Below are 54,027 nucleotides of genomic sequence, written 5' to 3' on the forward strand. Positions count from 1 at the left end.
GCCCTGCACCGCACCGCCCCGGACGCCCCCGAGGCTCCGGACGTGCTGGCCGCCCACCGCGCCCTCATCGCCTGATCGGCGAGGCCGGGCACGGGGGCGGCCCCGGGTCAGCGGACCCTGCGGCCGTCGCTCGGCTCGCTGATCCGGCCGGCCCGGTCGACGGCGGCGACGTAGTAGTGCGCGCCCTCGCGCCCCTCGGGGTCGACCCAGCGGATGTTGCGGCCCGCGGGGACGACCGCCGCCAGGCCGCGGGCGTCGGCGAAGTCGCCCCGCCCGGCCTCGCGGTCGAACCGGAAGACCGCGAACTGGAACGGCGCCTCCGGGCCGGTGGCCACGATGTGCAGCTCGGCGCCCCCGGCCGCCCTGCGGGCGGTGGCGAGCACCGGGCGGCGCGGCGGCCGCCCGTCCGCGAGGCGCGGCAGCAGCGGCGCGAGCGCGGGGCGGGTGTAGTGGTCGGCCACCACCGTCGAGACGGTGCCCATCCGGTCCTCGCGTACGTCCTGCGAGTTGTACCAGATGTCCCCGCCGACCTCCGGATGGCTCCGGTTGAGCGCGAGATGGTTGGTCAGCTCGTCCGGCCGGAACCACTCGGCCGGCTGCCCGGCCGCGCCCGCCTTGTAGGCGGCCTGGCCGATCCAGAGCTGCACGTCCGTGCCCGCCGCCACGCCGGACCACCAGGGCACCAGCTTGGAGTAGTCGGCGTTCGACTGGCCGATGTACCAGTAGATCTGCGGCGCGATGTAGTCCAGCCACCCCTTCCTGACCCAGCCGCGCGTGTCGGCGTGCAGGTTGTCGTACGACTGGCTGCCCGCGGTGTCGGAGCCGAGGGGGTCGGTCGACTTGTTGCGCCAGATGCCCGAGGGGCTGATGCCCCAGGCGACCTCCGGCTTGGCCTGCCGTACCCGCTGCTGCATCTCCTGGACCAGCAGGTCCACGTTGTTGCGGCGCCAGGAGGCGAGGTCGGGGAAGCCCGCGCCGTACTTCGCGAAGGCCGCGCTGTCGTCGAAGGCCGTTGTGTTCACGGGGTAGAAGTAGTCGTCGAAGTGCAGGCCGTCGATGTCGTACCTGGTGACGGCGTCCATCATCGCGTCCTGCACGAACGCGCGGACCTCCGGGATGCCCGGGTTGTAGTACAGCTTGCCGCCGTAGGAGACGATCCAGTCCGGGTGCTTGCGCCCCGGGTGCTCGGGGTGGAGCTTGGCCGGGTCCGGCTGCATCGAGACGCGGTACGGGTTGAACCAGGCGTGGAAGGCCAGGCCGCGCCGGTGGGTCTCCTCGACGAGGAAGGCCAGCGGGTCGTAGCCCGGGTCCTGCCCCTGCACGCCGGTCAGGTACTCCGACCAGGGTTCGAAGGGCGAGGGCCAGAACGCGTCGGCGGTCGGCCGGATCTGGACGAACACCGAGTTGAGCTTGCGCGCCTGCGCCAGGTCCAGCCAGGCGAGGTACTCCGCCTTCTGCTGGTCGACCGTCAGACCCTGCTTCGACGGCCAGTTGATGTTGACGACCGAGGCGATCCACATGCCGCGCATCTGGCGCAGCGGTGGGACGAAGCCGTCGGGGCTTCCGGCCGCGAACGCGGGCGTGGCCGAGAACGCCGAGAGGGGAAGGGCCGTCGCGGCGGCGGCCAACGCCAGGCCGCGCAGGACGGAACGTCGGGTGGGGGAACTCATCGGACCTCCGTGGGGGATGAAGAAGAAGGCACCGAGCGCGAGATTGGCAGAAACTTACTTTCAGATCAATGACGGTGAAAGAAAGTGTCATTGATGTGTAACCTGCTTCGAGACGTCCACACGAGAAGGTGAGCGCGTGTCAGCAAGCAGCCCCGGCCTGAACCGCCTGGCCATGACCGTCCTGCAGCCCGGATTCGACGGAGTGGAGCCGCCCGCGTGGCTGCGCCGCGCGCTCGCCGACGGCCTCGGCGGCACCGTGCTGTTCGCCCGCAACATCGTGGACGTCGGCCAGACCGCCGACCTCGTCGCCGCGCTGCGCGAGGAGAACCCCGCCGTGGTCGTCGCCGCCGACGAGGAGGGCGGCGCCGTCACCCGCTTCGAGGCCGGGCAGGGCAGCTCGTGGCCCGGCAACCGCGCGCTCGGCGTCATCGACGACGTCGCCCGCACCGAGCTCGTCGGCCGGGCCATCGGCCGCCTCCTCGCCGCCGCCGACGTCACGCTGAACTACGCGCCCGTGGCGGACGTCAACGCCAACCCGGCCAACCCCGTGATCGGCATCCGCTCCTTCGGGCCCGACCCGGACCTCGTCGCCCGGCACACCGCCGCCTGGATCACCGGTCTGCAGGCCGAGGGCGTGGCCGCGTGTGCCAAGCACTTCCCCGGCCACGGCGACACCGTCACCGACTCCCACCTCGCGCTGCCCACCGTCCACGCGTCCCTCGACGTGCTCCGCGGGCGCGACCTCCCGCCGTTCCGCGCGGCGGTCGAGGCCGGCGTCCGGTCGGTCATGTGCGGCCACCTGCTCGTCCCCGCGCTCGACCCGGACGGCCCCGCCACCCTCAGCCGGCGGATCCTCACCGGCCTGCTCCGCGAGGAGCTGGGCTTCGACGGCATGCTCGTCACCGACGCGATCGAGATGCGCGCCGTCGCCGCGCTCCACTCCCCCGGCGAGATCGCCGTACGCGCGCTCGCGGCCGGAGCGGACGCCATCTGCGCCGGCGTCTCCTCGCCGGGCGGCGAGAGCGTGTACGCGCTGCGCGACGCCATCGTCGAGGCGGTCCGGGACGGGCGGCTGCCCGAGGAGCGCCTCGCCGAGGCGGCGGCCCGCGTCCTCGCCGTCGCCGACTGGCACGCCGCCCGCGCCGCCGAACGCCGCGCCGCCGCGCCGGCGGCGCCGTCCGCCGCGCACCTGAACGGCGTGGAGCCCGCGAGCGTCTCAGAGCCCGTGAGCGACGAGGACCTGGGCCTGGAGACCGCCCGCGCCGCCATGCGCGTGACCCCGCCCGGCGCCGCCGCCGGCCCCGCCGTCCCCCTCTCCCGGCCGCCCCTGGTCGTCCACATCGCCCCCCGGATGAGCCAGGCCGTCGAGTCCGGAGCGCCCGTGGGCCTCACCCGTGAGCTGGCCGGGCTGCTTCCGGGCACCGAGGGCCATACGATCATGGCGGAAGCCCCGACGCTTCCCGACCTGAGCGGCGACCGGCCGGTCGTTCTGGTCGTCCACGACGCCGGCCGGCACACGTGGGTCAGCGACCTGCTGGCGGAGGCCGTACAGGCCCGGCCGGACGCGATCGTGGTGGAGACCGGCATTCCCGCCCAACCGGTTGGGGCGGTATATGTCACTACACACGGCGTCTCACGGGCATCTGACCGCGTCGTCGCCCGATGGCTCACCGGCAGCGAACAACCGAGATCCCGACAGGAGAAGGCAGCAGGGTGAACGAACACGAGGGGCCCAACCCGGTCAACCTGGTGGCGACGGTACGGGCGGTCCTGCCCTCCCTCACCCCCGCGGCCCAGGCCGTCGCCCGCCTCATCCTCGACGACCCCGCCATGGTCGCCGGCAGCACGATCACCGAGTTCAGCGCCGCCTCCGGGACGAGCGAGGCGACCATCGTGCGCACCGCCAGAGCCCTCGGGTTCGCCGGTTACTCCCAGCTCCGCTTCGCCCTCGCCGCCGCCGTGGCGCGGGCCAAGCCCGAACGCCTCGTCCCCGGCGACCTCGGGCCCGACGACCCCCTCACCGACGTCATCGCCAAGGTCACCCGCGCCGAGTCCGAGGCCCTCGCCGACACCGCGGCCCAGCTCGCCCCGGAACGGCTCGCCGCCGTCGTGGAGGCCATCGCCTCGGCCCGGCGGGTCGACGCGTACGGGGTGGGGGCCTCGGGCCTGGTCGCGGTCGACATGGCGCAGAAACTGATGCGCATCGGGCTCCCCGGCCACTCCTTCACCGACGCGCACCTCGCCCTCACCAGCGCCGCGCTCGTCCGGACCGGTGACGTCGCCGTCGGAGTGAGCTGCACCGGCGAGACGCCCGACGTGCTCGGCCCCATGCGGGTGGCCGGCTCGGCCGGGGCCACCACGGTCGCCATCACCAACAACCCCCGCTCCTCGCTCGCCGAACTGGCGGACCACGTCCTGGTCTCCGCGGGCCGGGAGACCGCCTTCCGCCCGGGGGCGCTCGCCAGCCGGATCAGCCAGCTCCTGATCGTGGACTGCATCTTCGTCGGCGTGGCCCAGCGCACCTTCGACACGTCCGACTCCGCTTTACGCGCCACACGTGACGCGCTCAACGGCTACCTCGAGGACTCCCGCCGCCGTACGAAGGCGGGATGAGCCGTCGGCGTAAGACCAGGCAGGTTCTCGCCGCTGCATGGTGACCGCTGCGCTGCCTTCCTCGCCGTCACCGCACCGTCTCGTCCTCGGCCTCCTTCTCGCCGTAGGCCGGGAACCAGCTCATGGTCCTGCGCCGCCGGGGACCGCCGCTGCGCTGCGGCGGATGGCTCCTCCGGCGCGCCGTGACAGCCGGTCTCTGGTGCAACCGCTTCGCGGCTCCGGGCGCGGTGGTACAGGGCACGGTCCTACGCGCGCCGGAGGCCCCGCCCGCCTCCGCTCCGCTCCCCGCCGAACCCGGTCAGCCGGCCGCCGGTCATCCCGGTCCGGCTCGACGACTATGCGCTGGGGGGCACTGCACCGCGGCCCGCCCCTCTCCACCTCGCCGTGACGTCCGAGATCGATGCCGCACCGCCAAGCGCCACTCGCGCGATGCCGGATCGAGGTTCACGTGACCTGCGCCGACATGGAGAGTGCGGTCCGCCATGAGCGAAGCGGGTCTGCTGTAAGCGGATCCACTGGGGTGCCCGGTGTTCGCGCTGCTTGGATCCAGGGATGGAGATCTTGGTACTGGGTGGAACGGCATGGGTGGGCCGTGAGCTGTCGCGGCAGGCGATCGAGCGCGGCCATCGGGTGACGTGCCTGGCTCGCGGCGAGAGCGGACACGTCGCGGACGGAGCGAGGCTGGTGGCCGCCGACCGGCGCGATCCTTCGGCCTATCAACCCTTGCTCGACCGCGAATGGGATGCGGTCATCGACGTGTCCTGGCAGCCCGGCTTCGTACGCGGGGCGCTCGACGCGCTGGGTGGCAGGGCCAGGCACTGGGCCTACGTCTCCTCCGTCAGCGCCTATGCCTCCCATGCCACATCGGAGGCGGACGAGTCCGCTGCCCTGCTCGCTCCGACGGATCAAAGCGAGGTCGGCCGCGAGCTGTACGGCGAGGCGAAGGTCGCCTGCGAGCAAGCGTCCACGGCGGTCGTGGGCGATCGGCTGCTCATCGCGCGCGCCGGTCTCATCGGCGGCCCCGGCGATCACAGCGGGCGCTCCGGCTACTGGGTCGCCCGTGCCGCACGTGATCCGCAGGGGCCGATGCTGGTTCCCGACGAGCCGGGCATGCCGACGCAGGTCATCGATGCGCGGGACCTCGCCGCCTGGCTGCTGGACGCCGCGCAGAGCGGAATCGTCGGCACATTCGACGCTGTCGGCCCGATCGTTCCGTTCAAGGAGTGGATCGAGCTGTCCCGCGCTGTCGGCGGGCACACCGGTCCGGTGGTCACCGCCGACTCGTCATGGCTGCGCGCCAACGGCGTGGCGGAGTACATGGGGGCGGAGTCGCTGCCGATGTGGCTGGTCGAGCCGGGCTGGGAGGGTTTCTCTGCCCGCAACGGTTCCGCGGCGCGCGCCGCGGGGCTCCGTCACCGGCCCCGGGCGGACCTGCTCGTCGACACGCTGGCCTGGGAACGCGATCAGGGTCTGGACCGGGAGCGACGTGCCGGCCTCAGCGTCCAGCGCGAACGCGAGTTGCTCCACGCTCTCGGCTGAACACCGACATCTGCAACTAGCGACCTCCCTGGTCCGAGGACCACGAGGACGGCCACCGCCCGCTTCCGGCTGGTGCCCGTGCTCGCCAGGGCCCTCACCGTGGCGCCCCCGGCCGCCGACGGGGCCGAACCGGCGGGCCACGTGCGGATCGGCTACGCCCGCGCCTCCAGCGTCCGCCAGTCCCTGGACACCCACACGACCAGGCAACCGCCGCTAAGGGCCGCTCGGAAGGGTGGCCGTCACGGTGAGGTGGGTCTTGTCGGCGGTGGCTGAGCCTGTGGTGGTCATGCCGTGCCGGCCTGCAGCCAGGTGTCGATGACGGGTGTCAGCTCGTCGAGTCGGGTGAAGAGGTGCCCCTGCATGCCGATGGCATGTGCTGCATGCACGTTCTCTTCACGGTCGTCGACGAAGAGGAAGTCGGCCGGTGTGGCCTGCATGGCGACGACGCAGTGATGGAACGCCGCCGGGTCCGGTTTCGCCACGTTGATCTTTCCGGACAGGGCGATGTGGTCCAGGGTCCGCAGCCAGGGTTGCCCGGCGAGGAAGACGTCCGCGTGGTCGGAGGGGATGTTGGACAACAGGGCGACCTCGGTGACGTCGCGCAGGGACCGCACGTAGGCGGCCATGCGGTCGTCGACGCGTGACCAGCTGTCGATGTCGGCGAGCCGCAGTTCCTCGATCGTGTCGGCGTCGGCGGAGAGTGACAAGCGCCGCAGCACGGCCGTCCAGTACTCGGGCGCGGACTGCTGCGCGGCGTCGTAGGGCGGGCGGCAGGCCCAGTACGCCTCCGCGAAGGCGTCCGCAGGCGTGTCGCACCGGGCGGCCATCTTCGCCAAGGCGTCCGGGCGTTGGTGGAGGGCGATGACTCCGAAGAGGTCGAACAGCACGATTCGTCGGTCGGTGGACATGGTGGGGTTCCTCCGGGTCCCAGCGGTTTCGGTTCAGGGGCGGGGGTCCAGGGCGCGGGCGAGCGAGTCGAGGGAGGCCAGGGCGTCGGGGCCGGCGGGAGCGAGGATGACGCTGGTCGCGCCCGCTGCGTGGCGGGCCTTGATCGCTTCGCGTGCCTGGTCGGGGGTGCCGGCGATGCTGAGCTGGCGGACCCAGGCGGCGGGCATGGTCTGGGCGAATTGGCGGGCGTCGGCGCAGGCGGCGCGGTGTTCGCGCAGCTGTGTGGCGAATGGCAGGGGGTCGATGTGCGCGGCCCAGTCCGGCTCGCCGACGGCGGCCAGGCCATCACGGACGCGGGCGAGAGCGGCGTCCGCGTCGTCATCTACGGCTGCGGCGTCGTAGGTGACGACTTCGAGGTCACGCGCGCCGGAAGTGGTGCCCAGATGCCGCAGCGAGGAGCCGATGTAGGCGGGGGCCGCGGGCTCGGCCAGGAGGAGCCCGTCGGCGACCTCGCCTGCGGCTGCCTGCGATTTGGGACCGCGCACACCGAGGATGACCGGCGGGACGATGTCGGGGGTCTCAGTCAGGACGACGCCTTCGCAGCGCACGTAGCGGCCGCCTGCCGGGCCGGGCTCGCCGCGCATGAGCAGGCGCAGCGCGGTCGTGTACTCCTTGATCAGCGTCAGGGGGCTGGTGGGCCAGGCTCCGGCCTGGCGCATCCAGTCGGGCATGCCGTGGCCGATGCCGGTGATCAGCCGGCCGGGGTAGAGCTGGGCGAGGGTGGCCAGTTCCATCGCGGCGAAGCACACGTTGCGGGCGCCGGCGGGCATGATGCCGATGCCGACCGTGATGCTGGTGGTGCTGGCGAGGACGGGGCCGGCCTGGGCGAGTCCGCCGCGCCAGCCGAGGTCCTCCACCACCCATACCTGGTCGAACCCCAGCTCTTCGGCTCGCCGGGCGTAGGGCAGTATGTCGCGGACGGGCAGGTCGCGGGGCAGCATGACACCGACACGGTCACGGGTGGTGGTGTCTATCTCGGGCATCGCAGGCTCTTTCTGTAGGCGGCGGGTTCTTCCTCACCGGTCCGGGGCGGGCCGAGCGTCGACCGGCGCAAAGAACACGAGTGCGGCGACGGTGGTGGGCAAGCCGTACTTGACGCTCTCGAAGGCCGCGAACGCGGCCAGGAAGAGTGTGAGCACGCCCAGCCGATCTTTCGCAGCCGACGACCGCCTTCCAACACGGGCTGCATCTCGTCACGCCTGCGCTCTGTTGTCACAGGCACACCCTAGGCCCGTGCGCCGACCCCAGCCGCGGTTCAAAATCGCAGGCTCCCCCAGGTCGACGACGACCTTGGAGGAGATCCGGCCTGGTCAGCCCCCCACCGGCAACGACACGCCCCCATACGGCAAGAAGCCGGGACAGCGGAGGCAGGGCAAGGGGGCGGCGGGGAGCGGAGCGGAGGCGGGTGGGGCCTCCGGCGCGCGTAGGACCGTGCCCTGTACCACCGCGCCCGGAGCCGCGAAGCGGTTGCACCAGAGATCAGCTGTCACGGCGCGCCGGAGGACCCGCCCGTCGCAGCGCAGCGGCGATCCCCGGCGGCGCAGGACCATGAGCTGGTTCCCGGCCTACGGCGAGAAGCAGGCCGAGGACGAGACGGTGCGGTGACGGCTAGGAAAGGCAGGGCGGTGGCGAGCGGAGCGGAGTGCGGGCGGTTGCTCCGGCGCGCGTAAGACCGTGCCCTGTACCACCGCGCCCGAGACCGCGAAGCGGGGAATCACCGGAGCGCAACTATCACGGCGCGCCGGAGCAGCCGCCCGCCGCAGCGCAGCGGTCACCATGCAGCGGCGAGAACCGTGCCTGGTCTCTCAGGCCACATCGAGTACACAAGCACACGGTGCGGCCAGCCCGCCGCAGCGCAGCGGTCACCACGCAGCGGCGAGAACCGCGCCTGCTCTCTCCGGCCACATCGACTGCACCCCTACCGGACCCTCCGCAGGGCCTCGGCGGCGACGGCGTGGCGCAGGTCGCGGATTCCCGGCCGGCCGCGTACGGGATGGACGTTGTTGGTCAGCAGTACGACGGTCAGGGACCGTTCCGGGTCGACGACGAGGGACGTGCCGGTGAACCCGGAGTGGCCGTAGGCGCGGCCGAGGGGTCCGACGATGGCCGGGTCGCCGATACGCACGCCGAGCCCGTGGTCGAACGCCGCGCCCTGTACGCCGTGGTCCCGGGTCATCTCCGCGACCGTCTCGGGGCGCAGGATCGGCCCGCCTCCCGTACGGAGGGTCTCCCCGAAGCGGACGAGGTCGTCGGCGGTGGAGAACAGCCCGGCGTGCCCCGCGACCCCGCCGAGGCCGTACGCGGTCTCGTCGTGGACCTCGCCGCGGACGCAGCCGGGGCCGGGGCGGTCGGGCTGGTACTCGGTCGCGACGACGCGCGGGAGCAGCTCGGCCGGAGGGCGGTAGCAGGTGCTCGTCAGGCCGAGCGGCCCGATGACGCGGGTGCGTACGAGCTCGTCGAGGGGTGCTCCCCCGGCGAGCTCGGCGACCCGGCCCGCCGTGACCATCCCGACGTCGGAGTAGACGTAGCGCTCTCCGAGGGCGTGGGCCGGCGGCGTGGTGAGGATCAGCTCCATCCGCGCGGCGTGCGCGCCGGAGCCGTCGCCGGGGATCTCCTCGTGTGCCCGGCGGCTGGGCGGCAGGCCCGCCGTGTGGGTGAGCAGGTGCCGCAGCGTGGTCGCGGGGTGCCCGCCGTACGTCGCGGGGAGCCAGGTCGTGACGGGCTCGTCGAGACCGAGGCGGCCGTCCTCCGCGAGGGACAGGATGGCCGCCGTTGTGAACAGCTTGGTGATCGAGGCGAGGTCGAAGACCGCGTCGCGGCGGGCGGGCGGACGTTCGTCCAGGAGCGCCTCCGTGGCTCCTGAATAACGTACGGCCTCGCCCACCGCGGCGGCGGCGACGACGGATCCCTGTACGGCGATCAGCGCGACCGCCGCCGAGCAGGCGGCCGGGACCGCCGACTCCAGGATCTCGGTGAGTCCGGCGGAGGTCTCCGGTGTGGAGACGTCGCGGATCGGACCCGCCTGAAGGTCCGGCCCGTCAGGCACCGACCACTCCCCCGGACGCGGCCTGCCGGGCCGCCTCCAGGCGGTCGCCGTTGGCCTCCAGGAGGGCCCTGGCGCCGTCGGCGTCGAGATCGTGCTCGATCATGAGGACGGCGGCCTTGACCTGCCATCCGGCGGCCTCCAGGGCCGCCTGGGCGGTGTCCAGGCCCGCGCCGGTGATGTCGCCGACCATGCGGGCGGCCCGGTCGGCGAGCTTGGAGTTGGCCGCGGACACCTCGATCATCGAGTTCCCGTAGGTGCGGCCGAGCCGCACCATGGCGATCGTCGAGATCATGTTGAGGACGAGCTTCGTCGCGGTCCCGGCCTTGAGGCGGGTCGAGCCGGTCACGATCTCGGGCCCGACGATCACCTCGATCCGGTGCTGGGACGCCGCGGAGAGCGCGGAGTCGCGGTTGCAGGACACCCCGACGGTGAGCGCGCCCCTGCGGGCGGCCTCGCCGAGGGCGCCCAGCACGTACGGCGCGCGTCCGCTGGCGGAGACCCCGACGACGGAGTCGTGCGGGCCCACCTCCTTGGCGGCGATGGCCGCGGCTCCGGCGGCGGCGTCGTCCTCGGCGCCCTCGACCGAGCGGGTCAGCGCGGGCACGCCGCCCGCGATGATGCCCTGGACGAGCTCGGGGTCGGTGCCGAAGGTGGGCGGGCATTCGGACGCGTCGAGCACGGCGAGGCGGCCGGAGGTCCCGGCCCCCACGTAGAAGAGGCGTCCCCCCTTCTTCATGCGGGCGACGATCGCGTCGATGGCGGCCGAGATCTCCGGGATCGCGGCGGCGACAGCCGTCGGGACCTTCGCGTCGGCCGCGTTCATCAGCCTGGCGACCTGCTCGGTGGGGAGCCGGTCGATCTCGCTGTAGCGCGGATCGCTCTGCTCGGTGGACAGGTCGGCGAGTGGATCAATCATCTCGTTCCATGTCGCTAATTTTCACCTGATGGTTCCATTATGCAAAAATTCTTCGGAGAATGGGATCATGTCACACGTACGAACCGGTGCCGAGCGGCTCGCGAACGATCCCGGACTCCTGCCCGGGGGCCGGATCGGTCTCATCACCAACCCCACCGGGGTTCTTCCCGATCTGACCCCGACCGCCACGGCGCTGGTGGCGGCGGGTGTCCCGCTGACCGCGCTGTTCGGTCCCGAGCACGGGATCCACGGCACGGCGCAGGCGGGCTTCGGCGAGGACGCGGGCGTGGACCCGGCGACCGGGCTCCCGGTCCTCGACACGTACGGCAGGAGCGGCGACGCCCTGGACGCCCTGGTGGCGGCATCGGGCGTGGACACGCTCGTCTTCGACATCGCCGACGTGGGGACACGCTTCTACACCTTCGTGTGGACGATGCACGACCTCATGGCGTCGGCGAGCAGGCTGGGGGTGCGCTTCGCGGTGCTCGACCGGCCCAACCCGCTCGGCGGCACCCGCGCCGAGGGTCCGGCGCTGGATCCCGCCTGCGCCAGTTTCGTGGGCCGGGCGCCCGTGCCGATCAGGCACGGGCTGACCATGGGCGAGCTGGCGCTCCTCCTGAACGAGTCGATCGGCGCCGATCTCACCGTGGTCGTGATGGAGGGCTGGCGGCGTTCCATGCGCTTCGCCGCCACCGGCCTGCCGTGGATCATGCCGTCGGTGAACATGCCGACCCCGACGACCGCGCTGGTCTACCCGGGGACCGGCCTGGTCGAGGGCACGACCGCGTCCGAGGGCCGGGGAACCACCCGGCCGTTCGAGCTGGTCGGCGCGCCCTGGCTCGACGGGGGCTTCGCCGCCGAGCTGAACGGGCTCGGCCTGCCCGGCGTGCGCTTCCGCGACACCTGGTTCACCCCGGCGTTCCACAAGCACGCCGGGACGCCCGTACGCGGGGTCCAGGTGCACGTGACCGACGCGGAGGCGTTCCAGCCGGTGCTGACCGGGGTGTCGATCCTGTACCTGCTCCGCGCCCGGCGCCCGGACGAGTTCGCCTGGACGACCGCGGACCCGGCCGGGACCGGGGTCGAGGGCGGGCGGAACTACATCGACCTGCTGTGGGGCTCCCCGTCGCTGCGCGAGCGGATGGACGCGGGGAAGGATCCCCGCGACCTGTGCCCCTCCCCCGGCCACCCGGAGTCCTGGCTGTACGGCGGCAAGCTGCTCTACCCGTGACATCCGGCCGTCACCGCAGGTCCCGGCGGTAGAGCCAGAAGACACGCTCGGCCCGGGCCCCCACCACGCCGGAGTAGAACCGCAGGGGGCCCACCCAGGAGATCTGGGCGTCGGCCAGGCCCGCGGCGCGCATCTCCGCCAGGCAGCGGCGCAGCAGCACGCCGCCGACGCCGAGCCCGCGCGCGGCGGGTGCGGTGCCCATGGGGCCGAACCAGGCGGGCCTGGCCCCCCACGCGGCGAAGCCGATGATCTCGCCGTCGAGGGACGCGTAGTGGAGGCCGGTGGCCTCCTCGGCCTCCCAGGCCCAGCTCTCGTTCCACTCGCCGCGGACGAACGCCGTCACGGCGTCCCGCTCGCCGGACCCCGCCGCGTGTACGGCGACGCCCTTGCCGGCCAGCCGCTCGACGTCGTCGGCGAGCGACCGCTCGTCCAGGGCGACGCCGGACAGGTCGGCGGTCATGTTCCAGGCGACCCGCTCCTGCTCGTAGCCGAGTGACTCGACCAGGCAGGCGGCGGCGGTGTAGCGGACGTCGATGCCGGGCCAGGCGTAGCACGGCGGGTTGCCGGAGACCCGTACGGTGCCGACGCCCTCGCCGCGCAGCCACTCCTCCGCCGCCCTGACCAGCGCCCGCCCGCGTCCGGCGCCCCGGGCTTCGGGGTGGACGGCGAGCAGGTCGATGTGCCCGACCGACGGGTCGCGGGTGGAGACGGAGGCGAGGACGGCGCCGTCGAGGTCGCCGGTCGCGAGCGCGGTCCAGCGGCGGTCCGCCGGGGGCGAGGCGAGCCGGGCGACCAGCCGCGGCGCCTCGGCCGCGTCGAGGGTGAGCGCGGCGGCGGCCAGCTCGCCGAGAGCCGCGACGTCCCCCGACGCGTCGCGGATCCCCCAGGCGGCGGTCACAGCCGCACCGCCGGGGTGGCGACGACGCTGCGCCGCTGCGGGTGGAAGCAGGCGTGCTCCTGGGCGGTGCCGCCGTCGTGCCCGAGGACGGGCCGCTCCGACTCGCACCGGTCGGTGCGGAACGGGCATCGGGCTGCGAACAGGCAGCCGGTGTCCGGCCGGCCCGCGTCGATGGCCTCGGTGGGGACGACCCGCTCGGCGCCGGGGGCTTCCAGCCCGTGCAGCACCGGGATGGCCGACAGCAGCGACTGCGTGTACGGGTGGACCGGGTCGGAGATGATCGTCTCCACCGGGCCGCGCTCGACGACCTGGCCCCGGTAGATCACGTACAGCTCGCCGTCCAGGCCGATGTAGCGCGCGGTGGCCACGTCGTGGGTGATGAACAGCACGCTGACGCCGAGCCGGTCGCGCAGGTCCTTGAGCAGGGCCAGGATGCCGAGCCGCAGCGACACGTCGATCATCGAGGTGGCCTCGTCGGCGACGAGCATGTCCGGGTCGACGGTGAGGGCGCGGGCGATGACCACGCGCTGACGCATGCCTCCGGAGAGCTGGTGCGGGTAGCGCGGCAGCACGTAGCCGGGGTCGAGCCCGACGAGGCCGAGCAGTTCCTCGGCCCGCTCGTCCATCCAGGAGCGCGGGCGGCCGGTCTGCTTGGCCCGCAGGCTCAGCGGCGCGTCCAGCGTCTGGTGGATGGTCCGCGCCGGGTTGAGCGCGGAGTACGGGTCCTGGTGGATGAGCTGGACCCGCCGGAAGTGCGGCTGGCGCTGCTTGGGACGCAGCGACGACATCGGGACGCCGTCGATGACGATCTCGCCGGAGTCGTAGCTCTCCAGGCCGGCGAGGATGCGGCCGAGGGTGGTCTTGCCGCATCCGGACTCGCCGATGAACGAGACCGCGCCGCCCTTCTCGATGGAGAAGTCGACACCGCGCAGCGCCGGGACGTCCCGGGCGCCGAGCATGCCGCCCCGCTGGCGGAACGTCTTGGTGATGCCCTTGCCGGTGATCACGCCTGCTCCTCCCCTCTCACGGGTCCTGTGGTGACGGTCTCCTTCTCCGGCTCCTCCGCCGGCTCACTCTCCGGCTCCCGCTCGCCGGCCTCCGCGTGGCAGGCCACGATCCGGGGGCCGATGGTGAGCACGGGCGGCTCGCCGGTCTCGCACACGTCCATCCGGACGGCGCAGCGCTCCCGGAACACGCACCCGTCGGGCGGGATCGTGCCGAGGGTCGGGGGGCGGCCGGGCAGCGCCCTTGCCTCGTCGATGTCGCCGACGAGGCGCGGGATGGCCTGCAGCAGGCCCCGCGTGTACGGGTGCTTGGGCGCGCCCAGCACCTCCCGGGTGGGGCCCTGCTCGACCAGGCGCCCGCCGTACATGACGGCGAGCCGGTCGGCGATCTCGGCGACGACGCCGAGGTCGTGCGTGATGACGAGCGTGGTGAGACCGCGCTCCTCGTGGACCTCGCGGATGATCCGCAGGATGGTCGCCTGGGTGATCATGTCGAGAGCCGTGGTGGGCTCGTCCAGGACGACGATGTGGGCGTTGAGCACCAGCGCGAGCATGATGCCGACGCGCTGGCGCATCCCGCCGGACAGCTCGTGCTGGTGGGAGTCGAGAACTCGCGCGCCGTCCATGCCCATCCGGTCGAGCAGGCTGCGCGCCTCCTTGACCAGGCCGGGCAGGTCGTCGACGTCGTGCGAGCGGCCCAGGTCGAGGAGCTGCTTGCCGACCGTCTTGAGCGGGTTGAGCGAGTTCTGCGCGGCCTGGAAGACGTAGCCGACGTGCCGGCCGCGCGCCTTGCGCAGGTTGTCGCCGGTCAGGGAGACCACGTCGCCGAGACCGTCGATCTCGACCGAGCCGGAGCTGATCCGGCCGGGCGGCTGCACGGCGTTCAGCAGCGACAGGGCCAGGGTGGACTTGCCCGAGCCGGACTCGCCGACCACGCCGGTGATCGTGCCGGGCACGAGCTCCAGGTCGACGCCCCGGACGGCGGGCAGCTCGCCCGCCTGGGTGCGGTAGACGACGGACAGGTCGCTGATGCGGACGCCCGGCGCCCTCTTGTCAGTCACGGACACCGGTCACTCCTCACGCAGGCGGGGGTTGAAGATCTCGTCCATGGCGTCGACGACGAGCACGATGCCCAGGGTGAGCAGCAGGATCGCCAGCAGCGGCGCCAGAAGGTAGGGCAGGGCGGCGGTCGTGGTCAGCGCGCCGCCCCCGAACACGGCGAGGTTGAGCATCACGCCCCAGTTGTTGGCCTCGAACGGCAGGACGCCGAGGAAGAAGAGGCCGACCTGCGCGTACACAGCGCCGGTGACCGCGATGAGCATGTTCATCGCGATGTACGGGGCCATGCTGGGCAGCAGTTCCCTGCCGATGATGTGCGTCGTGGACAGGCCGAGCCCCCGCGCCGCCTCGACGAAGCCGCGCTCGCGCAGCGAGAGGGTCTGGGAGCGCACCGCGCGGGCGACGCCGCCCCAGCCGAGCAGGCCGAGCACGAGGCCCATCTCGATGGCGCTGGTGAACTTCCAGATCGTGGACAGCACGAGCAGCAGCGGCAGGCCGGGGATGGTCAGCTTCATGTCGGTGATCCGCATGAGGACGGAGTCCCAGCGGCCGCGCCTGAAGCCGGCGAACAGCCCGATGCCCGCGCCCAGCACGACCGTGATCACCGCGGTGACCAGGCCGGTCAGCAGGACGTACCGCGAGCCGGTGACGACGAGGGCGAGCACGTCGGTGCCCTCGAAGTCGGTGCCGAACGGGTGCGCCCAGCTCGGCGAGGCGTACAGCGCGTTCGTGTCGCGCGGGAGCCTCTCGGGGTAGAGCATCGGCCCGAAGATCCCCATGAAGGCGAACCCGGCCATGATGACCACGCCGGCCATCCGGCTGGGCTTGCGCTTCATGACCCGCCAGACACCGCGCCAGAAGTTGCGGCGCAGGGCGGACGAGGCGCTGCGCGCCTCCGGCATGATCGTGGTCGCGGTCATGCCGCCTCACCTCCGCTTCTGACCCGGGGGTCGATGACGGTGTACAGCAGGTCGGCCGCGATGTTCGCGATGATGATCGCCACCGTGATGAGCAGGAAGGCCCCGCCCATCAGGGCGTAGTCGCGCCCGGTGATGCTGTCGATGAGCATCAGGCCGAGCCCCGGATAGTTGAAGATCCGCTCGATGAAGATGGCCCCGCCGAACAGCAGGCCCAGCGACAGCGCGAGGATCGTGAACAGGGGCAGGATCGCGTTGCGCGCGATGTACCTGAAGATGATCGAGCGCTTCATCCCGCGCAGCTCGGCGGCGAGGATGAAGTCGTCGCCGAGCACGGTGACCACGCTGGACTTCATGGCCAGGATCCAGCCGCCGTAGCTCGCCAGCGCGTACGTCACCACGGGGAGCGTGGCGTGCTGGACCAGCGAGCCGATGTAGCCGGCGTTGAGTCCGGGCTCGAACATGATGTCGGCCGTTCCTCCCGCGGGGAGGATGGGGATCAGCGTGGTGAAGATCGCGCCGAGGAGCAGCGCCAGCACGTACTGCGGCACGCCGTGCAGCAGCGATCCGGAGATCGCGAGCAGGTCGCCGAGCTTGCCCTGGCGCTTGATCGCGGCGTAGACCCCGAGGATGATGCCGACGACGAAGCTCAGCAGCGTGCCGGCGAGCACCGGGATCAGCGTCCACTTGGCCGCGGACATGAGCACGGTGCTCACGCCGGTGCCCGGCACGGTGAGCGACTGGCCGAGGTCGAGCCGGGCCAGCCCCTTCATGTAGTCGAGGTACTGCTCCCACATGCTGCCGGTCGGCATGAAGCCGTACAGGACGTTGACCGCCTGCTGGGCCGCCTCGGGCGACATGCCCTGCTCGACGAGCTTCTCGTACTTGGCCGCCATGGGGTCACCGGGAATGTTCCTGATGATCAGGAAACTGATCGTGGTGACCACCAGGATCATGACGAGCCCGCGGGCCAGATGGCCCGCGAGCCGCCGCACGACGGCGATTCCCCCGGTGCGTCCCGGGACCCCGATGAGCGTCATGAACCTACTTCTTCTTGATCATTCCGAGCTGGAGCCACACGCCGGAGGTGAGGCGGAGCGCCTCACTGTCGTTCTCCGGGAATCCGGTGAACCGCGACGTGTTGATGAACTGCGTGTTGACGTAGTCCCACAGCTGGATAACGGGCAGGTCCTGGTTGGCCGCCTTGGCGAGCTGGCTGATGATCTGCTTCTGCTCGGACTCGGGGGCGGAGTTCAGCTTGCCGGTGAGCTCGCCGGGGTTGATCTTCCCGACGCCCTTGACGTCGATCGTCTCGGGGCTGCCCATCCAGTTGCCGTCCTTGCCCGGGGCAGAGTGCTTGATCTTGCCGCTGAGGATGGACCAACCGTTGGAGGCGCCGTAGAGGCGCTGGTAGATGTTGTACGGCGCGGGGCCGAGGGCCACGAGCCAGAAGCCGACGTCGTACTTGCCCGCCGCCAGCTCCTCAAGGTAGAGCGGGTAGTCGGCCGTGGTGAGCACCTCGGCGCTCACGCCCGCCTCGTTGAGCTGGCTGGTCACGGCCTTGGCCGCGGACACCCAGTCGGAGAACGGCGCGGGCACGTTGATCGTGAACTTCCACGGCTTGCCGTCGGGGAGCGTCCACTTGCCTCCGGTCTTCTTCAGACCGGCTTCCTTGAACTCGGCCTCGGCCTTGGCCGCGTCGAGCTTGTACGGCTCGAGCTGGCTCAGCTCGGAGCCCAGCCACGCCTCCGCGGGCTTCTGGTGGATGCCCGTGGTGGTCAGCGAGGGGGTGCCGCCCTCGGGAGACGCGATCTTGGTGACCTCGTCCCGGTTGATGAGGTAGGCCAGGCCCCTGCGCACGTGGACGTTGTCGTAGGGCTTCTTGGACTGGTTGAACGCCATGGCGACCGAGACGGGCGAGAAGCCCTTGACGACCGCGTTTCCAGGCGTCTGGCCGATCCGCTTCATCACGTCGGCCGGCACCGCGGTGAACGGCGCGTTGTCGAGCTTACCCGAAATCAGGTAGTTCCAAATCTGCTCGTTACCGGTGTAGTTGAGCAGCTTGACCTGGTCGGGGCCGACATTGGCGGCGTTGTAGAAGTTCTTGTTCTTGACGAGAAGGGCCTCGCCCGGGTTCATCCGCTCCAGCGTGTACGGGCCGGCGGAGACGTCCTTGGCGGGGGCGAAGGCGAGCACCTTGTCGGCGAGGGCGGTGATTTCGGCGCGGGCCTTCTCGGCCTCGGCGCCCTCGCCGCGGGACGCCTTGAGGGTGTCCCAGAAGTTCGCGGGGACCGCGTCCTTCCAGATGTGCGCCGGGACGACGAAGCTGTCCATTACGCCACGAACGAACGTGACGCTGGGGTTGCTCATGTCCTGGCTGATCTTGACCGTGTGGTCGTCGACGATCTCGACGTCGGAGGCCGCGCCCGCGGCGCCCGGGGCGATCGAGAAGGCCGTGCTGCCCTGCGTGTACGCGAGGGCGATGGAGAGCTTCACGTCCTCGGCGGTGACGGGCTTGCCGTCGGACCACTTGTTGTTCGGCTGCAGGTGCAGGGTGATCGACGAGTTGTCGGGGGCGATCTCCCAGCTCGCGGCGATGCCGGGGTAGAACTGGTTCGGGTCGGTCAGGGTGTTCTTGATCCACCCGAGCTTCATCGCGTTGTACCCCTGGAACATGTTGCCCTTGGGGTTCCACGGGTTGATCGGCCCGTTGACGTCGAGACCGGGCTTCAGACCGTCGATGGTGGTGTAGACGCCACCGCCACCGGACGCCGAGTTGCCACCCGTACTGGTGCTGCTGCACGCCGTCGCGGTGACGGCGGCAAGGCTGAGCAACGACACGACCGCTGCTACACGCTTCATGGACCGCTCCGTGGGGGTCTTTATATCTGGGCTGGACAGACGGAACTTTTTCGCGACTTTATGGTGAAGCGGCGATGGCGTCAATTATCTCCACAAGACGTGAAGCTTCTGTAACTTTCCTTCATCGAGTCACACCCGAAACCGATCGTCAGGCCCCGAAGTCCATGGTCAGGACAGTGCCGCGCGGAACGCCGGGGCGAGATCGGGGCAGAGCCCAGGAGGCAGAGCTCAGGAAGCGGCGTTCAGGAAGCGGTGGTCCACGCCCGCGGCCGCCGGCGGCGCGGCTGTTCAGGAAGCGGTGTCCAGGAAGCGGCGCAGCTCGCGGGCGACGACGCCGGGACGGCCGCCCAGGTCGCGGTCGCCCGTGGCCCCGCGGTCCAGCCCCGGCAGCTCCACCCGCCGCGCGCGCGGCATCACCCGGGCCGCTCCGCCACCGCGTCGCGCAGGTAGCGCGGGCTCCGGGCGCGCTCGCATGTCTGCGTCGACGTCGGGGCCGTCACGCCCCGTCTGGACGGAAGGAGCCGTCCGGGGGCGTCCGGCCGGCGAAACGTCCAGCATCGATTGCGAACACCGGACGAATCGGCACCATGCGGAGTCATGGACCACAGAAATCTCAACAACCGCAGGTTCGTCATGGTCAGCTCGACCGCGAGCGAGGTCGACCCGGACGGCCCCACCGAGTTCGTCTACCAGGAGGAGGACGGCATCGTCTGGGGCAGCTACGTCGGCGACACCGTGACGCACGGGCACTTCGTCGGCAGCCGGGAGGACGACCGCCTGGAGATCACCTACATCCATCAGCTCAAGAAGGGCGGCCACGCGAGCGGACGGAGCACCAGCCGCATCGAGACCCGCCCCGACGGGCGGCTGCACCTCGTCGAGGAGTTCCAGTTCGAGGGCGACGACACCATGCACGTCAGCGTCTGCGCCGAGGTCGTCTGACCCGGCGCGACCGCCCGGAAGGGCGGCCACCGGACTCGTCCGCAGTGCCCCGGCATCTGTGCCGGGGGTGAAGCGGGCTTGTCCCCGTAGCGGAGCAGGAAGCCGCAGAAGTGAAGCACACGCGGCGCAGGCCGAATCTTCGGCATTCATGCCGAAGAGCGCGGCTACCCCTTGTCCCGCTGCAGGCCCGCGCGCCCCTCGGAGACGCCCTCGAAGCGCATCTTGCCCAGCGGCACCCCGTCTCCCGACGCGTCGGGGGCGGGCCGCCGCGGGGCGGGCCTGCGGTCCGTCGGCAGGATGTACGGCCGCTTGATGACCTCGTCGAGGATGAAGACGGTCTCGGTGGCCTTGACCGCCGGGATGCTCGCGAGGCGCTCGGTCACCAGGGCGTGCACGGCGGCGACGTCGGTCATCCGCACCTGGATCATGGCGTCGTGCTGGCCCGTGGTGATCGCGCAGTACTCCACCTCGGGCATCTGGGCGAGCTGGGCGCGGAACTGGCGCCACATCTGCTGCCGCACGGTCACGAAGATCAGCGCGGTGATGCCGAGACCGGCCCGCACGTGGTCGATCTCGGCGGTGAAGCCCTTGATCGCCCCGTCGGCGCGCAGCGCCTCGAACCGGGTGTAGGCGTTCGCCCGGGAGATGCCCACGCGCTCGGCGAGCGCGGCGACGGAGATCCGGCCGTTCTCCCTCAGGACCTCGAGGATCTTGAGATGTGTCGAGTCCAGCTCCAGGCCGATGCCGATACGTCCAGAAGGAGCACCCCCAGGCGTCGGGTAGCTTGACGTTTCGGTCACGGCAGTTCCCCCCTCATCAGATTCGTCTCAGCATCACGGCACGCGCTGGACTTTCTGTCGCACACTCCTGCACCATCAGCGACTAAACGTCTCACATGGCACATTTTCGGAGGATACAGATATGGCGCTCCGTTCGCGGCGCCGGCGGGCGACCACCGCCCTGCTGCCGGTCGTGCTCACCGGTGCTCTCGCCCTCGCCGCGTGCTCCAGCGGCGGCTCGTCCGGCACGCAGGCGCAGGGCAGCGCGGGCAAGACCCTCGTGATCGACACATCCTTCGATCTCAAGACGGCCGACCCGGGCCGCACCTACGAGCCGACCGGCCTCATCGTCGGCAAGGCGACCTACGACACGCTCCTCACCTTCGAGGGCGCGGACGTCACCAAGCCGGTGCCGTCCCTCGCCGAGTCGTACGAGATGTCGCCCGACGGGAAGAAGCTCACGCTCAAGCTGCGCAAGGACGCCGTCTTCGCCGACGGCTCCCCCGTCACCGCGCAGGACGTGTCCTTCACCCTGAACCGCGTCCGCGACATGAAGGGCACCCCGTCGTTCCTGATGGACGGCGTCGAGGTCGAGGAGGTCGACGACAGCACGATCGCGCTGACGTCGAAGGCTCCCAACCCGGCGCTGCCGTACATCCTGCCGAACCCGGCCCTGGGCATCCTCAACTCGAAGGTGGCCAAGGAGCACGGCGCGACCGCGAACCCGGACGACAAGGCCGAGCAGTACCTCAACTCCGCCTCCGCCGGCTCCGGGCCGTACACGATCGAGTCGTTCAACGTGAGCAGCCAGGTCGTGCTCAAGGCGAACGCCAAGTACTGGGGCGCCAAGAAGCCGGTCTACGACAAGGTCGTCCTCCGCAACGTCGAGTCGGCGACGCAGAAGCTCAACGTGCAGCGCGGCGACAGCCAGGTCGCGCTGAACCTGTCCGGCGACCAGGTGAACGGCATGGGCGGCGGGCTGCAGGTCAAGCGGACCACCTCCGCGTACGTGTTCTTCCTGCTCGCCAACCAGGACCCGGGCGTCAGCAAGGTCACCTCCAACCCCAAGTTCGTCGAGGCGCTGCGCAAGGGCATCGACTACAAGGGCCTGCTCGAACTGGCCGGCGAGGGCTCGACCCAGGCGGCCGGCATCATCCCGTCGATGTTCCTCGGCGCGCTCCCGGCCGACCAGGCCACCCAGCGCGACGTCGAGGGCGCGAAGGCGGCGCTCAAGGAGAGCGGCGTGACCGACCCGACGGTCAAGCTGGAGTACCCGAGCGAGCTGACCGTGAACGGCCTGTCCTTCCAGCCGCTGGCCGAGCGCATCCAGGCCAACCTCAAGGAGGTCGGCATCACGGTCGAGATCACGCCCGCGCCGGTCACCACGGCCCTGGACAACTACCGCAACGGCAAGGAGGAGCTCGGCCTCTGGTACTGGGGCCCGGACTTCCCCGACCCCAGCAACTACCTGTCGTTCCTGCCCGGCAAGCTGGTCGGCCTGCGGGCCGGCTGGAAGGCGGGCTCGGACAAGGAGCTGGAGGCCGCCGGCGAGAAGGCCGCCGCCGCGGTGAGCGACGACGACCGCAAGCAGGCGTACACCGACGTGCAGACGAAGCTCAACGCCTCCGGGCCGTTCGTCCCGCTGATCCAGCCGGGCCAGAACATCGTGACGGCCGGTTCCGTCACCGGCCTCGAGTACCACCCCGTGTGGACGATCAATGTCGCCGACCTCGGCGCCAAGTAGGGACCGGGACGGAGGCGCCGCCCCGACCGGCCGGAAGGCCGGCCGGGGCGGCGCCGTCCGCCGGCACCCGTTCGCCCGTTTCCTGGTCCGCAGGATCGTCACGGCGCTCCTGCTCGCCCTCGGCATCACGCTCGTCACGTTCATCCTGACGAACCTGGTCCCCGGCGACCCGGCCGCGGCCAACCTGGGCCAGCGCGCCATCGGCGACCCGGCGATCGTGGCGCAGTGGCGCGCGGACCACGGCCTGGACAAGCCGCTCCCCCAGCAGTACCTGATGCACCTCTCCGGGCTGCTGCAGGGCGATTTCGGGCAGAGCCAGCAGAGCCACCGCCCGGTGGCCGACGACCTGGCCGAGTTCGTGCCCGCGACGCTGGAGCTGGCCGGCGCGGCCATCCTGATCTCGCTGGTCGCCGGCGTCGGGTTCGGCGTGGTCGCCGCGCTCCGCCGGGACCGCCTGTCCGACCACATCCTGCGCGTGACCAGCCTGTTCGGCATCTCCGTGCCGACGTTCTGGCTCGCGCTCGTCGCGTTCTACGTCTTCTTCTACCGGCTGCAGATCGCCCCGGGCAGCGGCAGGATCGACCCCGGCATGACGCCGCCGCCGCACGTCACCGGCCTGTACACGGTCGACGCGGCGCTGTCGGGCCAGTGGGACGTTTTCGCGTCGGCGGCCGGCCACCTGGCCACTCCGGCGCTCGTCCTCGCGCTCTACACGATCGGCCTGCTCACCCGGTTCACCCGCTCCGCGGTGCTGGAGGTGCTCGGCCAGGACTACGTCCGCGCCGCCCGCGCCAAGGGCCTGCCCGGCCGGGTCATCCTGTTCCGGTACGTCCTGCGCCCGGCGCTGGTCCCGATCATCACGGTCGCGGGCCTCGCCTTCGGCAGCCTGCTGTCCGGCACCGTACTCGTCGAGGCGATCTTCGCCTGGCCCGGCGTCGGCCAGTACGCGTACAAGAGCGCGACCTCCCTCGACCTGCCCGCCGTCATGGGCGTCGGCCTGGTGGTGGGCGTGGTCTACCTCGTCATCAACCTGGTCGTCGACGTCCTGTACGGCGTCATCGACCCGAGAGTGAGACTTTCGTGATTCGGCGGAAGACGGCGCTCGAGTCGCGGGGGCTGACACGGCGGCTCCCCGAAGCGTGGCGGCAGCCGCTGGCGATCGTGGGCGGCGTGGTGGCGCTCGCCTGGATCGTGGTCGCACTGGCCGCGCCGGTGCTCGCCCCCCACGACCCGCTCGCGCAGGAGCTGCCCCGGCTGGCCCCGCCCGGTCCGGGCCACTGGTTCGGCACCGACCAACTCGGCCGCGACATCCTGAGCCGGGTGCTCTGGGGCGCCCGGGTGTCGATCCCGCTGACGCTGCTGCTGGTGGCGCTGTCGGTGCTGATCGGCGGCCTGCTCGGCGCCTGCGCCGGATATTTCGGCCGATGGGTGGATGAGACGATCATGCGGCTGGCGGACCTGGTGTTCGCCTTCCCCACGATCATCCTCGCCATGGTGGTGGCCGCCGCCCTCGGCGCGAGCCTCGGGAACGCCGTTCTCGCCGTGCTCGTCGTCGCCTGGCCGGCCTACGCCCGGGTGACCCGCGGCCTGGTGCTCGGCATCCGCGAGCGCGAGTTCGTGGTGAGCGGCCGGCTGCTCGGCTTCTCGGCCTGGCGGTCGCTGCGCGTGGACGTGCTGCCCAACGTCACCGGGCCCGTCATGGTGCTCGCGACCCTCGACATCGGCACCGCGCTGCTGCTGCTGTCCGGCCTGTCCTTCCTCGGCCTGGGCGCCAAGCCGCCGTCGCCCGAGTGGGGCGCGATGGTCGCCTCCGGCGTGGAGGTCTTCGACAGCTGGTGGGTGGCGACCTTCCCCGGCCTCGCCATCCTGACGGTGGTGCTCGCGTTCAACTTCCTGGGGGACACGCTGCGCGACGCCCTCGACCCCCGTACCGCCCGCGCCATCAAGGAGCGTGCCATTTGAGCGAGCGAGACGAGCGGGCCGCGCGGGACGGCGTCCTCGCCGTCGAGGGGCTCACCGTGGCCATCCACGGCAAGGAGATCCTGCGCGGCGTGGACCTCACGCTGGAGCCGGGCCGGGTCCACGGCCTGGCCGGCGAGAGCGGCTCCGGCAAGACCATGACCGGCCTGGCGGTGCTCGGCCTGCTCCCCCACGGGGCGCGGGTGTCCGGCCGGATCGAGCTGGCCGGGCAGGACCTGCTGACCCTGCCCCCCAAGCGGCTCAACGCCGTACGCGGGGCCGAGGTGGCGATGGTCTTCCAGGACCCGGCGACCAGCCTGCACCCCATGCTGTCGGTGGGCCGCCAGCTCACGGAGCACATGCGCCACCACCTGCGGCTGGGCAGGGGCGAGGCGCGCGAGCGGGCGATCGACCTGATGCGCCAGGTCCGCATCCCCGGGCCCGAGGAGGCGATCGACCGCTATCCGCACCAGTTCTCCGGCGGCATGCGCCAGCGCATCGCGATCGCGGTCGCCCTCGCCTGCTCCCCGAAGGTCCTCATCGCGGACGAGCCGACGACCGCGCTCGACGTGACCGTGCAGGCGGGCATCCTGCGGCTGCTGCGCGGGTTGTGCGACGACCTCGGCCTGGCCGTGCTGCTGGTCACCCACGACCTCGGCGTGATGTCGGCGGTGGCCGACGAGGTGAGCGTGATGAAGGACGGCCTGGTCGTGGAGACGGGGCCGCGCGGCCAGGTGCTGCGCGAGCCGCGCCACGCCTACACGCGGGCGCTGCTCGACTCCCTGCCCGAGAACGCGGGGAACGCCGTGAGCGCGGCCGCCGAGACCTCAGGGACCGAGCCTTCCGGAGTGGAGCCGGCATGACACTGCTGACCGTGGACGACCTGGTCGTCGAGCACCGGACGCCCGGACGCCCCGTCGTGCGGGCCGTCGCCGGCGCCAGCCTGACCGTCGCCGCCGGGGAGGTGGTCGGCCTCGTCGGCGAGTCGGGGTGCGGCAAGTCGACGCTGGCCCGGACGCTGTGCGGCATCGGCCGCCCGGCCTCCGGGACCGTCTCCTTCCAGGGACGCCCCGTCGCGCCGCTGGGCCTGCGCCGCAGGGACCGGTCCCTCACCGGCATCCAGATGGTCTTCCAGGACCCGTACGCGTCGCTGAACCCGCGGCGGCGGGTGGGCGACCAGATCGCGGACGGGCTGCGCGCCGCCGCCGACACCTCGACCACGCCCGCCGACCTGCTGGAGCGGGTCGGGCTGCCGCGCGACTTCGCCACGCGGTACCCGCACGAGTTCTCCGGCGGCCAGCGCCAGCGGATCGCGATCGCCCGGGCCCTGGCCGCCCGGCCGTCCCTGCTGATCGGCGACGAGCCGATCTCGGCGCTGGACGCGTCGGCGCAGGCGCAGGTCGCCCGGCTGATGCGGGACCTCGCGGTCGAGTCGGGCGCGGGCCTGCTGTTCATCAGCCACGACCTGTCGGTGGTCCGGCTCATCGCCGACCGGATCGCGGTGATGTACCTGGGCAAGATCGTGGAGACCGGCCGCACGGACGAGGTCTGGGCCGACCCGCGCCACCCGTACACGCGGGCGCTGCTCGGCGCGATCCCGGCGCCGGACGGGGCCGGGGTGCTCCCGGCCGAGCTGGCCGGGGACGTCCCCGACCCGGCGTCGCCGCCTCCCGGCTGCCGGTTCCACCCCCGCTGCCCGAAGGCGATGGACGTCTGCCGGGAGCGCGAGCCGGACTTCGGGCCGGTCGCCTGCTGGCTGCACGAGCCCGCCTGACCGGCGCCCCCGGCCGGCGGGGCCTGATGGACCAAAGTCCCGGCGGCGCGGGGGCCGTCGGCTCTGTTCCCGGGGGCGGATGCGGCGAAGTCTGGGCCTTGCGAGATCCGTCTATCCCGAGGAGGCCCCCGATGCTCTCGCCCCTGGCGTCCGATCTCGGCGTTCAGTACCTTCTGGTGGCGGCCGAGCAGGCCCCGTCCGTTCTCAACACGCAGCCGTGGCGGCTGCGGACCTCCGGGCACGACGTGGCCGAGCTGCTGTGCGATCCGAGCCGCAGGTTGCGGGTCAGCGACCCGCGGGGCCGGTCGATGCACCTGAGCTGCGGGGCGGCACTGTTCAACCTCAGGCTGGCGATCAGGATCGGCGGCCACCGCCCGGCGGTGTCCCTGCTGCCCGACCCGGAGGAGCCCGAGCTGCTCGCCTCGATCAGGATGAGCGAGTCCACTCCGGCCAACGCGACGGAACGCTCGCTCTACTCGGCGATCAGGGTGCGGCGGACCAACCGCGAGCCGTTCGAGGACCGGCTGATCCCGCCGTCGGTCATGGCCGGGCTGCGCATCGCGGCGAGCCGCGAGGGCGCGAACCTGATCCCCCTGGACGGCGAGTCGGCGGGCGAGCTCCTCGAACAGGTCGGGATGGCCGACGACGAGCTCGGGGGCGACCGGGGCTACCTCGCCGAGCAGGCGGCGTGGACGGCGGGCCGCGCGCTGTTCGACGGCGTCCCGCGCCACGTCCACGGGCCGCGCGCGGACCGCGAGCCGTCGCCGGTGCGTGACTTCGGGCTGGGCCACCGGGAGCGGAACCGCCGGGTGGCCCGCTTCGAGTCGCGCCCGCAGCTCGCCGTGCTCACCACCCGGGGGGACCGGCCGGTCGACTGGCTGCACGCGGGACAGGCGCTCCAGCGGGTGCTGCTGATGGCGACCTGCCACGGGATCTCCGCCTCGTTCCTCAACCAGCCGCTCGACCTGCGCGACATGCGCCGCCGTACGGACCCGAGGCACGCGCGCGGGCACGCTCAGATGATCATGAGGCTGGGGTACGGCCCGGTGGTGCCGCGCGCTCCGCGCCGCCCGGCGGGCGAGCTGCTGCTGCGGGACCCCCGCGAGCGGGACCGGCTGATGCCGCTGCTGCGCCTCTAGTCTCCCGGTCTCAGCTCTGGGGCACCACGGCGACGGGGCAGAGCGCGTCGTGGAGCACGGCCTGGGTGACCACGCCGAGCGTGACCCGCGCCGGCTCCCGGTGCCCGCGGTTGCCGATGACGAGCAGCGCGGCGTCCTCGCCCGCGGAGAGCAGCGCCTCGGCGGCGGGCCGTTCCGCGAAGGAGGTGGAGACCCGCACCTGCGGATACTTCTCGCACCACGGCGCGACGATCCGCTGGAACCGGGCGCCCACCTCGCGGGGCGGCCCCTCGTCCTCCCCCCACGCGTGGACGGCCAGCACGTCGGCGTGGCGCAGGGCGGCCTCCTCCAGGGCGAAGCCCAGCGCCCTGCCGCTCTGCGGCGAGTCGTCCACGCCGACGACGACGGGGCCGGAGGCGGCGCCGGGCCCGCTCACGAGGATCACGGGGCAGGGGGCGTGCCCGGCGACCTGGACGGCGGTGGAACCGACCCGCAGCCGCTCGAAACCGCCGGCGCCGCGCGTGCCGAGGACGATCAGCTCCTCGGCCGCCGCCTCGGTGAGCAGCACCGACGCCGGGGAGCCGTGCTCCAGCCGGGCCCTGACCGCCAGCCGTGGGGCCAGCGTGGCCGCCAGGGCGACCCCCTTGCCGACCAGGTGCTCGGCGGACAGCCGTACGGTCTCGACGATGGACGGGTCGCTGGGCGGGACGGCGAACGGCCACTGCCAGGCGTGGGCGACCACCAGGGGCGCGTACCGGAGCTGGGCCTCGCGCACGGCGAGCCGCAGGGCGGTCTCGCTGAAGGCCGACCCGTCGTATCCGGCCACCACGGGCCGCTGGGAGTCGTCGGCTCGCATCGCGATCTCCTCTCATCCCGCCCGGATCCTGCCCGCTTCGCGGCGCTGGATCCGTAAACGCCCGATTCGCACTGCCGGGTTCATGCCCGCTCCGTGCCGCCGGGTTCATGCCGCGTTCGCCGCGCCGGGTTCATCCGGCCCGTTCCTCGCGGCCGCGCAGGAGCGCCAGCCGGACCATCCGGGCCACGTCCTGGGCGGTGACCATGCCGGCGACCCGTCCCTCCTCGGTGACGACGGCGGCCAGGCCGCCCGAGGCCGGGCGTTCGAGGAGCGCGGCCGCGTCGTCGTCGGGGCCGAGCACCCGGCCGGGCGGAAGCGGCCGGGCGAGGTCGCCCAGACGGGTGGAGCCGCGCCGGGCGGGCGGGACGGCGGCCAGGGTCTCCAGGGTGACGGACCCGATCGGGTCGCCCCCGAACGCGACCACGGGGAACACCGTCTGCCGGGACCGGGACGCGACGCCGGAGACGAACTCCTCGACGTCGAGCCAGGCGGGGGCGACGTCGGGCAGCGGGGTCATCACGTCCCTGACCCGCACCCCTTCGAGCCCCTCGCGGGCGGAGCGCGCGGCCATCTCGCCGCCGGCCGCGCCGGCCAGGAACCAGCCGATGATCATGAGCCAGAGGCCGCCCGACCACGAGGTGAAAACGACCTCGGCCACGCCGAGGGCGATCAGCAGGAGCCCGAGCCCCTGCCCGGCCCGCGTGGCCGCGCGGTCGGCCCTGACCCGGTCACCGGTGCGCCACCACACCAGCGAGTGCAGCACCCTGCCGCCGTCGAGCGGCGCGCCGGGGAGCATGTTGAAGATCCCGAGCAGGAGGTTCATCAGGGCCAGCCACATGAGGGCGGACAACACCAGGCGCGGCCCCGGCGCGAACGCGGCCGCGAGGAAGGCGAACCCCGCCACGACCAGGCTGGTCAGCGGGCCGACGACGGAGATCTCCAGCTCGCCGCGCGGCGTGCGCGCCTCGCCCTCCATCTCGGTGACGCCGCCGAGCAGCCACAACGTGATCGACCGTACGGGGACGGCCCGCCATCGGGCGACCAGCGCGTGCGCCAGCTCGTGGGCCAGCAACGAGCCGAGGAACAGCACCGCGGTCGCCACGGCGAGCGTCCAGTACAGCCGGGGCGACTGGCCGGGAACCGCCCCGGGAAGCACCGCGCCGCCGAGACTGGCCGCGATGAGTGCGGCGATCACCAGCACCGACCAATGGACGCCCACCGGGATGCCGGCGACCCGCCCCAGCCGCAGACTCTGCTTCATAGTTCCACCATCCGCCCCAACGGCCGGTCCCGGCGAGGAGGTCCCGTCCCTTCCGGGAGGACCTCCGACTGCCCGTGACGGGGCGGATGTAACCGATCAGCGGGCGGACGCGGCCTCGATCAGCCGGGCGGTGGCGACCAGGCGCACGCAGACCGCGAGCCCCTCGATGGCGAGTTCGAGCTCCTCCAGGTCCGGGTAGGTCGGCGCGATGCGGATCGTCCGGTCCCGCGGATCGTTCCCGTACGGGTGGGTGGCGCCGGCGGGGGTGAGCGCGATGCCGGCCTCGGCCGCCCGGCGCACGACCTCCCGGGCGCACCCCTCGGGCACGTCGAGGCTGATGAAGTAGCCCCCGGCGGGGCTGGACCAGGTGGCGAACCCGGTGCCGCCCAGCTCCTTGTCGAGGATGCGGCTCACCGCGTCGAACTTGGGGCGGATCAGGTCGCGCTGGCGGCGCATGTGGGCGGCGAGGCCCTCGGCGTCCTTGAGGAACCGCACGTGCCTGAGCTGGTTGACCTTGTCGGGGCCGATGGTCTGCTTGCCGGTGTTGCCGAGCAGCCACGCGACGTTGGCGGGCGAGGAGCCGAAGAAGGCCACGCCCGCCCCGGCCCAGGTGATCTTGGAGGTGGAGCCGTAGACGAAGACGCGGTCCGGGTTGCCGTGCTCGGCGCACAGCGCCAGGATGTCGGCGATCTCCACGGGGGTGTCCGTGAGGTGGTGGACCGCGTACGCGTTGTCCCAGAAGATCCGGAAGTCGGGAGCGGCGGTCGGCATGGCCGCCAGGCGCCGCACGGTCTCGTCGCCGTAGCAGGCCCCGTCCGGGTTGCTGTACTTGGGCACGCACCACATGCCCTTGACCTGGGCGTCCTCGCGCACCAGGCGCTCGACGACGTCCATGTCGGGCCCCTCGGGGGTCATCGGCACGGGGATCAGCTCGATGCCGAAGCGCTCGCACAGGGCGAAGTGCCGGTCGTATCCGGGCACCGGGCACAGGAAGGCGACGCGCGGCTCGTCCACCCAGCGGCGCTCGGCGCCGGGCAGCCGGCTGAGCAGGGCGTGGACGACGGTGTCGTGCATCATGGCGAGGCTGGAGTTGCCGCCGGCCACGAGCTGGGCGGCCGGGACCTGCAGGGCGGCGCTGAAGATCTCCCGCAGCTCCGGGAGGCCCTGCAACCCGCCGTAGTTGCGGCAGTCGACCCCGTCGGCGGCCGTGTGGTCGCCTTCGCCGGGCAGGGCGAGCATGCCCTCGGACAGGTCGAGCTGCCGGGGCGAGGGCTTGCCCCTGGTCAGGTCGAGGGACAGGCCGCGCGCCACGAGGGCGGCGTGGTCGCGGACGGCGCGCTCGTGCTCGGCGACGATCTCGCCGAGGTCGCCGAGCTGGGGTGAGGTCACGGGTCTTGCCTTCCTTCTGGATCGACGCGATCGACGCGATCGGCGGGGTCGCCATGACTCACCGAGTCACCGGAGAACGGCGGGAGGCGGCGGGAGCCCGAGGAATCGCGGCGCTTCCGAGGATAGAAGGCGACCGCCTCCGTCCCCCGGCGCGCCCCCTACGGCATTCGCGGCGAGCGGCGAGGAGCTCGCCCGGGCACACGCGCGGGCCCTGTCCAGGGGCGTGCGTACGGCGATCTACACCGAGGAGATGTTCAAGACCGGCAACGACGACGACAACCGGGCGGCGGTGCGGGAGGCCGCCGAGCTGCGGTGCGGGAGGCCGCCGAGCTGCGGCTGGTGGGCCTCGCCGTCCACGGCGGCGGGAACGACGTGGACAAGGTCCTCAAGGGTCTGCCGCTGCACCCCTGACCGGCGCCGTCGTGAGCGCCCGGGGTCAGGTGACGTCCAGCCACATCAGCAGGACCAGGCCGAGCAGGTGGCCGAGGACGACGAACACGATCAGGAAGATGAAGATGAACTTGGCCGGACCGTGCTCGAAGTGCTTGCCCTTGCCGACCAGGGCAGGACGCTTCGCCTGGCGCTCGGCGATCCGCTCTTCGATGCTCTTCCGCCGCAAAGGGGCCACGACCCTACCTCCGGTCAGGTGAGCCGCCCGGGCGCGCATCGGGTCGCGCGTGCCCGGGTGGACGGCTCACGGGCTCAGCATTAGTTGGTGCACAAACCATTTGTATACTAACTTTTATAGCACGCCCATACGGAGGTGCATGTGAGTGACTTGGCCGACATTCCGGACCCGTTGTCCCTGGAGCGACAGGTGTGCTTCGCGCTGTCCGTCGCATCCAGGAACGTCATCGCGGTCTACCGTCCGCTGCTGGAGCCCATGGGTCTGACCCACCCGCAGTACCTCGTCATGCTGGCGCTCTGGGAGCACGCGCCCCTGGCCGTGAAGGACCTCAGCCGGATGCTCCAGCTCGACCCGGGCACCCTCTCCCCACTCCTCAAGCGCCTCGAGGCGGCGGGGCTGGTCCGGCGCGAGCGCGACCCCGACGACGAGCGCGCCCTCGCCGTCGTGCTCACCCCGGAGGGCCGCGACCTGCGGACCGACGCGGAGAAGATCCCCCCGGCGATCGTGGCCCGGCTCGGCATGGGCCTGGACGAGCTCCAGCACCTGCACGAGTCGCTCATGCGCGTGATCGCCGCCGCCAACGCCGCCAACGGGCACGCCACCGCGTGACCCCGCGCGGACGTTCCCGCCGTTCCCGCGCCCCGGCTCGGCCCCTCTCCCCCGGGCTCGCGCGAGCGGCCACCGCCGCGGGGAGGGCGTGGGCCCGCACGGCCGCGATCGGCGGTCTCACGGTGTCCGGTACGCCGCCAGCGCGGTTTCCACACCCGGCGTCACCAGGGCGCGGAACGCCGCGTCCATCTCGGCCGGCGTGGCGGTGAGCTCGCCGTCGGCCCACGTGCGCATCAGCGCCATGAACGCCCCCACGACGCCGGTCACCGTCAGGTCGAGCCAGGCCGGCGGCGCGCATCCCGGAGGAAGCGCTGCCAGCAACTCGTCACGGACGACCCCGGCCATGATCTGTTCTCCGCGCGCCGTCACGGCGGCGCACCCACGCCGCCCCAGCAGCGCTCGCGCCAGGCGGGGCCGCTCCTGGAGATGCTCGAACATCGGCAGGCTGAACGCGAACAACGTGTCCGGCCTGGACGCGGGCACGAGGCGAAGCAGGCCGGAGAGCTCGTCCAGGTTGCCGAACAGCACATCCTGTTTGTCGGTGAAGTGCGCGTAGAAGGTCGAGCGGCCGACGTCGGCGCGGTTGATCACGTCCGTGGCGGTCGTCGCCTCGTAGCCCTTCTCCAGGATCAGCTCCACCATCGCCCGCTGGACGGCCCTCCGCGTGCGCCGCACCCGCCGGTCGGAGCTCTCGCGCCGCGGGTTTCCGAACACCTTCCCCACCTCTGTTCCGTACGGCACAGCCTGGCGGATCTGCTTGTTGACCGCCCTACGCCGGCGAATCGAGCATTTGTCGCTGAAGACATTGTTCGTACCGGAAGGGAGAAGCGCCATGGGCGCCGGAAAGCTCTCGCACCTCCACTCGAAACACGGCGACGGGGGCGGCACCATCGACCACCCGCGCGGCTACGAGGTCCTGGCCGAGATCGGCTTCGCCGGGCGCCGCCGCAGCGTCTTCCGCCGGCTGGCCGCGTTGTCCGGCGCGGGGCCGGGCCATCGGATTCTGGACGTCGGCTGCGGCACCGGCTACCTGACCCGCCTGCTGGCTCCTCTCGTGGGCCCCGACGGGCGGGTGACCGGCGTCGATCCGTCACGCCCGATGCTCGACCACGCCCGTCGACGCTCACCCGGCAACTGCTCCTACCAGGTGGGCGAGGGGCAGGCACTGCCCTTCCCCGACGCCTCGTTCGACATCGCGGTCTCCAGCTTCGCCGTTCATCACATGCCCGGCTCGGGCCGCCCCGCCGCCATGGCGGAGATGTTCCGCGTCCTGCGGCCGGGTGGACGGCTGCTGATCGCCGAGTTCCGCCCGCCGGGCAACCCTCTCGCCGCCCGTCTCGTCGGCCTGCTGGCCGGGGCGGCCATGCGGCCCGCCATGCCGGATCTGCTCGCCGATCTGGTCCCTGACGCCGGTTTCCGCGTCGAGGACACCGGCACCGTGGGGCCGGTGCTGTACTACGTCAGCGCCGTTCGCCCCCTCGAACCCCGCTCGTGAAGGACCCCGCGTCCAGGTTGGCCAGCATGCGCCGCAGCATCGCGGTGAACGCGGTGACCTCCTCGAGGGTGAATGGCACCATCGTCGTCACGGGCCTGGTCGTGGTCGGCGGGGACCCGGGGTGATCGGCGCGGTGGAGCTCAGGGGCCGGTGAGGACGTCGAGCAGGCCGGGCACCACGACACCTGCCCCGTAGACGGAGAACGGGATGAGGAACTGCACGCAGAGGGCGGTGACACATCCACGGCCGCCGCCCAACGGAAGCGGCGGCGGGGCCTGCGGGGCGAGCCCGCGCCACAGGGACCGGGGTTCGCAGAGCAGGAACGCGACGGCCCCGATCTGGCCGATGGTGAACAGCCAGAACCATGCCCAGCGGTTGCCCAGCCGGGGCCGCTCCGTACCGATCATGATGACGAACGCGGCGATCCAGGCGACCGTGACCATCCAGCTCACGTGCGGCACGGGCACGACGAACGGCCAGGCGGGGAAGATCCCGTTGCCGTGGACGGCCACGGCCCTGCGCAGCACCGGACGCGGATCGGGTACGAAGGCGTCGGCGTCGGCGATGTCCGGTGCGGCGTCGGCCACGAGCCGGGCCTTCGTGTACGGAAGGTCGTCGGGCCACGGCGCCTGCGCGCGGTACCAGAACAGCGGCGCCGTGGACCAGCGCACCTCCCGCAGTTCGCCCCGTCCGTCCCCGTTCTCGCTGTAGATCACGTAGATGACCCGCCCGGCGTCCAGGCCGGCGCGCAGGTCCGCCAGATCACGCTCCCGGGGAACGGCGCTCAGGAGGGTGACGAGAGCGCCCCAGAGCAGGACGACGAGCAGGAGCACCCGCACCCACAACCCCGCGATCCGGTACGGCTCCCGCATCTCCGGCGTTCCCCGGTACGGACGCACGGTCTCCCCCGATCGTGTCGGCTCGCCACCCCGTACGGAGATCATCCCCTAAGGCGCGGCAGCGAGGCGGGAAATGTCCGGATCCGGTCGGAAACCCGGCATACGGCTCCACCGTCAGTCGTCGAGGGCGGCGGGGTCGAAGGGAGGGTCGTCCACCGCCTCGGCCATGGCCTCGATGAGCCGGAGCACCGCGCGGCAGTCGCCGACCGCGTTGTGGTCGCCACCGGGCAGCGCGTGCCTGCGCCAGTCTCCGCGCCGCTCGTCCCACTCGCCGCGAAACCAGCCGTACACCGTCATCGCGCACTTCCAGGAGAAGCCGCGCGACCAGGCCATGGCGTAGTCGAGGCTGCGGACGCGGGCGACCTCGGCGCGCAGGAGGCGTCCGTCGTAGCGGCTGTTGTAGACGACGACCGGCCGTGCGGGCCCGGCGAGCACCTCGCTGAGCCGGGGCAGGACCTCCGCGAAGGCGGGCCGCCCGGCGACGTCGGCGTCCAGGTATCCGTGGATCGCGGACGCCTCGGCCGGGATGGGGACGCCCGGATCGAGGAGGGTGTCGAGCAGCACGTTCCCGCGCATGTCGAGGACGGCGATCTGCACGGCGCGATCGGTGTTGGGGTCGGTGCCGGTGGTCTCGGTGTCGAGGATGACGGCGTTGGAGCGGAGCATCTCGTCGGCCCACCGGATCGACCTCCAGCGCTCGGCCTCGAGATCGATGGTGTCGCGGTCGCGGTAGAGTTCGAACTCGCGCCCGTCGATGACGACGAGCGCGGCCGGCGGTCTGACCGGCAGGCGGCGTCGCTTCGCGAGCTGCCCCTTGGTGCGGAGGTCACGGGTCATGGCCTGCCGCCAGGTGAGCCGGGGCAGCCCCTCGGGCGGGACCGCGGGGGAAGTGGTCATGATCGCGATATAGCAGCCGCCACCGACACTTTTCGATCTCCCGCGGCGGACGGTGGGCCGCAGGCGGGCCGGGACGAGCACCAGGGAGGCCGCCGTGAAGCCGGGTGGAGAGCCGGGCGCGGGCGTGACCGGACTGCCGGAAGCCACGGCGCCGGGCCCGGAAAGCTCGGCGGCAGGCCCGGAGAGCTTGGCGGTAGATCGGGGAAGCGCGGTCGTAGGTCCGGCGAACGCGGCGGTGGAGCTGGAAAGCACGGCGGTGGGCCCGGAGAGTCCGGCCGAGCGGCCCGGTCCTCTGGCCGGGCGCCTGACCGGGTTCCTGGACGAGTGGCCCATGAGCGTCGCCGAGGCCGAGGCGGCGCAGGAGCGGCTGCGCCCCCTGACCGACCTCGCCGACCCGGGGCCGGAGACCGTCCTGCACGTCGCCGGCCTGGACGTCGCGTACGCGACCGAGGGGGACGGGGTCACGGCGGCCGTGGTGGTCCTCGACGCGCGGACCCTCGACGTGGTGGACCAGGCCGTGGTGCGGGAACGCGCCCGGTTCCCGTACGTGCCGGGGCTGTTCGCGTTCCGGGAGCTGCCGCCGCTGCTCACGGCCCTGGAGCGGCTGCGCGTCACGCCCGAGCTGCTGGTCTGCGACGGGTACGGCCTGGCCCACCCGCGCCGGTTCGGGCTGGCCTGCCACATCGGCGTGCTGACCGGGTTGCCCGCGATCGGGGTCGCCAAGACGGCGTTCGTGGGACGGTACGACGTGCCCGCCCCGGAACGCGGCTCGTGGGCGCCGATCGTGGACGGCGGCGAGGTGGTCGGGCGGGCGCTGCGCACCCGCGCCGGGGTCAAGCCGGTCTACGTGTCGCAGGGACACCGGATCGGCCTCGACGCCGCCTGCCGTCACGTGCTCCGGCTCGCTCCGGAGTACCGGCTTCCCGAGCCGATCCGCCGCGCCGACCGGCTGTCCCGCTCGGGCTCGCCCACCTGACCCCTATCTGAGCCCCACCTGAGCCGCGCCCCCGTCCGAGCCCCGCCTGAGCCGCGGATGCCCTCTTCGACCACGGCCGGAAGACGCGTCTGAAGCGTCCCGCACCGCGCGGGAGCGCGCCCGGGATCGGTACGAAACATCTCGATAACGGATGTAACGCCCGTGTTGCCGGATTTCACATGAGGCCCGTATCGTCTCTCCATATTCTATAGAATCCAGAATATGGAGGATCCGGATGAGCACCACCTCGCGAGCAGCGATCGTCGTTGACGCCGCGGGCGAGGTGCGTACGAGGTCCTACGAGGTGCCCGACCCGGGGCCGGGCGAGTTCACGCTCAAGGTGGAGCTGTGCGGCGTGTGCGGCACCGACGCGCACATCTACCAGGGACGGCTGCCGAGCATCACGTTCCCCGTGCTGCTCGGACACGAGATCGTCGGCACCGTGGCCGCGCTCGGCGAGGGGGTGACGGCCGACCATCGCGGCCGTCCCGTCGCCGTCGGCGACCGCGTCGGCGTCTTCCCGGCCGTGAGCTGCGGCCGCTGCCACCAGTGCCAGGTGCGGCGCCGCCCGGCGAACTGCCCCGACCGCCGCCCCTCCTACGGGTTCAAGTCCCCGGTGACGGACCCGCCCCACCTGACGGGCGGGTACGCCGAGTACCTGCACGCGGCCAACGTCGGCACCGTGTTCCACCGCACGGATCTGCCGCCCGAGGTCGCGGTGCTCCAGGAGCCGCTGTCGGTCGCGCTGCACGGCATCGAGCGTGGCGGGGTCCGCCTCGGCTCGACCGTGGTCGTGCAGGGCGTCGGCGCGATCGGCCTGATGGCCGTGGTCGCCGCGCGCGCCGCCGGGGCCTCCAGGGTCGTCGCCGTCGGCGGGCCCGCCGCGCGGCTGGAGCTGGCGGAGGCGCTCGGCGCCGACGCGGTCGTGGACATCACCGAGGTGACCGGCGTCCCCGAGCGGCGGCGGGCGGTCTTCGACGCGCTCGGCGCGCCCGGGGCCGACTGCGTGGTCGGCGCGAGCGGCTCCCCGCACGCGTTCATGGAGGCCGTCGGGCTGGTGGCCGACGGAGGCGTCCTGGCCGAGCTGGGCAACTTCACCGACCGGGGCACGGTCCCCTTCAACCCCTTCAGCGACCTCCTGAAGCGGGACATCACCATCGCCGGCGTCTACGGCGCCGGCCCCGACATGCAGCGCAGGTACCACGAGGCGCTGCTCATCCTGGAGCGCGGAGGCCGGCCGTACGACCGTGTGGTCAGCCACCGCGTGCCCCTGGAGCGGGTGGGCGAGGCGCTCACCGCGCTCGGCGGCGGCTTCTCCCTCGACGGCCGGGACATCGTCAAACTCGCGATCGATCCCTGGGCCTGACCGACCCCCCTTTTTCCCCGCAATTCCCCCGTACAACCCTTGAGAGGAGAACCGGCCATGCGCCGTTATCTCCGGCTGGCGGCGGCCGCCGCCGTCTTCAGCCTCACCGTCACGGCCTGCGGCTCGTCCGGCGGCGACGACGCCCCCGCGGCCGACGGCGGCGGTCTGGGCACCGCCCAGAACCCGGTGTCGATCCGGGTGCTCGCCAACGACGCCTTCGCCAAGCAGTGGCAGGACCAGCTCGTCCCCGAGTTCAACAAGAAGTACCCGAACATCAAGGTCACCGTGGACGGCGTGCCGTACAACGACCAGCTCGCCAAGTCGATGCTGGAGCTGACCAGCCCGACCGCGACGTACGACGTCGTGCTCGGCGACGACCCGTGGATGCCGCAGCTCGCCAAGACCGGCGGCCTGGTCGACCTGAAGACCGACCTGACGAAGTTCACCGACGCGAGCTACGACTGGGACGACATCAACGCGGCCGCGCTGGCCGCGGGCGAGTGGGACGGCCACCAGTACGGCGTGCCGGTCCGGTCGAACCTGCTGCTCATGTTCTACAACCGGTCGCTGTACAAGAAGGCCGGGGTCGACGAGCCGACGGCGGAGACGACCTGGGAGCAGTACTTCAAGGACGCGGCCAAGCTCGTCCAGGACACCGACGGCGACGGCAAGACCGACTCCTGGGCCGTCGGCACCTACTTCACCAAGGACCCGCTGACGCCCACGATCTGGCAGACGGCGCTGAACTCGGCCGGCGGCAAGCTGCTCGACGAGAACCTGAAGGTCCAGTTCGACAACGAGACCGGCGTCAAGGCGCTGCAGACGCAGATCGACATGCTGAAGTACGCCCCGCCCGGCGCGGCCACCTACCAGTTCAACGAGCCGCTCGAGGCGTTCCGCCAGGGCAAGGTCGCGACGATGTTCATGTGGGGCAGCGTCTACAAGGGCACGGCCATCGACGAGGCGACGACCACCCTCAAGGAGGACGAGGTCGGGATCACCACGATGCCGGCGGGCACCGCGGGTCCCGGCGCGCACCGCGGCATCTGGACCGCCGGCGTGGCGAAGAAGTCGACCCACCAGGCCGCCGCGTGGACCTTCCTCCAGTGGACGACGTCGAAGGAGGGCGAGCAGTGGATCGGCGCGAACCTGGGCACGTTCCCGGCGCGTAACTCCACTCTTGAGGGCACGCCGCCGGCGCCGTGGCTGAAGCCCGTCTACACCGCGATCTCGGCCGGCTACGACGCGATCGCCAAGGGCGAGATGTGGCGTCCGCGCCTGCCCGAGTCCGACGCCGTGCAGCAGATCCTCGCCCTGCAGACCAGCCGGGCCGTCTCCGGCCAGGCCACGGCCCAGGAGGCGATCCACCAGGCGGCCACCGACATCTCCGCGCTGCTGAAGTCCAAGGGCTACCAGCAGTGAGTGCGGTCAGCACCTCGTCGTCCCGGGCGCGGGCCTCCGGCCCCGCCCGGGGTTCCGGGGGTCCCAACGGGCGGCGGAGGCTCCGCCTCGGCGAGCCGGGCACGGCGTGGGTGTTCCTCACCCCGGCGATCGTCCTGCTGGCCGGCATGTTGCTGTACCCGATCATCTACACGGTCTGGGTGAGCCTCTCCGACTTCGACGTCTCGACGTTCCAGCCGGGTGACTGGGTCGGGCTGAAGAACTACGAGGCGGTGATCAACGATCCGGGGTTCCTGCAGTCGCTCAAGGTGACCGGGATCTACCTGGTGATCGCCCTGCCGCTGCAGCTCGTGCTCGGCTTCGCCATCGCGTTCCTGCTCAACGTCGCGTGGCGGGGCCGCGGCGTGCTACGGGCACTGTTCCTGATCCCGATGGTGGTCGCCCCGGTGGTCGCGGGCGGCATCTGGCGGATGCTGCTCGACCCGCTGTGGGGCGTGGTGAACTACGCCCTCGGCCTGGTCGGGATCGGCCCGATCGAGTGGATCGGCGACCCCACCCTCGCCATGGTCAGCCTCATCCTCATCGACACCTGGCGCTGGACGCCGTTCGTCGTCCTGGTCGCGTCGGCGGGCATCATGGCCCTGCCGTCCGACGTGTACGAGGCGGCCAGGTCGGACGGCGCGTCGCGCTGGCAGACGCTGCGGCACGTCACGGTGCCGCTGCTGGTCCCGGTGATCGCGGCGGCCTTCGTCGTCCGCTGGCTGGGCGCGGTCAAGATGTTCGACATCGCGCTCGCGGCGACGAAGGGCGGCCCGGGCCAGGCGACGGACGTGGTGAACCTCTACATCTACGAGAAGGGGTTCCGGGGGCTGGAGTTCGGCTCGGCGTCGTCGATGGCCACCGTCGTCCTGATGATCACCATGATCATCACCTTCTTCCTGTTCCGCCTGAGCCGTTATCTGGAGAACCGATGGTGAGCAGCGGCCGCCTGGGACGGGCGGCGGCGATCGGCGGGGCGATCCTGGCCACGCTCGTCTTCCTCTTCCCCGTGATCTACATGGTCGGCATCTCGTTCAAGCTGCCGCGCGACATCTTCACGGTGCCGCCGCGCTGGTTCAGCGAGCTGACCTTCGACAACTACACCAGCTACTTCCACCAGGCCCGCATCCTGCCGCGCATGGTGAACACCATCATCGTGGCCGCCGGGTCCGCGATCATCTCGATGGTCGCCGGGGCGATGGCCGGGTACGCGCTGACCCGGATGCGGATGCGCGGCGCGGGCGTCATGGCGGGGCTCATCCTGGCCTCCCGCGCGGTGCCGCCGATCGCCCTCGTGGTGCCGATGTTCCTGGTGGCGCGGCGGCTCGGCCTGACCGACCAGTACATCACCGTGATCCTCGCCTATGTGACGTTCCTGGTGCCGTACGTGGTCTGGCTGATGCGCGCGTTCTTCCGGAGCCTGCCCAAGGAGCTGGAGGAGGCGGCGATGCTGGACGGCTGCAGCCGGTTCGGCGCCTTCTTCCGGATCATCGTGCCGTGCAGCATGCCCGGGCTCATCTCCACGATGATCTACTGCATCATCCTCGCCTGGGAGGAGCTGCTCTTCGCGCTGATCCTCACCAACGACAAGGCGGTCACCATCCCGGTGGCCATCGCCGGCATCGCGGCCGACACGGAGAACGGCGGCCTGTGGGGGCCGCTGGCGGCCGTGGGCGTGCTCACCGTCCTCCCCGTGGTGATCTTCGCGCTGGCGGTGCAGAAGTACCTGGTCAAGGGGCTCGCCGACGGGGCCACGAAGGGATGAGACAGGGATGAGGATCCGCGACGTCCGGGCACGGCTCATCGAGCTGCCCTATCCGCGCCCCTTCGTCCCCTCCTGGGCCCCGGAGGGCGCGCACCGCAGCATGTCCGCGGTGATCGTCGAGATCGAGACCGACGAGGGGGTCGTCGGCGTGTCCGGCGGGGACATGGGCCACTCGACCGGGCCGCTGCTCCTGGAGACGATCAGGGGCTGGATCCGGCCGCGGCTGGTCGGCATGGACCTGTTCGCCACCCAGCACATCGCCAACCACCTCCGCTACGTCGCGGAGTACGTGTTCCCGCGGCCGTGGGTGGTGGGCGTGGCGGTCTGGGACGCCGTCGGCAAGGCGTGCGGACAGCCGCTGCACAAGCTGTGGGGCGGGCACGCCGACCGGATGCGCGCGTACGCGAGCTTCGGCGAGGTCCGCGATCCGGCGCAGCGGGTCGAGGACGCGCTGCGGGTGGTGTCCGAGGGGTTCACCGGGCTCAAGCTACGGGTCCACGCCGACACGGTGGGCGAGGACATCGCCCAGGTGGCGGCGGTGCGCGAGGCGGTCGGCCCCGGCGTCGCCATCATGGTGGACGCCAACCAGGCGGCGGCCCGCTGGCGCTACCGGCCCGACGGCAGCCGGATGATGTGGGACTTCGACCGGGCGCTGACCACGGCGCGGGAGCTGGCCGACCTCGGCGTCGCCTGGCTGGAGGAGCCGCTCCCCCGGCACGACTACCGGGCGCTGCGCGAGCTGACGGCGCTCTCGCCGATCCCGATCGCGGGGGGCGAGCACAACCGTGGCATCGGCCAGCTCGTGCGGCTGCTGGAGGACGAGTGCTTCACCATCTACCAGCCGGACGCCAACGAGAGCGAGGACATCGCCGCCCTGCGCGACTTCGGCGCCATGGCGGCGGCGCGGCAGCGCCGGGTCGTCCCGCACGCGTGGGCGACCGGGCTCGGCGTGGCGGGCAACCTGCACCTTTCCGCCTCGCTGCCGACCTGCGACTGGCTGGAGTACCCGTACGACCCTCCGGTGATCGTCCCCGAGGTCTTCCACGTGATGCTCACCGAGCCTCTTCTCCCTGATTCCACGGGCTTCGTGGCCGTTCCCGAGGGCCCGGGACTGGGTGTAGAGCTGGACCACGCGGTGATCGAACCGCTGACCGTCCAACGGGTCTGAGGGGTGTCGCAAACGATGACGGAAACGTTCCTCGCGCCGGACCGGCCGTTCCGGACCAAGGCGGAGCTCGCCGCCGATCACATCAAGCAGATGATCATGTCTGGCCAGACCCCTCCCGGTACCAAGATCATCACGAGGGTGGTGGCCGAGGCCGTGGGCGTCAGCGACACCCCCGTGCGCGAGGCGATCAAGCAGCTCGTCTCCGAGGAGTGGCTGGTGGAGCGGCCGCACATCGGCGCAGTGGTCGCCGAGTTCACGGTGGCCAACGTGCGGGAGCTGTACAGCATCCGGGCGGCGCTCACCGCGCTCGCCCTCGACCTGCACGCGGCGCCGCTCTCCGGCCCGCGGCTGGTCGCCGTGGACGAGGTCCTCTCCGCCTCGGAGGCGGCCATCGCGGCCGGGGACGTCGCCGCGTTCGCGCGGCTGAACCGGCGCTACCACTCGCTCCTGTGCGACACGGAGGAGTCCCGGATCGTGCACCGGATGCTGCAGGGGTTGTGGGCCAAGACCGAGACCGCGCAGCGCGGCTTCCGGCTGGTCCCCTGGCGGCTGCCGCACTCGCACGCGGAGCACCTGGCCATAAGGGACGCGCTGGTCGCCGGGGACATCGCCCGCGCGAGCGAGTTGCAGCACGCCCACGAGATGGCCGCCATGGACGCACTGATCCAAGCAATGGACGCGAATCGATGAAGGCAGGAATGAAGACAGGAAGGGCCCTCGTCGGAGGGCGCTGGCACACGGCCGCGGAGACGGGCGCCGAAACGGGCGCGGAGACGTTCGCGGTGACGTTCGCGGTGACGTTCGCGGTGACCAACCCGGCCACCGGCGAGATCGTGGGGCGGGCCGTCGAGTGCGGCCCGGAGGTCGTCGCAGAGGCGGTGGACGCGGCGGCGGCCGCGCTGCCGGGCTGGCGGGCGATGCCCGCGCACGAGCGGGCCGCGATCATGCGGCGGGCCGCCGCGCTGCTGGCCGAGCGGGCCCCGGAGATCGGGGCCACGCTCACGGCCGAGCAGGGCAAGCCGCTGGGCGAGGCCGTCGGCGAGGTGGTCGCGGGAGCCGACCACCTCCTGTGGTCCGCCGAGGAGACCCGCCGCGTGTACGGCGAGACGATCCCGTCCACGAGCGCGGACACCAGGATCATGGTGCTGCCCGAGCCGGTGGGCGTGGTCGCGGGCATCACCCCGTGGAACTTCCCCGTGTCGATGGTCACCCGCAAGCTCGGCCCGGCCCTGGCGGCGGGCTGCACGGTCGTGCTCAAGCCGTCCGAGCTGACCCCGTTGTCGGCGGTCGCGGTGGCGGAGTGCCTGGCCGACGCGGGCTTCCCGCCGGGCGTGTTCAACCTGGTCACCACGACCAGGCCGCAGGACTTCACCGACGTCGTCATGGCCGATCCGCGGGTGCGGAAGATCTCGTTCACCGGCTCGACCGCGGTCGGCAGGCACCTCATCCGGCAGAGCGCCAACGACGTGAAGCGGCTCAGCGTCGAGCTGGGCGGCCACGCCCCCGTGCTGGTCTTCCCGGACGCGGACGTGGCCGCGGCGGCGGCGGGGGTCGCCCGGGCCAAGTTCATGAACGCGGGCCAGGCCTGCACCTCCCCCAACCGGATCTTCGTCCACGAGTCCGTCGCCGAGGAGTTCACCGCCGAGCTGGCCCGCCTCGCGGACACGATCGTCGTGGGCGACGGCGCCGCCGACGGGGTCACGATGGGCCCGCTGATCGACGAGCGGGCGGTCGCCAAGGTGCGGCGGCACGTCGAGGACGCGCTGGCGGCCGGGGCCCGGCGGGTGACGGCGCGTGAGCCGGGCGAGCCCGGGGGGCGCTTCCACCCGCCGACCGTCCTTGCGGGGGTCACCGACGCCATGCTCGTCTGCCGCGAGGAGACGTTCGGCCCGCTCGCGCCGGTGCTCACCTTCTCCGGCGACGGCGCGGACGCCGAGGACGCCGTCGTGGCCAGGGCGAACGCCACGCCGTACGGGCTGGCGGCGTACGTGTGGACGCGGGACCTGGCCCGCGTGGTGCGGGTCGGCGAGGCGCTGCGCTTCGGGATCCTCTCGATCAACGGGGCGCCGCTCGCCCCGCCGCAGGGGCCGTTCGGCGGGGTCAAGGGCAGCGGGTACGGCCGCGAGGGCGGCCATCACGGAGTGGAGGACTTTGTGGAGCGCAAGTACGTCAGCCTGGGACTGGGCCGATGACGGGCACGGCGGCCCCGGCCGGGACGGCGAACGCCTCCGCGCGCAGGGTGGCCGAGCGCGAGATCACCCGCCGGGTGGATCTCTGCCGTCCCGACGGGCGGCTCAACCCGGACGCCGTCGGCTGGAGCCGGACCCCGCTGCACCGGGCCAACATCCGCGGGTGGGGCCGCACGATGCGCTGGGACTACTGGTGCGTCGCCACGCCGGAGCACATCTTCTCGTTCAGCGCGTCCTGTCTGGACTATCTGGCGGGCGAGTCGGTGTGGTACCTGGACCGGACGACGCAGCGGGACGTGGTGAGCCGCAGCCTGCTCGTGCCCGGCCACGGCCTGTCGTTCTCGCCGCGCGGCGGCGAGGGCAGCGTCCGGATCGGCCGGGGCGACGTGCGGATCGCGGTGGACGAGACCGCGGAGGGCACCCGGCTGCGGGTGCGCTCCGCCGAGTTCGACGCCGATCTGCTGGTCCACCGGATCGAGGGCCGCGAGAGTCTGAGCGTGGTGGTGCCGTGGTCGTCGCGCCGGTTCCAGTACACGATCAAGGACGTGGGGCGGCCCGCCGAGGGCACGGTGACGGTCAACGGGCGGCGGATCCGGTTCTCGCCCGAGGAGGCGCGGGCCACCCAGGATCTCGGCCGGGGCCGCTGGCCGGGCGACATCACGTGGAACTGGGGGGCCGGCTACGGCCGGGCAGGCGACCACGAGATCGCCGTCCAGATCGGCGGCAAGTGGACCGACGGCACCGGCAGCGTCGAGAACGGCCTGATCGTCGACGGCCGGCTGCACAAGATCAGCGAGGAGCTGGTCTGGCACTACGACACGTCGGACTGGATGGCCCCCTGGCGGATCAAGGGCGAGCGGGTGGACCTGGTGTTCACGCCGGAGTACGTCCGCTCGGCCGACGTGCGCCGGCTCTACGTGATGCGCAGCCGGGAGGACCAGGCGTTCGGGCACTACAGCGGCACCGTCGTGACCGACGACGGGACCGTGATCGAGGTCGGCGAGCTGTTCGGATGGGCCGAAGAGGTCCAGCGGCGCTGGTGAGGGGACGGTGCGGATGATGACTACCGACAACGAGACGACGCCGGAGCCGTTCGCGGCGGGGCTGCCGTTCGGGGCGGGCGCGGCGCTCGACCCGCTGCGCAGGGACGCCGACCTGGCCGAGCTCGGCCGGGAGGTGCTGGACGTCCTGGTGGTGGGCGGCGGCGCGACCGGCACGGGGGCCGCGCTCGACGCGGCCTCGCGCGGGCTGACCACGGCGCTCGTCGAGGGCGGCGACCTCGCCTCCGGCACGTCGAGCAACTCCAGCCGGCTGCTGCACGGCGGCGTGCGCTACCTGGAGCAGATGGAGTTCGGCCTGGTGCGCGAGGCGCTGCACGAGCGCGGGCTGCTGCAGGAGCTGGCGCCGCACCTCGTGCGCCGGATGTCCTTCCTCCTGCCGCTCACCCACCGGGTGTGGGAGCGCGGGTACATCGGGGCCGGGCTCACCCTGTACGACGCGCTGGCGGGCATGGGCGACCGGCACGGCTTCCGCAGGCACCGGCACCTGAGCCGGCGCGGCCTGCTCCGGCAGGCGCCCGTGCTCCGGCCGGACGCCGCGGTCGGCGCGCTCCGCTACGAGGACGGGCACGTGGACGACGCCCGGCTCGTCCTGACCCTGGCCCGTACGGCGGCGCGCGAGGGCGCGACCGTGCTCAGCCGGGTGAAGGTGACCGGCCTCGCCACCCGCTCCGACCACACGGTGGCGACCTGCGTGGACGCGCTGAGCGGCGAGGAGTTCCGGATCCGGGCCCGGCGGGTGGTCCTCGCGACCGGCCCCTGGTCCGGGCTCGCCCAGAAGATGCTCGGCTCGGCCGACGTCCGGGTGCGCGCGTCCAAGGGCGTCCACCTGGTGTTCTCCCGGGAGCGGCTGCCGCTGGACAGCGCCCTCATCGTGCGCACGCCCAGCTCGGTGCTGTTCGTCATCCCGACCGGCGACGTGGTGCTGCTCGGCACCACCGACACGCCGTGGGAGAACGGCCCCGGCCCGGTGCTGGCGACCGGCGCCGACGTCCGCTACCTGCTCGACCAGGCCAACCAGTGGCTGCGCGAGCCGCTGCGCCAGTCGGACGTGCTCGGCGTGTACGCCGGCCTGCGGCCGCTCGTGGACCAGCCCGACCGGCAGAACACGCAGGCGATCAGCCGCGAGCACGTCGTACGCGAGGTCGCGCCCGGCTGCGTGGTCGTCGCGGGCGGCAAGCTCACCACGTACCGGGTGATGGCGCGCGACGCGGTGGACGCGGTCGCGGCCGGGCTGCGCGCCGCGCGTCCCTCCGCCACCGAGCACCTGGCCCTGGTCGGGGCGAACGGCTTCGCCCAGGCGTGGACCCGCCGCGACGCGGCCGCGTCCGCCGCCGGGGTGCCCCTCACCGCCGTGGAGCGGCTGGCCCGCCGGTACGGCTCCGACTATCCGGCGCTGCTCACCATGGGGCGGCGCGATCCGGAGCTGCTGCGTCCGGTGCCGGGCGCGCCGTCGCTGCTGGCCGCCGAGGTCCTCTACGCGGCCAGGCACGAGGCCGCGATGACCGTGGACGACGTGCTGCTGCGCCGCAGCAGGGCCGGGCTGGAGACCGCCGACGGCGGCGCCGAGGCGGCCCCGCACGTGGCCGGGCTGCTCGCCCGGGCTCTGGACCGCCCGGACGGGTGGGCGCGGGAGCAGGCGGACGAGTACCTGCGCGCCGCCGAGGTGCGCCGGTCGGCGCTGGCCGCGTCCGAGGACGCGGAGCTGCTGCCGCTGCTCGACGAGCTGGCCGGGCGCGGGAGTGGTGCCGCGTGACCGTCCTGTCGATCGACGCCGGGACGACCGGCGTCACCTGCCTGCTGGTCGCCGAGGACGGGCGGGTGCTGGCGCGCGGCCAGCGCGAGTTCCCGCAGCACTTCCCCGCCCCCGGGCTGGTGGAGCACGACCCGGACGAGATCTGGGCCGCGGTCCTCGCCGCCGCCTCCGAGGCCCTCGCCGCCGCAGCCGACCGGGGCGAGCCGGTGACGGTCTCCTGTGTGGGCCTGACCAACCAGCGCGAGACCGTCGTCCTGTGGGAGCGCGACACGCTGCGCCCGGCCACCCGCGCGATCGTGTGGCAGGACCGCCGCTCCGCCGGGGAGTGCGACCGGCTCCGCGAGCACGAGCCGCGGGTCCGCGAGCTGACCGGGCTCCCCCTGGACCCGTACTTCTCCGCGACCAAGCTCGCCTGGCTGAGCGCGAACCTGCCCGACGTGTGGGAGGGGGTGCGCGCGGGCCGGGTCGCGGTCGGGACGGTCGACTCCTATCTGCTGGCCCGGCTGACCGGCGGGCGGCTGCACGCGACCGACCCGTCCAACGCCTCGCGCACGCTGCTGCTCGACCTCGCCTCGGCGCGCTGGTCGGAGGAGCTGGCCGGGCTCTTCGGGGTGCCCCTCGCGGCGCTGCCGGAGATCGTCCCGTCGAGCGGGAGCATCGGCCGCACCGACCCGGAGCACTTCCTCGGGCTGGACGTGCCCGTCTCCGGCGTCGCCGGCGACCAGCAGGCGGCGCTGTTCGGGCAGGCCGGGTTCGCCCCCGGCGCGATGAAGTGCACGTACGGCACGGGTAGCTTCCTGCTGGTCAACACGGGCGACCGGATCGCCCCGGCCGGGGCCGGGCTGCTGTCCACGGTCGCCTGGCGGCTGGAGGGGCGACCGGTGCAGTACGCCCTGGAAGGGTCGGTGTTCGTCACCGGCGCGGCGGTGCAGTGGTTGCGCGACGGGCTGAAGCTGATCGAGCGCTCGGCCGACAGCGAGGCGCTGGCGGCGTCGGTGCCGGACGCCGACGGGGTGGTCTTCGTGCCCGCGCTCACCGGCATCGGCACCCCGCACTGGGACCCGCACGCCAGGGGCGCGCTCCTCGGCATCACCCGGGGCACCACCGACGCGCACGTCGCCCGCGCCGTCCTGGACGGCATCGCGTACCAGATCCGCGACGTCGTGGAGGCGGTCACCGGAACGGCGGGCATCCCGGTGGACCGGCTCGCCGTGGACGGCGGGGCCGCGGCCAACGACCTGCTCTGCCAGATCCAGGCCGACCTCCTCGGGCGGCCGGTCGTCCGGCCGCGGACGACCGAGACCACGGCGATGGGCGCGGCCTTCCTGGCCGGGCTCGGGGCCGGGGTCTGGAAGGACCTCGCCGAGGTGGCCGAGGCGGGCGAGGGCCGGCGGGTCTTCACGCCGCGGCCGCTGCCCGGCGACGGATACCGCCGCTGGCTCGACGCGGTGGACGCGGTGCGGAGGTTCGGCTCGTGACCGGGGCGCGGACGGGAGCGGGCCCGCTGGCGGGCGTGCGGGTGGCGGACTTCTCCCGGGTGCTCGCCGGGCCGTACGCCACGATGCTGCTGGCCGAGATGGGCGCCGAAGTGATCAAAGTGGAGCATCCCGGGCACGGCGACGACAGCCGCGCCTGGGGCCCGCCCCACGCCGGAGGCGAGGCCGCGTACTACCTGTCGGCCAACCGCGGCAAGCGCGGCGTCGCGCTCGACGTGAAGCACCCGGAGGGCCGCGAGGTCGCCCGGCGGCTGTGCGCGGGCGCGGACGTGGTGATCGAGAACTTCCGGCCCGGCGTCGCCGCCCGGCTCGGCCTCGACGAGGAGACCGTACGGCGGGCCAACCCGTCGGTCGTGTACTGCTCGATCAGGGGCTACGGCGGCGAGGACCGGCCGGGCTTCGACGCCACGATCCAGGGTGAGAGCGGCTTCATGCACATCACCGGGGAGGACACGCCGACCAAGGCGGGCGTCGCGATCATCGACGTGCTGTCCGGGCTGAACGCTGCCGTCGCGATCCTCGGCGCGCTCTACCGGCGGGCCACCTGCGGCGAGGGCGAGCGGGTCGAGGTGTCGCTGCTCAACTCGGCCCTGTCCGGGCTGGTCAACGTCGCCCAGAGCGCGCTCGTCTCCGGCGCCGAGCCCGCCAGGTACGGCAACGCCCACCCGACCGTGGTGCCGTACCAGACGTTCGCGGCCTCCGACGGGTGGTTCGTGGTCGCGGCGGGCAACGACCGGCTGTTCCGGGCGTTGTGCGACGCGGTCGGGCGGCCGGATCTGGGGGCCGACGCGCGGTTCGCGACCAACGGCGACCGGGTGCGCAACCGGGACCTGCTGATACCCGAGCTGAGCGCCCTGTTCGCGACCCGCCCGGCGGCCGAGTGGACGGCGCTGCTCGACGAGGCGGGCGTGCCGGTGGGCCGGATCCGGGGCGTCCTGGAGGCGCTGCGCGCGACCGAGGGCGCGACCTTCCAGGTCGAGCACCCCACGGCGGGGACGCTGGACATGGTCCGCACCGGTTTCAGCCTCGCGAGCGTCCCGGCCGACCGGAAGATCGCGGCGCCGCCGCTGCTCGGGCAGCACACCCGCGAGGTGCTGGCGGAGCTGGGCTTCGACGCGGCCGGCATCGCCCGCCTGGAGGAGGCGGGGGTGGTCCGCCAGGCGGCGGGCTGACCTCCTGGGGCTCAGGAACCGCGCCCCGTCGTTGATCGTTCTCGCATGCGGTTGGTACGACCGATCTTCCGACAGGAGAAGCCGTGGTATTCAAACGCTTGCTGGGCGCCTTCGGCGTGGGCGCGCCCTCGGTGGACACCGTTCTGTCCACTTCCCGGATCCGGCCCGGCGGGCTGCTGACCGGCGAGGTGCGGCTCCGGGGCGGCGACTTCGACGCCGGCATCGAGCACGTCACCCTGGGCCTGGTCGCCCGGGTGGAGGTCGAGCACGGCGGCGGCGAGCACGACGGCCTCGCCGAGTTCCTGCGCGTCCCGGTCTCGGGCCCGTTCACGCTGCGCGCCGGCGAGGGGCGCGTCGTCGGCTTCCAGATCCCCGTTCCGTGGGAGACGCCGATCAGCGAGATCGACGGCACGCACCTGACCGGCATGGCGCTCGGCGTGCGCACCGAGCTGGCCGTCGCCGGCGCCGTGGACAGGGGCGACCTCGACATGGTGGCGGTCGAGCCGCTGCCCTCCCAGCTCCGCGTCCTGCGGGCGTTCCAGGAGCTGGGATTCCACTTCAGGTCGGCCGATCTGGAGGCCGGGCGCATCCACGGCGCGTACCAGGAGCTGCCGTTCTACCAGGAGATCGAGTTCCACCCTCCGGCGCGGTACGCCGGGCACGTGGGCGAGGTCGAGCTGACCTTCGTCGCCTCCCCGTCGGGGCTGGAGGTCGTGCTGGAGGCCGACCGGCACTCCGGCGGGTACGGCGGCGGCGACGACGTGATCGGCCGTTTCCAGGTCGGCCACGAGGAGGCGCTGCGCGTCGACTGGGCGGGCGAGATCGACCGCTGGCTGGCCGGGCTGTCCCATCACGGGACGCACCACGGCATGTCCCACCACGCCCCTTACGGACATCAGCCGTACGGGCACGCGGAGCCCTACGGGCACCAGCCGCACGGCCACGCGCAGCCGTACGGCTATCACCCGGAGCACCACGAGCACCGCGACGGGCCCGGGTGGGGGGCGGTCGCCGCGGCCGGGGTCGCGGGCGTGGTCGGCGGCCTCGTCCTGGGCGAGGTCGTCGAAGAGATCTTCGAGGACGACGACGAGGGCGGCGACGGCGACTGGTGACGCCGGCCGCGGCGGCCGCGGACGCGGAGCACGCGCACCCGAGGCGCGGCCGACCGGCCTCAGGCGGCGGCCGAGCCGCCCCGGTGTCACGCCGTGCTCCGGCCCCAGGCCGCGCCAGTGTCAGGGCGCGCCCACATCAGGCCGTCCCGGTGTCAGGCGGCCACGGTGTCAGGCCGCGCCCGCCAGCATCCCGTGCGGGTCGAGCACGTACTTGCGGGCCGCCCCCTTGTCGAACTCCTCGTATCCCCGGGGCGCCTGGTCGAGCGGGATCGGCGTGGCGTTCACCGCCTCGGCGATGCGCACCCGGTCGTGCAGGATCGCCATCATGAGCTGCCTGTTGTAGCGCATGACCGGGCACTGCCCGGTGGTGAACGACAACGACTTGGCCCAGCCGAGGCCGATCCTGATCGACAGCGAGCCCTGCCGGGCCGCCTCGTCCTTGGCCCCGGGGTCGCCGGTGACGTAGAGGCCGGGGATGCCCACGGCGCCCCCCGCCCGGGTCACCGCCATGATCGTGTTGAGCACGGTGGCGGGGTGCTCCGTGCCGGCCTCGCGCCCGTGGCCGCGCGCCTCGAAGCCCACCGCGTCCACGGCGCAGTCCACCTCGGGGACGCCGAGGATGCGCTCGATGTGCTGCGCCGGCTCCCCCTCCGAGACGTCGGCGGTCTCGCAGCCGAAGCCGCGGGCCTGCGCCAGCCGTTCCTTGTTCAGGTCGCCGACGATGACGACCGCCGCCCCGAGCAGGAACGCCGACGCGGCCGCGGCCAGCCCGACCGGTCCCGCGCCCGCGATGTAGACGGTCGAGCCCGGCCCGACCCCGGCGGTGACGCAGCCGTGGAACCCGGTCGGGAAGATGTCGGCCAGCATGGCGAGGTCGAGGATCTTCTCCATCGCCTGGTCCCGGTCGGGGAACTTGAGCAGGTTCCAGTCCGCGTATGGCACCAGCACGTACTCCGCCTGCCCGCCGACCCAGCCGCCCATGTCGACGTACCCGTACGCCGATCCGGGCTGGTCCGGGTTGACGTTCTCGCAGATGCCGGTCTTGCCCTCCTTGCAGTTGCGGCACCGGCCGCAGGAGATGTTGAACGGGACCGAGACCATGTCGCCGACCTTGACGAACTCGACGTCCGGTCCCACCTCGGCGACCTCGCCGGTGATCTCGTGCCCGAGGACGAGCCCCTGGGGCGCGGTCGTGCGGCCGCGCACCATGTGCTGGTCGCTGCCGCAGATGTTGGTGGCGATCGCCTTGATGATCGCGGCGTGCGGGAGCTTGCGGCCGACGTTGGCCGGGTTCACGCCCGGGCCGTCTTTCAGCTCGAAGTCGGGATAGTCCGTGGCGCGCACCTCGACCCTGCCCGGACCCTCGTAGATGACGCCCTTGTTCCCCGGCATGACGTGCCCCTTCCTGCCCCGCGAGCACCCGGCCGGGCCGTGCGCGGAACCCCGGACCCGGCTCGAAGATTGCAGCGTCCCCTTATTGTAAATCGCCCTTAGCACCCCTTAGGGGATGAATCGGGCATATGGGGGCACGGTCAGCCGTCGCCGTGATCGGAGGCCGCCTCATCGGGAACGGCCGGCTCGCGGGTTGCACGGGAGCGGCGCAGCCGGGCCAGGAGGACGGCGACGGCGGCCAGCACCAGCGCCAGGGGCAGCAGCGCGTCGGGCACCCGGCCCGCCACGTCCCTGACCCACACCTGGAGGGAGAACTGCTCGTCCACGCCGGACAGGCCCCCGAGGTCGGCGGTGCCGTCGGTGAGGAGGAACAGCACGCCGATCGCGACGAAGAGCAGCCCGGAGACCAGGCTGGTGGTGTGCGTGCGCAGCGGGCCGAGGCGGATCGGCCTGCCCCGCAGCCAGGCCCGGCGGCCGAGGTCGAAGCGGTCCCACAGCAGCGCGAGGAAGAACAGCGGCACGGCCATGCCGAGCGCGTAGAGCGCCATCAGCGCCCCGCCGTAGACGGGCTCGCCGCCCGCGGCGGAGACGGTCAACACGCTCCCGAGCAGCGGCCCCGAGCAGAACCCGGCCAGGCCGTAGACGGCGCCGAGCGCGAACACCGACCCCGTCGAGGAGATCCGGATCCGCGCGGTCGCCCGTTGCGCGGCGGCCAGGCCGAACCCCTTGCCGAGGATCGCGGCCCCGCCCAGGAGGATCAGCACGACCCCGCCGACGGTCGTGGCCACGTCGCGATAGCGGGTGACCAGCGCCCCGACGGCCCCGACTCCGGCGCCGAGCGGCACGAGCACGACCGCGAGCCCGGCGTAGAACACGGCCGTGCGCCGGGCCAGCGTGCCGACCCGTCCGAAGGCGTACGCGAAGAAGGACGGCAGCAGCAGCGCCGAGCACGGGCTCACCAGCGAGAGCAGCCCGCCGAGGAAGGCACCGAGGAACCCGACCTGCGTCATCCCCGGGCCGCCGCCTCGTCGACCATCGCGGTGAACTCCTCGACGGGCTGCGCGCCGAGCAGGGGCCGCCCGTTGATGAGGAAGGCCGGGGTGCTCGGCACGCCGATGGCCTGCCCCTCGATCATGTCCTTCTCGATGGCCTCGTCGAACCTGGCGCTCGCCATATCGGCGTCGAACCGGGCGAGGTCGGGCACCCCGGCCTTCTCGGCGAACTTCCGCAGCACGGCGGCGGTGAGGTTCGGGTGGCCGCTGTCCGGCGCCGCGGCGAACAGCGCGGCGGTGAACTCCCGGTACCTGCCCTGGGCCCCGGCGGCCCTGGCCGCCTTGGCGGCGTTCACGGACTGCTCGCCGAAGATCGGGAAGTCGCGCCATTCGATGCGCAGCGTGCCCTTACCGACATAACGCTCAATCAGTTCGGGTTCGATGTCCCGGCCGAACTTGGCGCAGAACGGGCACCGGAAGTCGGAGTAGACGACCATCGTGACCGGCGCGTCGGGACGGCCGACGGCGAGGGGGTCGTCCGGCGCGCGGCGGGCGACCGAGGTCAGCGGCCCCGCATCCTCGGCGGGCGTACCGGACGGGGACGCGCTCGCACCCGTGGCGGGCGCGCGTCCCGCGTCCTTCTCCGAGGGCCGGGTGGCCAGGGAGGCGAACAGGCCGACGCCGACCACCAGCAGGACCGCGACCAGCAGCGTGTCGCGCTTGGCGGTGCTCCGCCGCTCGTTCGTCCCCATGGGCCCTCCGTGGTCGCGGGATGTCCGACTACTATCCACCATAGTAGTAACGGGAGTCGCCGCGGCCCGGCGGGATCAGAGGGGGCGCACGCTGAGGCAGTAGAGCAGCACGCCCAGCGCGACGACCGCGATCGAGGCGAGCGCGGGGGCCAGGGCGAGTGCGGCCGCGAGGACGTACCCGGCCCTGCCGGGCGGCCGGCCCGGCGCCGCCCGCTCGCCGCCGAGCCAGCGCAGCCGCACCTCGACGGCGTCCCGCGACATCGCGAGCGCGGTGCTGGGCGCGCCCCGGCCCACCACGGCGAGCAGCCCGGCGCGCACCGGTCCCGGGCCGTGCAGGCGG

52 protein-coding genes and 1 pseudogene are annotated in these 54,027 nt (G+C 72.6%); 28 read left to right on the plus strand and 25 right to left on the minus strand.

The window, feature by feature from the left end; translation table 11 throughout:
- Window positions 1-107: 107 nt before the first annotated feature.
- On the minus strand, window positions 108-1,670 hold the full coding sequence (locus tag AWQ70_RS15785; RefSeq protein ID WP_067176440.1) for a glycoside hydrolase family 10-like protein: 1,563 nt from the start codon (window positions 1,668-1,670) through the stop codon (window positions 108-110).
- Between the two features lie 136 nt (window positions 1,671-1,806).
- Here AWQ70_RS15785 and AWQ70_RS15790 point away from each other — a divergent pair, with 136 nt between their 5' ends.
- From AWQ70_RS15790 to AWQ70_RS15800, 3 genes are all read left to right on the plus strand, one after another.
- Complete coding sequence (locus tag AWQ70_RS15790; RefSeq protein ID WP_067176442.1) at window positions 1,807-3,387, plus strand: glycoside hydrolase family 3 protein; 1,581 nt, start codon at window positions 1,807-1,809, stop codon at window positions 3,385-3,387.
- The gene (locus AWQ70_RS15795; RefSeq protein ID WP_067176445.1) at window positions 3,384-4,283 is read left to right on the plus strand and encodes a MurR/RpiR family transcriptional regulator; all 900 of its coding nucleotides are present in this window, start codon (window positions 3,384-3,386) and stop codon (window positions 4,281-4,283) included. The genes AWQ70_RS15790 and AWQ70_RS15795 overlap by 4 nt, the downstream gene beginning before the upstream one ends.
- Window positions 4,284-4,835: 552 nt before the next feature.
- Window positions 4,836-5,822: an NAD-dependent epimerase/dehydratase family protein gene (locus AWQ70_RS15800; RefSeq protein ID WP_067176448.1), complete on the plus strand. Its 987-nt coding sequence runs from the start codon at window positions 4,836-4,838 to the stop codon at window positions 5,820-5,822.
- Between the two features lie 284 nt (window positions 5,823-6,106).
- Here the strand turns inward: AWQ70_RS15800 and AWQ70_RS15810 are convergent, their stop codons facing one another.
- The 5 genes from AWQ70_RS15810 to murQ all read right to left on the minus strand — a co-directional run bounded on the left by AWQ70_RS15810 (window position 6,107) and on the right by murQ (window position 10,732).
- Window positions 6,107-6,730, minus strand: coding sequence for an HAD-IA family hydrolase (locus tag AWQ70_RS15810; RefSeq protein ID WP_067176451.1), 624 nt, complete (start codon window positions 6,728-6,730; stop codon window positions 6,107-6,109).
- Between the two features lie 33 nt (window positions 6,731-6,763).
- Entirely contained in the window at window positions 6,764-7,753 is a 990-nt protein-coding gene (locus AWQ70_RS15815) for an LLM class flavin-dependent oxidoreductase (protein WP_067176454.1), read from the minus strand.
- Window positions 7,754-7,786: 33 nt separating this feature from the next.
- Window positions 7,787-7,909, minus strand: a complete 123-nt coding sequence (locus AWQ70_RS42015; RefSeq protein WP_281196995.1) for a hypothetical protein — start codon at window positions 7,907-7,909, stop codon at window positions 7,787-7,789.
- A gap of 779 nt (window positions 7,910-8,688) precedes the next feature.
- On the minus strand, window positions 8,689-9,816 hold the full coding sequence (locus AWQ70_RS15820) for a serine hydrolase domain-containing protein (protein WP_245646984.1): 1,128 nt from the start codon (window positions 9,814-9,816) through the stop codon (window positions 8,689-8,691).
- Window positions 9,809-10,732: an N-acetylmuramic acid 6-phosphate etherase gene (gene murQ, locus AWQ70_RS15825; protein WP_067176457.1), complete on the minus strand. Its 924-nt coding sequence runs from the start codon at window positions 10,730-10,732 to the stop codon at window positions 9,809-9,811. The genes AWQ70_RS15820 and murQ overlap by 8 nt, the downstream gene beginning before the upstream one ends.
- A gap of 67 nt (window positions 10,733-10,799) precedes the next feature.
- Here murQ and AWQ70_RS15830 point away from each other — a divergent pair, with 67 nt between their 5' ends.
- Window positions 10,800-11,963 (plus strand): exo-beta-N-acetylmuramidase NamZ family protein, encoded by a 1,164-nt coding sequence (locus AWQ70_RS15830; RefSeq protein WP_084517168.1) that lies wholly within the window; start codon window positions 10,800-10,802, stop codon window positions 11,961-11,963.
- A gap of 10 nt (window positions 11,964-11,973) precedes the next feature.
- Here the strand turns inward: AWQ70_RS15830 and AWQ70_RS15835 are convergent, their stop codons facing one another.
- The 7 genes from AWQ70_RS15835 to AWQ70_RS42020 all read right to left on the minus strand — a co-directional run bounded on the left by AWQ70_RS15835 (window position 11,974) and on the right by AWQ70_RS42020 (window position 19,117).
- Window positions 11,974-12,861, minus strand: coding sequence for a GNAT family N-acetyltransferase (locus AWQ70_RS15835; RefSeq protein WP_218004541.1), 888 nt, complete (start codon window positions 12,859-12,861; stop codon window positions 11,974-11,976).
- Complete coding sequence (locus AWQ70_RS15840; protein WP_067176462.1) at window positions 12,858-13,868, minus strand: ABC transporter ATP-binding protein; 1,011 nt, start codon at window positions 13,866-13,868, stop codon at window positions 12,858-12,860. The genes AWQ70_RS15835 and AWQ70_RS15840 overlap by 4 nt, the downstream gene beginning before the upstream one ends.
- Complete coding sequence (locus AWQ70_RS15845; RefSeq protein ID WP_245646985.1) at window positions 13,865-14,926, minus strand: ABC transporter ATP-binding protein; 1,062 nt, start codon at window positions 14,924-14,926, stop codon at window positions 13,865-13,867. Before AWQ70_RS15845 ends, AWQ70_RS15840 begins: the two co-directional genes overlap by 4 nt.
- 9 nt (window positions 14,927-14,935) lie before the next feature.
- On the minus strand, window positions 14,936-15,844 hold the full coding sequence (locus AWQ70_RS15850) for an ABC transporter permease (RefSeq protein WP_067176467.1): 909 nt from the start codon (window positions 15,842-15,844) through the stop codon (window positions 14,936-14,938).
- Entirely contained in the window at window positions 15,841-16,881 is a 1,041-nt protein-coding gene (locus AWQ70_RS15855; protein ID WP_067176468.1) for an ABC transporter permease, read from the minus strand. Before AWQ70_RS15855 ends, AWQ70_RS15850 begins: the two co-directional genes overlap by 4 nt.
- Before the next feature lie 4 nt (window positions 16,882-16,885).
- Window positions 16,886-18,703 (minus strand): ABC transporter substrate-binding protein, encoded by a 1,818-nt coding sequence (locus AWQ70_RS15860; RefSeq protein ID WP_067176470.1) that lies wholly within the window; start codon window positions 18,701-18,703, stop codon window positions 16,886-16,888.
- A gap of 288 nt (window positions 18,704-18,991) precedes the next feature.
- A complete protein-coding gene (locus AWQ70_RS42020) occupies window positions 18,992-19,117 on the minus strand; it encodes a hypothetical protein (RefSeq protein ID WP_281197001.1) in 126 nt (41 codons plus the stop codon).
- A gap of 183 nt (window positions 19,118-19,300) precedes the next feature.
- Between AWQ70_RS42020 and AWQ70_RS15865 the strand changes: the two genes are divergently transcribed.
- A complete protein-coding gene (locus AWQ70_RS15865; RefSeq protein ID WP_169808675.1) occupies window positions 19,301-19,645 on the plus strand; it encodes an avidin-fold protein in 345 nt (114 codons plus the stop codon).
- Between the two features lie 164 nt (window positions 19,646-19,809).
- On the opposite strand, the gene AWQ70_RS15870 is transcribed toward AWQ70_RS15865, so the two are convergent.
- Window positions 19,810-20,445 carry an Lrp/AsnC family transcriptional regulator gene (locus AWQ70_RS15870; RefSeq protein ID WP_067176472.1) on the minus strand — a complete coding sequence of 212 codons (636 nt, stop codon included), beginning with the start codon at window positions 20,443-20,445 and terminating at the stop codon, window positions 19,810-19,812.
- A 121-nt stretch (window positions 20,446-20,566) separates the two neighbouring features.
- On the opposite strand from AWQ70_RS15870, the gene AWQ70_RS15875 reads away from it, so the two are divergent.
- The 6 genes from AWQ70_RS15875 (at window position 20,567) to AWQ70_RS15900 (ending at window position 27,040) form a co-directional block, all read left to right on the plus strand.
- Window positions 20,567-22,168 (plus strand): ABC transporter substrate-binding protein, encoded by a 1,602-nt coding sequence (locus AWQ70_RS15875; RefSeq protein ID WP_067176475.1) that lies wholly within the window; start codon window positions 20,567-20,569, stop codon window positions 22,166-22,168.
- The gene (locus AWQ70_RS15880) at window positions 22,143-23,252 is read left to right on the plus strand and encodes an ABC transporter permease (protein ID WP_067176477.1); all 1,110 of its coding nucleotides are present in this window, start codon (window positions 22,143-22,145) and stop codon (window positions 23,250-23,252) included. Before AWQ70_RS15875 ends, AWQ70_RS15880 begins: the two co-directional genes overlap by 26 nt.
- On the plus strand, window positions 23,249-24,130 hold the full coding sequence (locus AWQ70_RS15885) for an ABC transporter permease (RefSeq protein WP_245646986.1): 882 nt from the start codon (window positions 23,249-23,251) through the stop codon (window positions 24,128-24,130). The genes AWQ70_RS15880 and AWQ70_RS15885 overlap by 4 nt, the downstream gene beginning before the upstream one ends.
- Complete coding sequence (locus AWQ70_RS15890; RefSeq protein ID WP_067176480.1) at window positions 24,127-24,990, plus strand: ABC transporter ATP-binding protein; 864 nt, start codon at window positions 24,127-24,129, stop codon at window positions 24,988-24,990. The genes AWQ70_RS15885 and AWQ70_RS15890 overlap by 4 nt, the downstream gene beginning before the upstream one ends.
- Window positions 24,987-25,901, plus strand: coding sequence for an oligopeptide/dipeptide ABC transporter ATP-binding protein (locus tag AWQ70_RS15895; protein WP_067176483.1), 915 nt, complete (start codon window positions 24,987-24,989; stop codon window positions 25,899-25,901). Before AWQ70_RS15890 ends, AWQ70_RS15895 begins: the two co-directional genes overlap by 4 nt.
- A gap of 131 nt (window positions 25,902-26,032) precedes the next feature.
- On the plus strand, window positions 26,033-27,040 hold the full coding sequence (locus tag AWQ70_RS15900) for an Acg family FMN-binding oxidoreductase (RefSeq protein WP_067176486.1): 1,008 nt from the start codon (window positions 26,033-26,035) through the stop codon (window positions 27,038-27,040).
- A 10-nt stretch (window positions 27,041-27,050) separates the two neighbouring features.
- Here the strand turns inward: AWQ70_RS15900 and AWQ70_RS15905 are convergent, their stop codons facing one another.
- The 3 genes from AWQ70_RS15905 to AWQ70_RS15915 all read right to left on the minus strand — a co-directional run bounded on the left by AWQ70_RS15905 (window position 27,051) and on the right by AWQ70_RS15915 (window position 30,492).
- Entirely contained in the window at window positions 27,051-27,875 is an 825-nt protein-coding gene (locus AWQ70_RS15905) for a universal stress protein (RefSeq protein WP_067176489.1), read from the minus strand.
- 130 nt (window positions 27,876-28,005) lie between these two features.
- Complete coding sequence (locus AWQ70_RS15910; RefSeq protein WP_067176490.1) at window positions 28,006-29,136, minus strand: site-2 protease family protein; 1,131 nt, start codon at window positions 29,134-29,136, stop codon at window positions 28,006-28,008.
- Window positions 29,137-29,232: 96 nt separating this feature from the next.
- Complete coding sequence (locus AWQ70_RS15915; RefSeq protein ID WP_373282332.1) at window positions 29,233-30,492, minus strand: aspartate aminotransferase type Ic; 1,260 nt, start codon at window positions 30,490-30,492, stop codon at window positions 29,233-29,235.
- Between AWQ70_RS15915 and AWQ70_RS41220 the strand changes: the two are divergent.
- Both AWQ70_RS41220 and AWQ70_RS41225 read left to right on the plus strand, forming a co-directional pair.
- Window positions 30,374-30,817 (plus strand): annotated as a pseudogene (locus AWQ70_RS41220) (DUF2000 family protein); the annotation flags it as partial. The gene AWQ70_RS15915 and the pseudogene AWQ70_RS41220 overlap by 119 nt on opposite strands.
- 20 nt (window positions 30,818-30,837) lie before the next feature.
- Window positions 30,838-30,936: a DUF2000 family protein gene (locus AWQ70_RS41225; protein ID WP_245646987.1), complete on the plus strand. Its 99-nt coding sequence runs from the start codon at window positions 30,838-30,840 to the stop codon at window positions 30,934-30,936.
- A 25-nt stretch (window positions 30,937-30,961) separates the two neighbouring features.
- On the opposite strand, the gene AWQ70_RS15920 is transcribed toward AWQ70_RS41225, so the two are convergent.
- Window positions 30,962-31,153, minus strand: coding sequence for a hypothetical protein (locus tag AWQ70_RS15920; protein WP_245646988.1), 192 nt, complete (start codon window positions 31,151-31,153; stop codon window positions 30,962-30,964).
- A 150-nt stretch (window positions 31,154-31,303) separates the two neighbouring features.
- Here AWQ70_RS15920 and AWQ70_RS15925 point away from each other — a divergent pair, with 150 nt between their 5' ends.
- Entirely contained in the window at window positions 31,304-31,762 is a 459-nt protein-coding gene (locus tag AWQ70_RS15925) for a MarR family winged helix-turn-helix transcriptional regulator (RefSeq protein ID WP_218004551.1), read from the plus strand.
- Between the two features lie 117 nt (window positions 31,763-31,879).
- On the opposite strand, the gene AWQ70_RS15930 is transcribed toward AWQ70_RS15925, so the two are convergent.
- A complete protein-coding gene (locus AWQ70_RS15930) occupies window positions 31,880-32,476 on the minus strand; it encodes a TetR/AcrR family transcriptional regulator (protein WP_218004542.1) in 597 nt (198 codons plus the stop codon).
- A 118-nt stretch (window positions 32,477-32,594) separates the two neighbouring features.
- On the opposite strand from AWQ70_RS15930, the gene AWQ70_RS15935 reads away from it, so the two are divergent.
- Window positions 32,595-33,257 (plus strand): class I SAM-dependent methyltransferase, encoded by a 663-nt coding sequence (locus tag AWQ70_RS15935; protein WP_067176503.1) that lies wholly within the window; start codon window positions 32,595-32,597, stop codon window positions 33,255-33,257.
- Between the two features lie 140 nt (window positions 33,258-33,397).
- On the opposite strand, the gene AWQ70_RS15940 is transcribed toward AWQ70_RS15935, so the two are convergent.
- Both AWQ70_RS15940 and AWQ70_RS37635 read right to left on the minus strand, forming a co-directional pair.
- Window positions 33,398-34,201 (minus strand): hypothetical protein, encoded by an 804-nt coding sequence (locus AWQ70_RS15940; RefSeq protein ID WP_157530094.1) that lies wholly within the window; start codon window positions 34,199-34,201, stop codon window positions 33,398-33,400.
- Between the two features lie 69 nt (window positions 34,202-34,270).
- The gene (locus AWQ70_RS37635) at window positions 34,271-35,053 is read right to left on the minus strand and encodes a 3'-5' exonuclease (RefSeq protein WP_169808676.1); all 783 of its coding nucleotides are present in this window, start codon (window positions 35,051-35,053) and stop codon (window positions 34,271-34,273) included.
- A gap of 94 nt (window positions 35,054-35,147) precedes the next feature.
- On the opposite strand from AWQ70_RS37635, the gene nfi reads away from it, so the two are divergent.
- The 13 genes from nfi (at window position 35,148) to AWQ70_RS16010 (ending at window position 50,551) form a co-directional block, all read left to right on the plus strand.
- Window positions 35,148-36,029, plus strand: a complete 882-nt coding sequence (nfi, locus tag AWQ70_RS15950; protein WP_306303402.1) for a deoxyribonuclease V — start codon at window positions 35,148-35,150, stop codon at window positions 36,027-36,029.
- Window positions 36,030-36,264: 235 nt separating this feature from the next.
- Window positions 36,265-37,395, plus strand: a complete 1,131-nt coding sequence (locus AWQ70_RS15955) for a zinc-dependent alcohol dehydrogenase (protein WP_067176508.1) — start codon at window positions 36,265-36,267, stop codon at window positions 37,393-37,395.
- A gap of 57 nt (window positions 37,396-37,452) precedes the next feature.
- Window positions 37,453-38,817 (plus strand): ABC transporter substrate-binding protein, encoded by a 1,365-nt coding sequence (locus AWQ70_RS15960; RefSeq protein ID WP_067176511.1) that lies wholly within the window; start codon window positions 37,453-37,455, stop codon window positions 38,815-38,817.
- Window positions 38,814-39,773 (plus strand): carbohydrate ABC transporter permease, encoded by a 960-nt coding sequence (locus AWQ70_RS15965; protein WP_067176513.1) that lies wholly within the window; start codon window positions 38,814-38,816, stop codon window positions 39,771-39,773. The genes AWQ70_RS15960 and AWQ70_RS15965 overlap by 4 nt, the downstream gene beginning before the upstream one ends.
- A complete protein-coding gene (locus tag AWQ70_RS15970) occupies window positions 39,767-40,600 on the plus strand; it encodes a carbohydrate ABC transporter permease (protein WP_067176516.1) in 834 nt (277 codons plus the stop codon). Before AWQ70_RS15965 ends, AWQ70_RS15970 begins: the two co-directional genes overlap by 7 nt.
- Window positions 40,601-40,607: 7 nt before the next feature.
- Window positions 40,608-41,768: a mandelate racemase/muconate lactonizing enzyme family protein gene (locus tag AWQ70_RS15975; protein ID WP_067176519.1), complete on the plus strand. Its 1,161-nt coding sequence runs from the start codon at window positions 40,608-40,610 to the stop codon at window positions 41,766-41,768.
- A gap of 15 nt (window positions 41,769-41,783) precedes the next feature.
- A complete protein-coding gene (locus AWQ70_RS15980; protein WP_067176521.1) occupies window positions 41,784-42,458 on the plus strand; it encodes a GntR family transcriptional regulator in 675 nt (224 codons plus the stop codon).
- Between the two features lie 8 nt (window positions 42,459-42,466).
- Window positions 42,467-43,960: an NAD-dependent succinate-semialdehyde dehydrogenase gene (locus AWQ70_RS15985; RefSeq protein WP_084517174.1), complete on the plus strand. Its 1,494-nt coding sequence runs from the start codon at window positions 42,467-42,469 to the stop codon at window positions 43,958-43,960.
- Window positions 43,957-45,000 (plus strand): DUF2804 domain-containing protein, encoded by a 1,044-nt coding sequence (locus tag AWQ70_RS15990; protein ID WP_067176523.1) that lies wholly within the window; start codon window positions 43,957-43,959, stop codon window positions 44,998-45,000. The genes AWQ70_RS15985 and AWQ70_RS15990 overlap by 4 nt, the downstream gene beginning before the upstream one ends.
- 16 nt (window positions 45,001-45,016) lie before the next feature.
- Window positions 45,017-46,771: a glycerol-3-phosphate dehydrogenase/oxidase gene (locus AWQ70_RS15995; protein ID WP_084517205.1), complete on the plus strand. Its 1,755-nt coding sequence runs from the start codon at window positions 45,017-45,019 to the stop codon at window positions 46,769-46,771.
- A complete protein-coding gene (gene glpK / locus AWQ70_RS16000) occupies window positions 46,768-48,249 on the plus strand; it encodes a glycerol kinase GlpK (RefSeq protein WP_067176526.1) in 1,482 nt (493 codons plus the stop codon). Before AWQ70_RS15995 ends, glpK begins: the two co-directional genes overlap by 4 nt.
- Window positions 48,246-49,439, plus strand: coding sequence for a CaiB/BaiF CoA transferase family protein (locus AWQ70_RS16005; protein WP_067176528.1), 1,194 nt, complete (start codon window positions 48,246-48,248; stop codon window positions 49,437-49,439). The genes glpK and AWQ70_RS16005 overlap by 4 nt, the downstream gene beginning before the upstream one ends.
- 83 nt (window positions 49,440-49,522) lie before the next feature.
- Window positions 49,523-50,551, plus strand: a complete 1,029-nt coding sequence (locus AWQ70_RS16010; protein ID WP_067176530.1) for a sporulation protein — start codon at window positions 49,523-49,525, stop codon at window positions 50,549-50,551.
- 168 nt (window positions 50,552-50,719) lie between these two features.
- Here the strand turns inward: AWQ70_RS16010 and fdhA are convergent, their stop codons facing one another.
- From fdhA to AWQ70_RS40535, 4 genes are all read right to left on the minus strand, one after another.
- Entirely contained in the window at window positions 50,720-51,943 is a 1,224-nt protein-coding gene (fdhA, locus tag AWQ70_RS16015) for a formaldehyde dehydrogenase, glutathione-independent (protein ID WP_067176532.1), read from the minus strand.
- Window positions 51,944-52,083: 140 nt separating this feature from the next.
- Window positions 52,084-52,953, minus strand: coding sequence for a cytochrome c biogenesis CcdA family protein (locus tag AWQ70_RS16020; RefSeq protein WP_067176534.1), 870 nt, complete (start codon window positions 52,951-52,953; stop codon window positions 52,084-52,086).
- Complete coding sequence (locus AWQ70_RS16025) at window positions 52,950-53,687, minus strand: DsbA family protein (protein WP_067176537.1); 738 nt, start codon at window positions 53,685-53,687, stop codon at window positions 52,950-52,952. Before AWQ70_RS16025 ends, AWQ70_RS16020 begins: the two co-directional genes overlap by 4 nt.
- A 75-nt stretch (window positions 53,688-53,762) precedes the next feature.
- On the minus strand, window positions 53,763-54,027 hold a 265-nt coding region (locus tag AWQ70_RS40535; RefSeq protein WP_218004543.1), incomplete at its 5' end, for a hypothetical protein.

The organism is Microtetraspora niveoalba (assembly GCF_001570405.1).
GTDB classification, from domain to species: domain Bacteria; phylum Actinomycetota; class Actinomycetes; order Streptosporangiales; family Streptosporangiaceae; genus Microtetraspora; species Microtetraspora niveoalba.

Excerpts from the sequence above, each read along its gene's own strand:
- AWQ70_RS15935 (WP_067176503.1), top strand. The coding sequence starts at position 32,595 with ATGGGCGCCGGAAAGCTCTCGCACCTCCACTCGAAACACGGCGACGGG.
- murQ (WP_067176457.1), bottom strand. The coding sequence starts at position 10,732 with ATGATTGATCCACTCGCCGACCTGTCCACCGAGCAGAGCGATCCGCGC.
- AWQ70_RS15875 (WP_067176475.1), top strand. The coding sequence starts at position 20,567 with ATGGCGCTCCGTTCGCGGCGCCGGCGGGCGACCACCGCCCTGCTGCCG.
- AWQ70_RS15865 (WP_169808675.1), top strand. The coding sequence starts at position 19,301 with ATGGACCACAGAAATCTCAACAACCGCAGGTTCGTCATGGTCAGCTCG.
- AWQ70_RS15810 (WP_067176451.1), bottom strand. The coding sequence starts at position 6,730 with ATGTCCACCGACCGACGAATCGTGCTGTTCGACCTCTTCGGAGTCATC.
- AWQ70_RS15900 (WP_067176486.1), top strand. The coding sequence starts at position 26,033 with ATGCTCTCGCCCCTGGCGTCCGATCTCGGCGTTCAGTACCTTCTGGTG.
- AWQ70_RS15990 (WP_067176523.1), top strand. The coding sequence starts at position 43,957 with ATGACGGGCACGGCGGCCCCGGCCGGGACGGCGAACGCCTCCGCGCGC.
- AWQ70_RS15850 (WP_067176467.1), bottom strand. The coding sequence starts at position 15,844 with ATGACCGCGACCACGATCATGCCGGAGGCGCGCAGCGCCTCGTCCGCC.
- AWQ70_RS15960 (WP_067176511.1), top strand. The coding sequence starts at position 37,453 with ATGCGCCGTTATCTCCGGCTGGCGGCGGCCGCCGCCGTCTTCAGCCTC.
- AWQ70_RS15955 (WP_067176508.1), top strand. The coding sequence starts at position 36,265 with ATGAGCACCACCTCGCGAGCAGCGATCGTCGTTGACGCCGCGGGCGAG.
- AWQ70_RS15800 (WP_067176448.1), top strand. The coding sequence starts at position 4,836 with ATGGAGATCTTGGTACTGGGTGGAACGGCATGGGTGGGCCGTGAGCTG.
- AWQ70_RS15860 (WP_067176470.1), bottom strand. The coding sequence starts at position 18,703 with ATGAAGCGTGTAGCAGCGGTCGTGTCGTTGCTCAGCCTTGCCGCCGTC.
- AWQ70_RS15905 (WP_067176489.1), bottom strand. The coding sequence starts at position 27,875 with ATGCGAGCCGACGACTCCCAGCGGCCCGTGGTGGCCGGATACGACGGG.
- AWQ70_RS15975 (WP_067176519.1), top strand. The coding sequence starts at position 40,608 with ATGAGGATCCGCGACGTCCGGGCACGGCTCATCGAGCTGCCCTATCCG.
- AWQ70_RS15815 (WP_067176454.1), bottom strand. The coding sequence starts at position 7,753 with ATGCCCGAGATAGACACCACCACCCGTGACCGTGTCGGTGTCATGCTG.
- AWQ70_RS16025 (WP_067176537.1), bottom strand. The coding sequence starts at position 53,687 with ATGGGGACGAACGAGCGGCGGAGCACCGCCAAGCGCGACACGCTGCTG.
- AWQ70_RS16020 (WP_067176534.1), bottom strand. The coding sequence starts at position 52,953 with ATGACGCAGGTCGGGTTCCTCGGTGCCTTCCTCGGCGGGCTGCTCTCG.
- AWQ70_RS15985 (WP_084517174.1), top strand. The coding sequence starts at position 42,467 with ATGAAGACAGGAAGGGCCCTCGTCGGAGGGCGCTGGCACACGGCCGCG.
- AWQ70_RS15895 (WP_067176483.1), top strand. The coding sequence starts at position 24,987 with ATGACACTGCTGACCGTGGACGACCTGGTCGTCGAGCACCGGACGCCC.
- AWQ70_RS15980 (WP_067176521.1), top strand. The coding sequence starts at position 41,784 with ATGACGGAAACGTTCCTCGCGCCGGACCGGCCGTTCCGGACCAAGGCG.
- AWQ70_RS37635 (WP_169808676.1), bottom strand. The coding sequence starts at position 35,053 with ATGACCACTTCCCCCGCGGTCCCGCCCGAGGGGCTGCCCCGGCTCACC.
- fdhA (WP_067176532.1), bottom strand. The coding sequence starts at position 51,943 with ATGCCGGGGAACAAGGGCGTCATCTACGAGGGTCCGGGCAGGGTCGAG.
- AWQ70_RS15785 (WP_067176440.1), bottom strand. The coding sequence starts at position 1,670 with ATGAGTTCCCCCACCCGACGTTCCGTCCTGCGCGGCCTGGCGTTGGCC.
- AWQ70_RS15880 (WP_067176477.1), top strand. The coding sequence starts at position 22,143 with ATGTCGCCGACCTCGGCGCCAAGTAGGGACCGGGACGGAGGCGCCGCC.
- AWQ70_RS15830 (WP_084517168.1), top strand. The coding sequence starts at position 10,800 with ATGTCACACGTACGAACCGGTGCCGAGCGGCTCGCGAACGATCCCGGA.
- AWQ70_RS15995 (WP_084517205.1), top strand. The coding sequence starts at position 45,017 with ATGACTACCGACAACGAGACGACGCCGGAGCCGTTCGCGGCGGGGCTG.
- AWQ70_RS42020 (WP_281197001.1), bottom strand. The coding sequence starts at position 19,117 with ATGCCGCGCGCGCGGCGGGTGGAGCTGCCGGGGCTGGACCGCGGGGCC.
- AWQ70_RS15970 (WP_067176516.1), top strand. The coding sequence starts at position 39,767 with ATGGTGAGCAGCGGCCGCCTGGGACGGGCGGCGGCGATCGGCGGGGCG.
- AWQ70_RS15940 (WP_157530094.1), bottom strand. The coding sequence starts at position 34,201 with ATGATCTCCGTACGGGGTGGCGAGCCGACACGATCGGGGGAGACCGTG.
- AWQ70_RS15855 (WP_067176468.1), bottom strand. The coding sequence starts at position 16,881 with ATGACGCTCATCGGGGTCCCGGGACGCACCGGGGGAATCGCCGTCGTG.
- AWQ70_RS15910 (WP_067176490.1), bottom strand. The coding sequence starts at position 29,136 with ATGAAGCAGAGTCTGCGGCTGGGGCGGGTCGCCGGCATCCCGGTGGGC.